The sequence below is a fragment of the Achromobacter semiaridum genome, from assembly GCF_053543755.1.
In genome coordinates, this window is sequence record NZ_JBLVOL010000018.1 from 103122 (window position 1) to 160025 (window position 56904).

General features: G+C 65.4%; 54 protein-coding genes (2 of these 54 running past the window's edge). 40 read left to right on the plus strand and 14 right to left on the minus strand.

Annotated elements, in window-relative coordinates; translation table 11 throughout:
- From ACNPP0_RS05915 to ACNPP0_RS05950, 8 genes are all read left to right on the plus strand, one after another.
- Window positions 1–676 carry the 3' portion of an ABC transporter ATP-binding protein gene (locus tag ACNPP0_RS05915; RefSeq protein WP_448705267.1) on the plus strand. The gene continues 149 nt to the left of window position 1, outside the view, so the window shows 676 of its 825 coding nt (coding positions 150–825); its start codon lies beyond the left edge, outside the window; it ends in the stop codon at window positions 674–676.
- Window positions 676–1554: a branched-chain amino acid ABC transporter permease gene (locus ACNPP0_RS05920; RefSeq protein ID WP_046805786.1), complete on the plus strand. Its 879-nt coding sequence runs from the start codon at window positions 676–678 to the stop codon at window positions 1552–1554. Before ACNPP0_RS05915 ends, ACNPP0_RS05920 begins: the two co-directional genes overlap by 1 nt.
- A 3-nt stretch (window positions 1555–1557) precedes the next feature.
- Window positions 1558–2595 (plus strand): branched-chain amino acid ABC transporter permease, encoded by a 1038-nt coding sequence (locus ACNPP0_RS05925; RefSeq protein ID WP_332608622.1) that lies wholly within the window; start codon window positions 1558–1560, stop codon window positions 2593–2595.
- Between the two features lie 47 nt (window positions 2596–2642).
- Window positions 2643–3824 (plus strand): ABC transporter substrate-binding protein, encoded by a 1182-nt coding sequence (locus ACNPP0_RS05930; RefSeq protein ID WP_448705268.1) that lies wholly within the window; start codon window positions 2643–2645, stop codon window positions 3822–3824.
- A gap of 64 nt (window positions 3825–3888) precedes the next feature.
- Window positions 3889–4683, plus strand: coding sequence for an ABC transporter ATP-binding protein (locus ACNPP0_RS05935; protein ID WP_046805831.1), 795 nt, complete (start codon window positions 3889–3891; stop codon window positions 4681–4683).
- A gap of 11 nt (window positions 4684–4694) precedes the next feature.
- Window positions 4695–6536, plus strand: coding sequence for an AMP-dependent synthetase/ligase (locus ACNPP0_RS05940; RefSeq protein ID WP_448705269.1), 1842 nt, complete (start codon window positions 4695–4697; stop codon window positions 6534–6536).
- Window positions 6533–7687, plus strand: a complete 1155-nt coding sequence (locus ACNPP0_RS05945; protein WP_448705270.1) for a thiolase family protein — start codon at window positions 6533–6535, stop codon at window positions 7685–7687. Before ACNPP0_RS05940 ends, ACNPP0_RS05945 begins: the two co-directional genes overlap by 4 nt.
- Before the next feature lie 6 nt (window positions 7688–7693).
- Window positions 7694–8338, plus strand: coding sequence for a TetR/AcrR family transcriptional regulator (locus tag ACNPP0_RS05950; RefSeq protein WP_448705271.1), 645 nt, complete (start codon window positions 7694–7696; stop codon window positions 8336–8338).
- Here ACNPP0_RS05950 and ACNPP0_RS05955 read toward each other — a convergent pair.
- From ACNPP0_RS05955 to ACNPP0_RS05980, 6 genes are all read right to left on the minus strand, one after another.
- Window positions 8335–8655 (minus strand): preprotein translocase subunit TatB, encoded by a 321-nt coding sequence (locus ACNPP0_RS05955; RefSeq protein WP_448705272.1) that lies wholly within the window; start codon window positions 8653–8655, stop codon window positions 8335–8337. The two genes, ACNPP0_RS05950 and ACNPP0_RS05955, sit on opposite strands and share 4 nt — an antisense overlap.
- A gap of 36 nt (window positions 8656–8691) precedes the next feature.
- Window positions 8692–10215 (minus strand): lysine--tRNA ligase, encoded by a 1524-nt coding sequence (gene lysS / locus ACNPP0_RS05960; RefSeq protein ID WP_448705273.1) that lies wholly within the window; start codon window positions 10213–10215, stop codon window positions 8692–8694.
- A gap of 10 nt (window positions 10216–10225) precedes the next feature.
- Window positions 10226–10981: an SDR family oxidoreductase gene (locus ACNPP0_RS05965; protein ID WP_448705274.1), complete on the minus strand. Its 756-nt coding sequence runs from the start codon at window positions 10979–10981 to the stop codon at window positions 10226–10228.
- A gap of 43 nt (window positions 10982–11024) precedes the next feature.
- A protein-coding gene (gene prfB / locus ACNPP0_RS05970; protein ID WP_100856261.1) for a peptide chain release factor 2 occupies window positions 11025–12129 on the minus strand; the annotation gives its coding sequence in 2 pieces (ribosomal slippage) (window positions 11025–12047 and window positions 12049–12129; 1104 coding nt in all).
- 140 nt (window positions 12130–12269) lie between these two features.
- Window positions 12270–13970 carry a single-stranded-DNA-specific exonuclease RecJ gene (gene recJ, locus ACNPP0_RS05975; RefSeq protein WP_448705275.1) on the minus strand — a complete coding sequence of 567 codons (1701 nt, stop codon included), beginning with the start codon at window positions 13968–13970 and terminating at the stop codon, window positions 12270–12272.
- Complete coding sequence (locus ACNPP0_RS05980; protein ID WP_448705276.1) at window positions 13952–14896, minus strand: hypothetical protein; 945 nt, start codon at window positions 14894–14896, stop codon at window positions 13952–13954. Before ACNPP0_RS05980 ends, recJ begins: the two co-directional genes overlap by 19 nt.
- Window positions 14897–15074: 178 nt before the next feature.
- On the opposite strand from ACNPP0_RS05980, the gene ACNPP0_RS05985 reads away from it, so the two are divergent.
- From ACNPP0_RS05985 to ACNPP0_RS06000, 4 genes are all read left to right on the plus strand, one after another.
- On the plus strand, window positions 15075–16307 hold the full coding sequence (locus ACNPP0_RS05985; RefSeq protein WP_332608961.1) for a lipoprotein-releasing ABC transporter permease subunit: 1233 nt from the start codon (window positions 15075–15077) through the stop codon (window positions 16305–16307).
- Window positions 16300–17004, plus strand: a complete 705-nt coding sequence (locus ACNPP0_RS05990; RefSeq protein ID WP_046805775.1) for an ABC transporter ATP-binding protein — start codon at window positions 16300–16302, stop codon at window positions 17002–17004. Before ACNPP0_RS05985 ends, ACNPP0_RS05990 begins: the two co-directional genes overlap by 8 nt.
- 48 nt (window positions 17005–17052) lie before the next feature.
- A complete protein-coding gene (locus tag ACNPP0_RS05995; RefSeq protein WP_448705277.1) occupies window positions 17053–17871 on the plus strand; it encodes a TatD family hydrolase in 819 nt (272 codons plus the stop codon).
- Between the two features lie 209 nt (window positions 17872–18080).
- Complete coding sequence (locus tag ACNPP0_RS06000) at window positions 18081–20342, plus strand: TonB-dependent receptor domain-containing protein (protein ID WP_448705278.1); 2262 nt, start codon at window positions 18081–18083, stop codon at window positions 20340–20342.
- Here ACNPP0_RS06000 and ACNPP0_RS06005 read toward each other — a convergent pair.
- The gene (locus ACNPP0_RS06005; protein WP_448705279.1) at window positions 20332–21786 is read right to left on the minus strand and encodes a sensor histidine kinase; all 1455 of its coding nucleotides are present in this window, start codon (window positions 21784–21786) and stop codon (window positions 20332–20334) included. The two genes, ACNPP0_RS06000 and ACNPP0_RS06005, sit on opposite strands and share 11 nt — an antisense overlap.
- A complete protein-coding gene (locus ACNPP0_RS06010; RefSeq protein WP_332608610.1) occupies window positions 21786–22499 on the minus strand; it encodes a response regulator in 714 nt (237 codons plus the stop codon). The genes ACNPP0_RS06005 and ACNPP0_RS06010 overlap by 1 nt, the downstream gene beginning before the upstream one ends.
- Window positions 22500–22710: 211 nt before the next feature.
- Between ACNPP0_RS06010 and ACNPP0_RS06015 the strand changes: the two genes are divergently transcribed.
- The 5 genes from ACNPP0_RS06015 to ACNPP0_RS06035 are packed head-to-tail and all read left to right on the plus strand — an operon-like array spanning window position 22711 to window position 28505.
- Complete coding sequence (locus ACNPP0_RS06015) at window positions 22711–24732, plus strand: ligand-gated channel protein (RefSeq protein WP_332608609.1); 2022 nt, start codon at window positions 22711–22713, stop codon at window positions 24730–24732.
- A 58-nt stretch (window positions 24733–24790) separates the two neighbouring features.
- The gene (locus ACNPP0_RS06020) at window positions 24791–25741 is read left to right on the plus strand and encodes a siderophore ABC transporter substrate-binding protein (RefSeq protein ID WP_448705280.1); all 951 of its coding nucleotides are present in this window, start codon (window positions 24791–24793) and stop codon (window positions 25739–25741) included.
- 31 nt (window positions 25742–25772) lie between these two features.
- Window positions 25773–26765 (plus strand): ABC transporter permease, encoded by a 993-nt coding sequence (locus ACNPP0_RS06025; RefSeq protein WP_448705281.1) that lies wholly within the window; start codon window positions 25773–25775, stop codon window positions 26763–26765.
- A gap of 25 nt (window positions 26766–26790) precedes the next feature.
- Complete coding sequence (locus ACNPP0_RS06030; protein WP_448705326.1) at window positions 26791–27750, plus strand: iron chelate uptake ABC transporter family permease subunit; 960 nt, start codon at window positions 26791–26793, stop codon at window positions 27748–27750.
- Entirely contained in the window at window positions 27747–28505 is a 759-nt protein-coding gene (locus ACNPP0_RS06035; protein ID WP_332608606.1) for an iron ABC transporter ATP-binding protein, read from the plus strand. Before ACNPP0_RS06030 ends, ACNPP0_RS06035 begins: the two co-directional genes overlap by 4 nt.
- A 26-nt stretch (window positions 28506–28531) precedes the next feature.
- Here the strand turns inward: ACNPP0_RS06035 and ACNPP0_RS06040 are convergent, their stop codons facing one another.
- The 6 genes from ACNPP0_RS06040 to ACNPP0_RS06065 form a co-directional block, all read right to left on the minus strand.
- The gene (locus ACNPP0_RS06040; protein ID WP_448705282.1) at window positions 28532–29749 is read right to left on the minus strand and encodes an MFS transporter; all 1218 of its coding nucleotides are present in this window, start codon (window positions 29747–29749) and stop codon (window positions 28532–28534) included.
- Between the two features lie 100 nt (window positions 29750–29849).
- On the minus strand, window positions 29850–31970 hold the full coding sequence (locus ACNPP0_RS06045; RefSeq protein ID WP_527892278.1) for a 5'-nucleotidase C-terminal domain-containing protein: 2121 nt from the start codon (window positions 31968–31970) through the stop codon (window positions 29850–29852).
- 102 nt (window positions 31971–32072) lie between these two features.
- Window positions 32073–32900 carry a hydroxyethylthiazole kinase gene (thiM, locus tag ACNPP0_RS06050; RefSeq protein ID WP_448705284.1) on the minus strand — a complete coding sequence of 276 codons (828 nt, stop codon included), beginning with the start codon at window positions 32898–32900 and terminating at the stop codon, window positions 32073–32075.
- 97 nt (window positions 32901–32997) lie between these two features.
- Window positions 32998–33714: an IclR family transcriptional regulator gene (locus ACNPP0_RS06055; protein WP_046805764.1), complete on the minus strand. Its 717-nt coding sequence runs from the start codon at window positions 33712–33714 to the stop codon at window positions 32998–33000.
- A gap of 17 nt (window positions 33715–33731) precedes the next feature.
- A complete protein-coding gene (locus tag ACNPP0_RS06060; RefSeq protein ID WP_448705285.1) occupies window positions 33732–34628 on the minus strand; it encodes an NAD(P)-dependent oxidoreductase in 897 nt (298 codons plus the stop codon).
- Between the two features lie 68 nt (window positions 34629–34696).
- On the minus strand, window positions 34697–36151 hold the full coding sequence (locus tag ACNPP0_RS06065) for an aldehyde dehydrogenase (protein ID WP_442880194.1): 1455 nt from the start codon (window positions 36149–36151) through the stop codon (window positions 34697–34699).
- Window positions 36152–36322: 171 nt separating this feature from the next.
- Between ACNPP0_RS06065 and ACNPP0_RS06070 the strand changes: the two genes are divergently transcribed.
- The 23 genes from ACNPP0_RS06070 to ACNPP0_RS06180 all read left to right on the plus strand — a co-directional run.
- On the plus strand, window positions 36323–37291 hold the full coding sequence (locus tag ACNPP0_RS06070; protein ID WP_448705286.1) for a tripartite tricarboxylate transporter substrate binding protein: 969 nt from the start codon (window positions 36323–36325) through the stop codon (window positions 37289–37291).
- Between the two features lie 100 nt (window positions 37292–37391).
- Window positions 37392–38372, plus strand: a complete 981-nt coding sequence (locus ACNPP0_RS06075) for a Bug family tripartite tricarboxylate transporter substrate binding protein (RefSeq protein ID WP_448705287.1) — start codon at window positions 37392–37394, stop codon at window positions 38370–38372.
- Window positions 38373–38417: 45 nt separating this feature from the next.
- On the plus strand, window positions 38418–39965 hold the full coding sequence (locus ACNPP0_RS06080) for an acyl-CoA carboxylase subunit beta (RefSeq protein ID WP_448705288.1): 1548 nt from the start codon (window positions 38418–38420) through the stop codon (window positions 39963–39965).
- 20 nt (window positions 39966–39985) lie between these two features.
- Entirely contained in the window at window positions 39986–41347 is a 1362-nt protein-coding gene (locus ACNPP0_RS06085) for an acetyl-CoA carboxylase biotin carboxylase subunit (RefSeq protein WP_448705289.1), read from the plus strand.
- Window positions 41348–41419: 72 nt separating this feature from the next.
- Window positions 41420–41632, plus strand: a complete 213-nt coding sequence (locus tag ACNPP0_RS06090) for an acyl-CoA carboxylase biotin carboxyl carrier protein subunit (protein ID WP_332608597.1) — start codon at window positions 41420–41422, stop codon at window positions 41630–41632.
- 7 nt (window positions 41633–41639) lie between these two features.
- Complete coding sequence (locus ACNPP0_RS06095; protein WP_448705290.1) at window positions 41640–43727, plus strand: 3-hydroxyacyl-CoA dehydrogenase NAD-binding domain-containing protein; 2088 nt, start codon at window positions 41640–41642, stop codon at window positions 43725–43727.
- A gap of 64 nt (window positions 43728–43791) precedes the next feature.
- Window positions 43792–44190 carry a Zn-ribbon domain-containing OB-fold protein gene (locus ACNPP0_RS06100; RefSeq protein ID WP_448705291.1) on the plus strand — a complete coding sequence of 133 codons (399 nt, stop codon included), beginning with the start codon at window positions 43792–43794 and terminating at the stop codon, window positions 44188–44190.
- Window positions 44190–45362, plus strand: coding sequence for a thiolase family protein (locus tag ACNPP0_RS06105; protein WP_448705327.1), 1173 nt, complete (start codon window positions 44190–44192; stop codon window positions 45360–45362). Before ACNPP0_RS06100 ends, ACNPP0_RS06105 begins: the two co-directional genes overlap by 1 nt.
- Before the next feature lie 36 nt (window positions 45363–45398).
- Entirely contained in the window at window positions 45399–46091 is a 693-nt protein-coding gene (locus tag ACNPP0_RS06110; RefSeq protein WP_448705292.1) for a 3-oxoacid CoA-transferase subunit A, read from the plus strand.
- Window positions 46081–46752, plus strand: coding sequence for a 3-oxoacid CoA-transferase subunit B (locus ACNPP0_RS06115; protein ID WP_448705293.1), 672 nt, complete (start codon window positions 46081–46083; stop codon window positions 46750–46752). Before ACNPP0_RS06110 ends, ACNPP0_RS06115 begins: the two co-directional genes overlap by 11 nt.
- Window positions 46753–46863: 111 nt before the next feature.
- Window positions 46864–47259: a hypothetical protein gene (locus ACNPP0_RS06120; protein ID WP_448705294.1), complete on the plus strand. Its 396-nt coding sequence runs from the start codon at window positions 46864–46866 to the stop codon at window positions 47257–47259.
- A complete protein-coding gene (locus tag ACNPP0_RS06125; protein WP_448705295.1) occupies window positions 47256–48104 on the plus strand; it encodes an alpha/beta fold hydrolase in 849 nt (282 codons plus the stop codon). Before ACNPP0_RS06120 ends, ACNPP0_RS06125 begins: the two co-directional genes overlap by 4 nt.
- Before the next feature lie 49 nt (window positions 48105–48153).
- The gene (locus ACNPP0_RS06130; RefSeq protein ID WP_448705296.1) at window positions 48154–49326 is read left to right on the plus strand and encodes an ABC transporter substrate-binding protein; all 1173 of its coding nucleotides are present in this window, start codon (window positions 48154–48156) and stop codon (window positions 49324–49326) included.
- An 18-nt stretch (window positions 49327–49344) separates the two neighbouring features.
- Complete coding sequence (locus tag ACNPP0_RS06135; protein WP_332608589.1) at window positions 49345–50214, plus strand: branched-chain amino acid ABC transporter permease; 870 nt, start codon at window positions 49345–49347, stop codon at window positions 50212–50214.
- 3 nt (window positions 50215–50217) lie between these two features.
- On the plus strand, window positions 50218–51192 hold the full coding sequence (locus tag ACNPP0_RS06140; RefSeq protein WP_448705297.1) for a branched-chain amino acid ABC transporter permease: 975 nt from the start codon (window positions 50218–50220) through the stop codon (window positions 51190–51192).
- A complete protein-coding gene (locus ACNPP0_RS06145) occupies window positions 51189–51971 on the plus strand; it encodes an ABC transporter ATP-binding protein (RefSeq protein ID WP_332608587.1) in 783 nt (260 codons plus the stop codon). The genes ACNPP0_RS06140 and ACNPP0_RS06145 overlap by 4 nt, the downstream gene beginning before the upstream one ends.
- Window positions 51958–52671: an ABC transporter ATP-binding protein gene (locus ACNPP0_RS06150; protein ID WP_332608586.1), complete on the plus strand. Its 714-nt coding sequence runs from the start codon at window positions 51958–51960 to the stop codon at window positions 52669–52671. Before ACNPP0_RS06145 ends, ACNPP0_RS06150 begins: the two co-directional genes overlap by 14 nt.
- Window positions 52672–52685: 14 nt before the next feature.
- Window positions 52686–53501: an N-acyl homoserine lactonase family protein gene (locus ACNPP0_RS06155; RefSeq protein ID WP_332608585.1), complete on the plus strand. Its 816-nt coding sequence runs from the start codon at window positions 52686–52688 to the stop codon at window positions 53499–53501.
- 181 nt (window positions 53502–53682) lie between these two features.
- Window positions 53683–54123, plus strand: coding sequence for an ester cyclase (locus ACNPP0_RS06160; RefSeq protein WP_448705298.1), 441 nt, complete (start codon window positions 53683–53685; stop codon window positions 54121–54123).
- 135 nt (window positions 54124–54258) lie between these two features.
- Window positions 54259–55218 carry a Bug family tripartite tricarboxylate transporter substrate binding protein gene (locus tag ACNPP0_RS06165; protein WP_448705299.1) on the plus strand — a complete coding sequence of 320 codons (960 nt, stop codon included), beginning with the start codon at window positions 54259–54261 and terminating at the stop codon, window positions 55216–55218.
- A gap of 60 nt (window positions 55219–55278) precedes the next feature.
- Window positions 55279–56043, plus strand: coding sequence for an SDR family NAD(P)-dependent oxidoreductase (locus tag ACNPP0_RS06170; RefSeq protein WP_448705300.1), 765 nt, complete (start codon window positions 55279–55281; stop codon window positions 56041–56043).
- A gap of 9 nt (window positions 56044–56052) precedes the next feature.
- Window positions 56053–56583, plus strand: coding sequence for a VOC family protein (locus ACNPP0_RS06175; RefSeq protein WP_332608581.1), 531 nt, complete (start codon window positions 56053–56055; stop codon window positions 56581–56583).
- 60 nt (window positions 56584–56643) lie between these two features.
- Window positions 56644–56904 carry the 5' portion of a LacI family DNA-binding transcriptional regulator gene (locus tag ACNPP0_RS06180; RefSeq protein ID WP_332608580.1) on the plus strand. The gene runs 768 nt beyond the window's last position, so 261 of the gene's 1029 nt are visible here — the first part of the coding sequence; its start codon is at window positions 56644–56646; its stop codon lies beyond the right edge, outside the window.

A 56904-nucleotide genomic window follows, 5' to 3' on the forward strand; every position in this document is an offset into this window, starting at 1 on the left:
GTCGCTGTTCAACACCATTTCCGGTTTCTATAAACCGGCTGCCGGCCAGATCCGATTTGAAGGCCGCGACATCAGCCGAATGGCGGCACCCGAGCGCGCGCGCATGGGACTGGCGCGCAGCTTTCAGAACATCGCGTTGTTTCGCGGCATGACCGTGCTGGACAACATCAAGCTGGGCCGCCACGCGCACCTGCGCACCAACGTGCTGGATGCGCTGTTCTACCTGGGCCGCGCACGGCGCGAAGAGATGGCGCTGCGGGCCGACATCGAAGAACGCATCATCGACTTTCTTGAAATCGATCACATCCGCCATGCGCCCGTGGCGGCGCTGTCCTATGGGTTGCAAAAGCGCGTGGAACTGGCGCGCGCGCTGGCCATGCAGCCCAAGGTGCTGATGCTGGACGAACCCGTGGCGGGCATGAACCGCGAAGAAACGGATGACATGGCGCGCTTCATTCTGGATGCTCGCACCGAGTGGGGCGTGACGGTGCTGATGGTTGAGCACGACATGGGCATGGTGATGGACCTGTCGGATCACGTCGTGGTGCTGAACTTCGGCCAGGTGATTGCCGACGGCACGCCCGCCGCTGTGCAGGCCAACCCCGAAGTCATCAAAGCCTATCTGGGCGCGGGGGATGTGGGCGACCTGCGCCGCCGCCTGCGGGAGGCCGCGTGATGGATGCGCTGTTCTTCCTTGAGGTAACGCTGGCGGGACTGGGCAGCGGCGGCTTGTACGCACTGGCCGCGCTGGCGTTCGTCATCGTCTACAAGGCCACGCGCGTGGTGAATATCGCCATCGGCGAATTCCTGATGCTGGGCGCCTATGTGTTCTACGCGTTTGCCACCGGCATGCAGTGGCCGATCTGGCTGGCGATTGTGGGCGCGGTTGTGGTGTCAGGCGCCTTGGGCGCGCTGGTGGAACGGCTGACGATACGGCCGATGCTGGGCGAAGCACCCATCTCGGTATTCATGGTGACAGTGGGCCTGGCCTCGATTCTGGTGGGCGTGGTGGAACTGATCTGGACAGCGGATCAACGGCGCTTGCCGGAATTCATGCCGCGTTCTCCCGTGATGATCGGCGAGGCCTTTGTTGCGCCCAAGGTGTTCTACGGATTCTGGGTGGCGGTGGTGCTGGCGCTGTTGGTGCTGGTGGTGTTTCGCTACTGGCGCGGCGGCGTGGCCCTGCGCGCCACGGCGTCCGACCAGGGCGCCGCGTATGCAATGGGCATCAACGTCCCGCGCGTGTTTTCGCTGGCCTGGGTAGCGGCCGGCGCACTGGCCGCGGTGTCGGGCGTGATCGTGGGCGCCATCGGAGGCATCTCTTCGTCGATGGGCGTGTTCGGCCTGTCGGTGCTGGTGGTCGTCATCGTGGGCGGCCTGGACAGCGTGGCGGGGGCGCTGGTGGGCGGCGTCTTCATCGGCTTGCTGGAAGCCTGGGCAGGCGCCTATCTGGGTGGCGAATTCAAGCTGCTGGCCACTTTCATCGTGCTGGTCGTGGTGCTGATGGTCAGGCCCTACGGCTTGTTCGGCACCCGTGAAATCGAGAGGCTCTGACCCATGCGCATCGCGACCGCGAAACAGACATATCTGGCCGACGAAGCCCTGTTCGATACGCGCACCCAGCATGTGTGGCTGGCGTTGCTGGCGGCTTCGCTGGTGTTGTTCCCGTTCGTGGCGGATGCGTACTGGCTGTACCTGGCCTGCCTGGTGGCCATCAATATCGCCAGCGCCACGGGCTTGAATATCCTGACCGGCTACACCGGGCTGGTCAGCCTGGGGCAAGCCGCCTTCATGGGGCTGGGCGCATACACGGTGGCCGTGATGGAATTGCGCCTGGGCACGCCGGTGCTGGTCAATCTGCTGGGCGGCGGCCTGGTCGCCATGCTGGGGGGGCTGCTGGTGGGCATCCCGTCGTTGCGGGTCAAGGGCTTGTACCTGGCCATCGCCACGATCGCCGCGTCGTTCATTGCGCATTTCATCTTTGCCAACTGGCAATTCACCGGCGGCACCACGGGCTTGCAGGTGCCGCCGGCGCGCTTGCTGGGCGTGGACCTGGATACGTCGTTCAAGATCTACTGGCTGATCGTGCCGGTGACGATATTGATGGTGCTGGGCGCCGCAAACCTGTTTCGCACCCGCATCGGCCGCGCCTTCATCGCCATCCGCGACCGCGATATCTCGGCCGAAGTGCTGGGCATCCACCTGCTGCGCTACAAGCTGCTGTCGTTCGGGCTGTCGTCTTTCTATGCGGGTGTGGCAGGCGGCTTGTGGGCGTACTTCTTTCGCGTGGTCACGCCCGAGAGCTTTCCGCTGATCATGTCGATCTTCTTCCTGGCTGCGATCATCGTGGGCGGCATGGGGTCTATCCTGGGCGCCATCCTGGGCGCGGTATTCATGACGATGGTGCCCGAATTGCTCAAGCTGATCGTCGGCTGGCTGCCCGTGGGCGGCGACGCGCTGCGTTTGGTATCGCCGGTGCGCACCATTGTTTTTGGCCTGCTGATCGTAGGCTTCCTGATCTTCGAGCCGCATGGGCTCGCGGAAATCTGGCGGCGCGTGCGTCGCTTCTTCCACCTGTGGCCATTCCGGACCTGAACGCGGTTGGCCGTTTGCATGATCCAAAAGACCCAAGGAGACACACCATGAAGCGCATCCGGATAGGCAGCGGTTTATCGAGGTTGTTGGCCCCGCTGGGCCTGGCGGCGGCAATGGCGGCGGCACCCGCCGCGCACGCTGCCGACGACCTGGTGCTGGGCGGGTCAATTCCCTTGAGCGGCGTGTTCGCGTTCGCCGGCCAGGGCATCCACGCGGGCATCACGGACTACGTGAAGATCATCAACGAACAGGGCGGCATCAAGGGGCGCAAGCTGCGCTACGTGCCGGAAGACACGGCGTACAAGGTCGATGCGTCGGTGGCGGCATTCAAGAAGATCACCAGCCAGAACAAGGTGAATTTCTACTACGGCGATTCCACCGGATTTTCAAAGACCATCAACGCTGAATTGAACCGCACGGGCGACATCCTGATGACGGGCGCGTCGTTCGCCACCGAGCTGAACGACCCCGCCAAGTATCCGGCTCAGTTCATGCTGGGGCCCGACTACACCGAAATGTTCGGCATCCTGCTGCGCTATATCGCCAAGGAAAAGCCGGGCGCGAAAGTGGCGTTTGTGTATTCCGACACCGAGTTCGGCCGCGACCCCATTGTCAGTTCGCGCGCGGTGGCTGAAAAGCTGGGCTTGAAGGTCGCGACTGAAATCATGACGCCGCCGGGCAGTGTGGACGTGTCCACCGAAGTCATCAAGCTGCGCCGCGCCGACCCTGACTTCACGATCTTCCACGGCTACGTGCTGGCGCCCATTCCCGAATTCGTGGGGCAGGGCAAGCGCATGGGCTTGAAGACGCGTTACATGGGCACGTTCTGGACGATGGACAACTCCACCGTGATGCAGATGGGCGAAGACGCCGAGGGCTTCATGGGCGTGATGCCGTATCGCTACTACTACGACACCGAGGGCGATGCGCCGATGCTCAAGAAGATCCGCGAGATGCGCCCGCAGTATCAAAGTACCGGCTACATGCAGGGCTTCCTGGCCGCGATGCTGTTTTCTGAAGTGGCCAAGCGCACGCTGGACGCCGGCAAGGACCTGACCAGCGCCAACATGAAAGCCGCGCTGGACGGCATCAAGGACTTCGACACGGGCGGGCTGATCGGCGTGCCCATCACCATCAAGGGCAATTCCATACCGGTGGGCCGCATCTATCGCGCCGATGTGAAGCAAAAGCAGATGGTGCCCGCGTCTGACTGGATCGTGCTCAAGTGAGGCGCCCGTGACTTTGGCCCCTGACGCGCACACGGCATCGGCCGGCACCGCCACGCCCGCGGCGGTGCTGGACATCAACAATATCGAAGTCGTCTACAACAAGGCGGTGCAGGTGCTGCGCGGCCTGTCCCTGTCGGTGCCGGCCGGCAACATCGTGGCGCTCTTGGGCAGCAATGGCGCGGGCAAGTCCACCACGCTCAAGGCCGTGTCCGGCTTGCTGGACCTGGAAGACGGGGCGCTGGTGCGCGGCCACATCGTGTTCAACGGCGGCGATACCCGGGGCGCCAAGCCGCAAAACCTGGTGCGATCGGGCCTTGCGCACGTGATGGAAGGGCGCCGCGTATTCGAAGACCTGACCGTGGAAGAAAACCTGGTGGCGGCCACTTACGCGCTGACGGGCCGGCCCGGCGCGCGGGTGGACTTCGACCTGGTCTACGGCTACTTTCCGCGCCTGTTCGAGCGGCGGCGCGGCCTGGCTGGCTACTTGTCTGGCGGTGAACAGCAGATGCTGGCCATCGGGCGCGCGTTGATCGCGCAGCCGCGCCTGATGCTATTGGACGAACCCTCGCTGGGCCTGTCGCCGATGCTGGTCGAGAACATTTTTTCCATCATCGCGCGCATCAACGCCGAGCAGGGCGTGTCGATGTTGCTGGTCGAGCAGAACGCATCGGTGGCGTTGGCGGTGGCTCACTATGGCTACATCATGGAAACCGGCAAGGTCGTGATCGACGGCTCGGCCGACAAGCTGGCGGCCGACCCCGACGTGCGCGAATTCTATCTAGGCGTGGGCGGCACGGGCGAGGCGCGTGGGTTTCGCGATATCAAGCACTACAAGCGCCGCAAGCGCTGGCTGTCATGAAGGACAAGGCCATGGTTGCGTTGATTGATCCCGCCGTCTGGCCCGAACTGACCCTGCCGCAGATGTTGCGCGAGCAGGCGCGGCGCAACCCCACGGCCATCGCCATCCGGCAAAAGGACTTTGGCATCTGGAAGCCGCTGTCGTGGTCGGACTACTGGCAGCGCGCCTGCCGGGTGGGCCTGGGGCTGCGCGCCCTGGGCTTGGGGGTGGGCGGGCGCGTGGCCATCGTGTCGGAAAACCGCGTGGAATGGCTGCTGACGCAGCTGGGAGCGGGCGCCGTGGGCGGCGTGGCGGTGGGCGTGTATTCGACCAGCCCGGCCGAGGAAATGGGCTATGTGCTTGAACACGCCGACGTCGAACTGGTGGTGTGCGAAGACCAGGAGCAAACCGACAAGGTGCTGCAAGTGGCCCACCGGCTGCCCTTGCTGCGCCGCATTGTGATGATGGAGACGAAAGGCCTGCGGTCATACCCGCCCGCCGACCGCGCGCGCATCGTGGCCTTTGCCGAGGTCGAAGCCGACGGCGCGCGTCGCGAGGCGGTGGAATTTCCCGCGCTGAACGCCGCGCTGGATGCACAGCGGCTGGATGACACGGGGTTGATGATCTATACGTCGGGCTCTACCGGCAAGCCCAAGGGCGCCATGCTCAGTTACCGCAACATGCGCGGCGTGGCGCCGGGCATCGCGGACCGGTTGTCGATGGATGCGGCCAGCGTGCATCTGTCGTATCTGCCGTTATGCCATGTGGCCGAACAAATGCTGTCTACCTTCGTGCCCCTGTACCTGGGGTCGCAGGTGAACTTTGGCGAATCCATTCGCACCGTGCAGGAAGACCTGCGCGAAGTGGCGCCGACGATCTTCCTGGGCGTGCCGCGCATCTGGGAAAAGTTGCACGCCTCGATCTCGATCAAGATGCAGGAAGCGGGGCGGCTACAACAGTGGTTGTACCGGCGGGCGCTGGCGCGTTGTGCGCCGTTTCTTGAAAAGTCGCGCGCGCGGTACAGCGCAAGTGAACGGCTGACGCATGCGCTGTGGTACTGGCTGGTGCTGCGCGCCTTGCAGAACTTCATCGGCTTGCGCCGCGTGCGCGTGGCGATGACCGGCGCGGCGCCCATCCCGCCCGACGTGGTGCGCTATTTCCGCACCCTGGGGGTGCCGTTGCTGGAAGTCTATGGCCTGACGGAATCCGCCGGCATGATCTTCGGCCAGCACCCCGATCGCGTAAAAGTAGGCACGGTGGGTGAGCCGATCTTGGGCGTGGAATGGAAGATGGGCGAGGCCGGCGAATTGCTGGTGCGCGGCGACATGGTGTTCCAGGGGTATTACAAGAACCCGGACGCCACTGCCGAAACGGTGCGCGACGGCTGGCTGCATACGGGCGACGTGGTGGCGGAACAGGACGGCCGAGTGCGCATCGTGGATCGCCTGAAAGACATCATGATCACGGCGGGCGGCAAGAATCTGACGCCGTCCGAAATCGAAAACGCCGTCAAGGGCAGCCCCTATGTGAAGGAATGCATCGTGATCGCGGATGGGCGCAAGTTCGTGACCGCGCTGATCCAGCTTGAATTCGACACGGTAGGCAAGTGGGCCGAGTCGCGCCGCATTGCGTTCACGCATTTCCGGTCGCTGGCGGAATCGCCCGAGGTGCGCCAGCTGGTGCAGCAGGAAGTGTCGCGCGCCAACGCCGGGCTGGCGCCCGTGTCGCAGATCAAGCGCTTTCACCTCTTGACCAAGGAACTGGATCATGACGACGGCGAGGTCACGGCAACGATGAAAGTGCGCCGGGCCAGCATCTATCGCACGTACGCGAATGAAATCGAAAGGCTCTACGTTGAGGAGACGATGGCATGAATGACGCCGTGATCGTGGAGGCGGTTCGCACGCCGTTTGGTCGGCGTGGCGGATGGTGGGTCGATACGCGGCCCGATACGTTGCTGGCGCAGACGGTGGACGGCCTGCTGGCGCGTGCCGGCTTGCCGGGCGACAAGGTCGAGGACCTGATTGCGGGCTGCGTCAGCCAGGCGGGCGAGCAGGGCGCGAACGTGGGGCGGCTGGCGGCGCTGCTGTCCGGCCTGCCGCAAACCGTGCCGGGCGTGACGTTGAACCGCATGTGCGGCTCCAGCCAGCAGGCGGTGCACATGGGCGCGCAAGCCATCGCGGCGGGCGACATGCGTTACGTCGTCGCCGGCGGTGTTGAAAGCATGAGCCGCGTTCCGATGTTCCTGGACGTCACCTTGGGGCAGGGCGATTTCAAGGGCTTTGAATCATTGAACCCGGCGCTGTTGGAACGCCATGCGCTGATCCACCAGATTGAAAGCGCCGAGCGCATTGCCGATCACTGGAAACTGTCGCAGGCGGACATGGATGATTGGGCGCGAGAAAGCCACGCACGTGCCTGGGCCGCCGCGCGGGCCGGCCTGCATGCGGAATTGTTGCCCGGTCCGCAAGAGGCGGCGCATCGGGACGAAGGCATCCGGGAAAAGACGGACGCGGCCCGCATGGCTGCCATGGCGCCCGCGATGCGGGCCGCTGGCCAGGGCGGCGTCACCGCCGCCAACGCCAGCCAGCTGGCCGATGGGGCCGCGGCAGTGTTGCTGGCGGATCGCGACACCGCGTTGTCTGACGGGCTGCGGCCGCGCGCCCGATTCTTGGCTCGCGTGGTGGTCGGATCCGACCCCGTCATGCAGCTGACCGGCGTGATCCCGGCGGCGCGTCAGGCCTTGGCGCGTGCCGGCTTGGCGCTGGAAGACATCGACTGGATCGAAATCAACGAAGCCTTCGCCAGCGTGGTGCTGGCGTGGCAGCGCGAGGCGGGTGCCAAACCGTCACGCGTGAACCCGTGGGGCGGCGCCATCGCGCATGGCCATCCCCTGGGGGCCACCGGCGCCGGGCTGATGGCCAAGATGCTGGCGGGGCTGGAAGCGACCGAGGGCGAAATCGGCATGCAGCTGATGTGCATCGGCCATGGCATGGCCACGGCCACCATCATCCAAAGGCTGTGATCGGCCATGAACAAGACCGCGGCCGTTGCGCCGCGCGAAGAGGGCGCCGATTCCGAACGCCGCCGTGAACTGGTGCTGACGGCCGGCAGGCTGTTCTGCAAGCACGGCTACGAACGGACGACGGTGCGCGAACTGGCGCGCGCCGTGGGCTTGCAATCGGGCAGCCTGTTCCATCACTTTCGCAGCAAGGAAGAAATTCTGGTGGCGGTGATGAACAACGGCATCCAGGAAGTGATCGACGGGGGCGAGCGCGCGCTGGCGCACTACGACGCGCCGGCGGACCGGCTTGCCGCCCTGTTTCGCGTGCACATGTGGAGCATGTTGCAGGGCGCGGGCGGCGATGCGATGAATGCGCTGGTGTACGAATGGCGCAGCTTGTCCGCGCCCAGCCAGTCGGCGGTCAAGGCCTTAAGCGATCGCTACGAGGCAATGTGGCAGTCGGTGGTGGCGGATGCCGTTCAATCAGGCCTGATCCAGGGCGACGCGCGCGTCATCAAGCGCTGCGTGCTGGGGGCGATGAACCTGACGGTGCAGTGGTACAAGCCTGGCGGCCGTCTGGCGCCGGCGGCTTTCATCGATGCGATGTTGTTGGCGTCGTTGCCGGCGTTGCCGGAAGGGGCAGGCGCGTGGCCGCTGAATGCCGCCGCCTAGCTGCGACGCTTCAGGAATGCCGCCACGGCGCACGCCACCCCCAAGGCCAGCAGGCAACCGGAGACGGGAAGCAGGAAGTCGGCTTCGCCGTGATAGCCGCCGCCAGTGACGCCGCCGGCCACGCCGCCCATCCACAACAGCGCCGTCAAGATCGCGGCCACCACGGAGATCGCGGTGGCGATGCATAGCGCAATGAACACCGGGCGGCGTGGCCGCACAGGCGCGTAAGTCGCGCCCGGCAGGACGCGGCGGGGTTGCTTGATCCAATAGACCAGCCCCGCCACGACCAGCAGCAGCATCAGGATCTTGAAGATCACGACGCCGTCCCGGTGGTTGCCTGCGCGGGTGCGACCTTAGTCTTCACGACGCAGGTGCGGGAACAGGATCACATCGCGGATGCTGGGGCTGTCAGTCAGCAGCATGACCAGGCGGTCGATGCCGATGCCGCAGCCGCCCGTCGGAGGCATGCCGTATTCCAGCGCGCGGATGTAGTCCGCGTCATAGAACATGGCTTCTTCGTCGCCCGCGTCCTTGGCTTCGACTTGCGAGCGGAAGCGCTCGGCCTGGTCTTCGGGGTCGTTCAATTCCGAGAAGCCGTTGGCGATTTCGCGGCCCGTCATGAACAGCTCGAAGCGCTCGGTGATGCCTTCGCGCGTGTCGGAAGCGCGCGCCAGCGGCGACACTTCGACCGGGTAGTCGATGATGTAGGTGGGGCTCCAGAGCTTGGCTTCGGCCGTCTCTTCGAACAGCGCCAGTTGCAGCGCGCCCAGGCCGGCGCGCGACAGCACGGGGCCGTCGGCGTCCGCGCCCAGCTTCTTCAGTTCAGCGCGCACGAAGACCGGGTCATCCAGCTGTGCCTGCGTGTAGCCCGGCGCGTACTTCAGGATGGCTTCGCAGATGGTCAGGCGGTCGAACGGCTTGGACAGGTCCAACTCGCGTTCCTGATACGTCAGCACGGCGCTGCCCGTGGCCGAGATGGCGGCCTGGCGGATCAGTTCTTCCGTGAAGTCCATCAGCCAGCGGTATTCCGCATAGGCCGCGTAGAACTCCATCATCGTGAATTCAGGGTTGTGACGCGGGCTGACGCCTTCGTTGCGGAAGTTGCGGTTGACTTCGAACACGCGTTCGAAGCCGCCGACAATCAGGCGCTTCAGGTAGAGCTCGGGCGCGATGCGCAGGTACATTTCCATGTCCAGCGCATTGTGGTGCGTGACGAAGGGCTTGGCCGCCGCGCCGCCCGGAATCGGGTGCAGCATCGGCGTTTCCACTTCCAGGAAGCCGGCGTTCAGCATGAACTGGCGGATGCTGCCCACGGCCTTGCTGCGCGCTTCGAACGTGCGGCGCGTGGCGTCCGTCATGATCAAGTCAACATAGCGCTGGCGATAGCGCAGTTCCTGGTCGGCCACGCCGTGGAACTTGTCGGGCAGCGGGCGCAGCGACTTGGACAGCAGGCGGGCGGTGGCGGCGTGCACCGACAATTCGCCCTTGTTGGTCTTGAAGACCGACCCTTCGATCGCGATGATGTCGCCGATGTCCCATTGCTTGAACGCGGCGTAGTTGTCTTCGCCCAGCGTGCCACGGTCCAGGTAGATCTGGATGCGGCCGGTGCTGTCTTGCAGCGTGGCGAAGCTGGCCTTGCCCATGACGCGCTTGAGCATCATGCGGCCGGCCACCTTGACGGTGACGCCGGCGGCGGCCAGGGCTTCCTGTTCCTCGCCGTCGTACTTGTCGTGCAGCGCGGCGGCGCGGGCGTCCGGAACGAAATCGTTCGGGTACGCAACCCCGGTTTCGCGCAGTTTGGCCAGCTTGGCGCGCCGTTCGGCGATCAAGCGGTTTTCATCCTGGGCGGGTGCCGGAGCGGTCGAGTGGTCGGTCATGGTAAGGGGATCAGTCGTAATTGCGGATGTCGTCGATGTCGGTCGTGCCGAAATCTTCGCGATCCAGGTAGGCAAGGATGCGGGCGGCCACATTGGCGGGCGAAGCGAGCTTGCCCGTGGCGTGGAAGTCCTGGAACTTGGCCAGCGCCGGGAAGCTGTCGGGGTCGCTGGAACGGATGGCGACCTGCATGTCGGTGTCGACGATGCCGGGGGCCAGCGCGACGATGCGCGCGCCGTCGGCGCCTTGTTCCTGCTTGACCACGCGCGTGTACATGTCCAGCGCGGCCTTGGTGGCGCAGTAGACGCCCCAGCCGGCGTTCGGGTTGCGGCCCGCGCCGGACGAAATGTTCAGCACGCGGCGGTCAGCGGCAAGGTCTTCGACGGCGGCCAGAAAGCGCGCGGTCAGCAGCATGACGGCGGTGACGTTCAGGTTGAAGGCGGCGGTAATGGCCGCGCTGTCGATCAGGGCGTCGGTGCCGGCCACGGGATGCACCGTGCCCGCATTGTTGATAAGCAGATAGCGCTTGGCATCGCGCGGCAGCGCCGCGCAGATGCGTTCAGCCGAGGCTTCGGCCGCTTTCAAGTCCGAGAGGTCCACGGACAGCTGTTCCAGCTGCACATCCTGCGACCGCGCGTAAGCGGCCAGTTCGGGGTCTTCGCGGCGCGCCAGCGTGATCAGGCGGGTGCCCGGCTTGGCCAGGCCGCGCGCCATGGCGGCGCCGATGCCGCGCGAAGCGCCGGTAAGGATTGCGATGGTGTCAGACATTCGTGGACCTCTGGGTACGGTTAGCGGAAGTATCGCGACAGACTTAAACGCCTTGCTTCAGGCTGGCCTGGATGAAGGGATCCAGGTCGCCGTCCAGCACTTTCTGCGTGTTGGAGATTTCAACGTTCGTGCGCAGGTCCTTGATGCGGCTTTGGTCCAGCACGTACGAACGGATCTGATGGCCCCAGCCCACATCGGTCTTGGAGTCTTCCAGCTTCTGCTGCTCGGCCATGCGGTTGCGCATTTCCAGTTCGTAGAGCTTGGACTTCAGCATCTGCATGGCTTCGGCGCGGTTGCGATGCTGCGAACGGTCGTTCTGGCACTGCACCACGATGCCCGTCGGGATGTGCGTCAGGCGCACGGCGGAATCGGTCTTGTTGATGTGCTGACCGCCCGCGCCGGACGCGCGGTAGGTGTCCACGCGCAGGTCGGCGGGGTTCACTTCCACTTCAAACGACTCATCGACTTCCGGGTACACGAAGACGCTGGCGAACGACGTGTGGCGACCGCCGGAGGAATCGAACGGGCTCTTGCGGACCAGGCGATGCACGCCGGTTTCGGTGCGCAGGTAGCCGAAGGCGTATTCGCCTTCCATCTTGATGGTGGCCGACTTGATGCCCGCGACGTCGCCTTCGGATTCTTCCAGGACTTCGACCTTGAAGCCCTTGCGCTCGGCGTACTTGAGGTACTGGCGCAGCAGCATCGATGCCCAATCCTGCGCCTCGGTGCCGCCGGCGCCTGCCTGGATGTCCAGGAAGCAATTGAGCGGGTCGGCCGGGTTGGAGAACATGCGGCGAAATTCCAGGTTTTCAAGCTTTTCCTGGAACGCGTCGGCGTCCTTTTCGATGGATTCAAGGGTGGAATCGTCGTCGTCGGCCTCGGCCAGTTCAAACAATTCGTTGGCGTCGGCCAGGCCCGTGCCAAGACCGGTAAGCGTTTCCACCACGTCTTCCAGGGCTTTCTTTTCACGGCCCAGGTCCTGGGCGTGCTTGGGGTCGTTCCAGACCGCCGGGTCTTCGAGCTCGGCGTTTACAACGTGCAGGCGTTCAGCTTTGGCATCGTAGTCAAAGATACCTCCGTAGAGCCTGTTCGCGCTCCGCGTAATCGGCGAGGCGGGCTGCGAGCTGGTTCTGACGTTCGGCTTCCATGATGATCCTGTCCTGATGACTTTTGTGCGAAACCTGGCATTTTACCGTGGTTGCGGCAACTACGCGGACGCGTGTTGCAACAGGGGGGGACGGATCGCCGGTTTGGAAGCGATCGTGCCGGCGTCGGCTTCCCCCGGCCTTTACCCCGCGTGCTCGATCACCAACTGCACCGACACCATGCCGTTCCACACGTTCTGCTCCAGGCGGTACGCCGCCTGGATGTGTTCAGGCAGCGACTGGTCGTGGCCGAACCAGATCGCGTCAAAGCGCTGGTGGCCGCGTTCCAGGGACAGCTTCAGGTGCTTTTCGCCGACCAGACGCTGGTTGCGTACGGTGAATTCGTCCAGGAACAGGGGGGCGGCAAAGCCCGCGCCCCAGACCTGCTGCTGCAACATGCCGGCGATTTCGGCGTTGGCGTAGCCGGACTCCAGTGACCCGTCGGTTTCAATGACCGGTTCGAAGGTGTCGCGGCCGGTCAGTTCGCGCACGGCGGCGTCGAACGCGGGCGCGAAGGCGGGGAAGTCGGCGCGGCCCAGCGTCAGGCCGGCCGCCATGGCGTGGCCGCCAAACTTGCGGATCAGGTTGGGGTGGCGCTTGGACACAAGGTCCAGCGCGTCGCGCAGATGCACGTCGGGAATGGAGCGGCCCGAGCCGCGGATTTCGTCATCGCCCGCCGGTGCGAAGGCCAGCGTGGGGCGCCAGAATTTTTCTTTCAGGCGCGAGGCCACCAAGCCCACCACGCCCTGGTGCCAGCCGGGGTCGAACACGCAGACCGTGGCGCCCGCCGCCGCATTGGGCGCTTCCATGGCGGCCAGCGCCTGCTCGCGCATTTCGGCTTCGATCGTGCGGCGTTCGCGGTTGATGTTGTCGAGCTCGCGCGCCATTTCCAGCGCTTGCGCTTCGTCGTCCGTCGTCAGGCAGGCAATGCCCAGGCTCATGTCGGCCAGGCGGCCCGCCGCGTTGATGCGCGGGCCCAGCGCAAAGCCCAGGTCGAAACCATTGGCGCTGCGCGGTTCGCGGCCGGCCACGGCAAACAGCGCGCGCAGGCCGGGTTGCAGCCGGCCGCTGCGCATGCGTTGCAAGCCCTGCGTGACCAGCAGGCGGTTGTTGGCGTCTAGCTTGACCACGTCGGCAACGGTGCCCAACGCCACCAGGTCGGACAGCGCATCCAGGCGCGGGCCGCCATCGGGCGGGTAGACGCCACGGCGACGCAGCTCGGCGCGCAGCGCCAGCATCATGTAGAAGATCACGCCCACGCCCGCCAGGTTCTTGGACGGGAAGCCGCAGCCAGGCTGGTTCGGGTTCACGATGGCCAGCGCGTCGGGCAGGGTGTCGCCGGGCAGGTGGTGGTCGGTGATGACCACGCCGATGCCCGCGTCGTTGGCGGCGGCCACGCCGTCCACGCTGGCGATGCCGTTGTCCACGGTGATGATGATGTCGGGCTTGCCGCTGCGGTGGCGCACGGCCAAGTCGACCACGGCGGGCGACAGGCCATAGCCGGTTTCAAAGCGGTTGGGCACCAGGAAGTCGACGTCGGCGCCCATGGCGGACAAGGCGCGCAGCCCGACCGCGCAGGCGGTGGCGCCGTCGCAATCGTAGTCGGCCACGATCAAGAGCTTCTTGCCGGCCTGGATGGCGTCGGCAAGAACACCGGCGGCGTGCGCGGAATGGGTCAGGCCGGCGGGCGGCAACAACGACGGCCACGCCAGCTTGGTCTGATCAGGATGCGTGACGCCGCGGGCGGCCCACAGGCGAGCCAGCAGGGGATGGATGCCCGACGCTTCCAGGATGCGGCAGGCGTCCAGGTCGGCGGGGCGAGTCGTTAAGCGGGGTGAGACCACCAGGCGCTCCAGTTTTTCTTGGGCGCGGGCAGCAAGCCCAGCAGGCCCCCGCGCGGTTTCAGGGTCAGGGCGACTTGGCGGTCGTCGCCCAGCAGCAGCAGTTCGGCGGGCGTGTCAGGCACGCCCTGCTTGCCCGCCAGGGGACGCAAATGCTGCGTATCGAGTTCGGTCAGGGCGTCAAGCCAGGCGGCCCAATCGCCCGCGCGCTGGGGCGCGTCAAGGCCGGTCAGCACGCGTTCGGGGCCGGGCGCGGCCACCGGCCAGGGCGTACCGCCGCCGTAAAGCCATAGCGCATTGACGGGCGGCAGGCCGCGCGCGGCGCGCTCGTCGTTGACGGGGTGTTCGTGCCACGCCATCTGTATTTCATTCAGCAAACGCCGCCACGGCCGCGTTTCCGCGTCCTGGCGCCACCATTCATTCAAGCGATGCCCCGCCACGACCAGTGGCGATGCCGTCCGCGGCCGCAGCCCGTCGGGCAAGGTCAGCCGCCAGCGCTGCGCGGACAGCGGCTGGACGGAAAAGCCGGTGCCGTCGAACAGCGGCTGCGCCGTGTCCAGCAAGGCGGCGGATTCTTCGGGGCGCAGATCCATCTGGCCGGGGTCCAGCAGATTGGCCTGGTCCGCGCCCAGGGCAAGGTGGACCAGCTCGGCCAGCCACACGGCCTGGCCGGCCGGGGCCTGGTCTGCGGCCAGCAACGGACCCAGGCCCGCGCCTTGCAGCAGGCCGGGCTCGGGCCGGTAGCCCGCGCGGGTCAGTTGCCACGATTCAAAGGCCGTGCAGCCGGCGGCACGCACATCAAAGGGGGCGGCGCGGGCGGCGCCGGCCAGCAACCAGCGGTGCAGCGTGGGGGCGCGTTCGGGCAGCAGCTTGGCCAGTTCGGCGGCAACGGGAAGGGCGGGCAGGGCGCCCGGAATGACGATCAGCATGGCCGCGATTGTAGTCCGCCCGGGCGGCGGGAACTAAGCGGCGGTGGCGGCTGCCATAGGTTGACACGGCTGGTCGTGGAACCGCACATCCGCGGCGCGATTTCCAGGCCGTTAATGCCATAATGCGCACGTGCTGAAAATACCCTACGAACTCTGGATAGGCGCCCGCTATGCCGGGATGGCCCGAATCCGCCAGCGACGCGGGCGCCGCGATCGCTTCATCTCCTTCATCGCCGCCAGCTCCATGGCGGGCATCGCGCTGGGCGTTGCCGCCTTGATCGTGGTGCTATCCGTGATGAACGGTTTCCAAAAAGAAGTGCGCGACCGCATGTTGTCGGTGCTGCCGCACATCGAACTCTATATTCCCGGCGCCTTGCCCGAACAGGTGCTTGAGCGCTGGCAGCAGTTCGCCACCGCCGCCGAGCAAAACGCCCAGGTCAAGGCCGGCGCGCCCTTCGTGGCGGCGCAGGGCATGCTGGTGCGGGGGCAGGCGTTGCGCGGTGTGCAGGTGCGGGGTATCGACCCGGCCACCGAAGGCAATGTGTCGGACCTGCCGCGCCAGATGGTGTCGGGCAAGCTGACCGATCTTAAAGCCGGTGGCTTTGGCGTGGTGCTGGGCAACGAACTGGCCGACGGGCTGGGCGTGAAAGTGGGCGACACGCTGTTGATGATGGCGCCGCAAGGCTCGATCAGCCCAGCGGGATTTGCGCCGCGCATGCGCCAGTTCACCGTGGTGGGCGTGTTCTCGTCCGGCCACTATGAATACGATTCGTCGCTGGCGTTTGTCGATAACCAGGACGCTGCCCGCGTGTTCCGTGAAAGCGGCACGGCCGGCGTGCGGCTGCGCATTGCCGACATGCAGAAGGCGCCCGAAGTTGCCAACGAACTGAAGAAGGTGCTGCCGCCCTACGTGATGGCCAGCGACTGGTCGCGCAACAACCGCACCTGGTTCGCCGCCGTGCAAACCGAAAAACGCATGATGTTCCTGATCCTGGCGCTGATCGTGGCGGTGGCCGCGTTCAACCTGCTGTCGTCGCTGGTGATGGCCGTGAAAGACAAGCAGTCCGACATCGCCATCCTGCGCACGCTGGGCGCGGGGCCGGGCGAAGTGGCGCGCATCTTCCTGGTGCAAGGCGCGATGATCGGCGTCATCGGCACCCTGCTGGGCGTGGTGGGCGGCATTGCCATTGCGTACAACGTGGATGTGATCGTGCCGTTCATCGAGCGCATGCTGGGCGTGCATTTCCTGCCGCGCGAAGTCTATTTCATCAGTGCGTTGCCGTCCGACCCGCAAATGGGCGACATCGCCACCATCGGCCTGACGTCGCTGGTGCTGTCGTTGCTGGCGACGCTGTATCCCAGCTGGCGCGCCTCGCGTCTGCAACCGGCACAGGTGCTGCGCCATGATTAAGATTCCAAACGCAGACGCCCTGACGCCCGCGTTGCAGGCCGAGAACATCGTCAAGTACTACGACGAAGGCCCCGCCCGCATCGACGTGCTCAGCAACGTCAGCCTGTCGGTGGCGCGCGGTGAGATGGTTGCCATCGTGGGCGCTTCCGGCTCGGGCAAGAGCACCTTGCTGCACATCCTGGGCTTGCTTGACGTGCCCACCAGTGGCTCGGTGTCCGTTGACGGCAAATTGGCCGTGGGTTTGTCCGAAGCCAAGAAAAGCGCCGTGCGCAACAGCAGCCTGGGCTTTGTCTATCAGTTTCACCATCTGCTGCCGGAATTCTCGGCGCTGGATAACGTGGCCATGCCGCTGATCGTGCGCCGCGAAACCCGCGACAAGGCTCGCGCCGCCGCGCGCGAAGTGCTGGCGCTGGTGGGCCTGGCCGCGCGCGAGGACCATTTCCCGGGCCAGTTGTCGGGCGGCGAACGCCAGCGGGTGGCCCTGGCGCGCGCGCTGGTCACGCGACCTGTTTGCGTGCTGGCCGACGAACCCACCGGCAACCTGGACCGCAACACCGCGCACAAGATGTTCGAACTGTTGACGCGCGTGAACCAGGAATCGGGCACGGCATTCGCCATCGTTACGCATGACCCGGAACTGGCCGCCCGTGCCGACCGCCAACTGCTGATGGAAAACGGCCGGCTGGTGTCGGGGTAGCAGGGCCATGCCGGTGGCGCGCATAATGGCGCCTAGGAGACCCCGCCCATGCTGATCGACACCCACTGCCATCTGGACGCTGCCGAGTTCGACGCCGACCGCCAGCAGGTAGCCGACCACGCATGCGAAGCCGGCGTGGGGTCCATCGTGATCCCCGCCGTCGAACGCGCCAACTTCTCCGTGGTGCAGGCGCTGGCCGGGCAGATCGCCGGGGGCGCTTACGCGTTGGGCATCCACCCGCTGTACGTGCAACGCGCCAACGATGCTGACCTGGACGTTCTGCGCCACACCATCAAGCAATGCCTGGGCGACCCCCGCTTTGTCGCCATCGGCGAAATCGGCCTGGATTTTTTCGTGCCCGAGATTGCCACGGGGGAACCGCGCGAACGCCAGGAACGCTTTTATGCCGCGCAGCTGGCCATGGCCGCCGAGTTCAAGCTGCCGGTGCTGCTGCACGTGCGCCGTTCGCAAGACATCCTGCTCAAGTACCTGCGCCGCCATGGTCCCGTTGGCGGCATCGCGCATGCCTTCAATGGCAGTGCGCAACAGGCGCAAGCATTCATCGACCACGGTTTTGCCTTGGGCATGGGCGGCGCCATGACCTACGAGCGGGCCTTGCAGATTCGTCGCCATGCGGCGGATGTGGACTTGTCCCACCTGGTGCTGGAGACCGACGCGCCCGATATCCCGCCCGCCTGGCTGCACCCGCCGCAGCGCCGCAATCGGCCGGGTGAGCTGCCGCGCATTGCCGCTGTGCTGGCCGAACTGCGCGGCATCACGCCCGCCCAGGTCGCGCACGCCACCACCGCCAACGCCATGCGCGTCCTGCCGCGGCTGCCCGCCGCCATCCTGGCCGGCGACAACTGAACGCGTCCCCGCATGATGCCGCCGGAAGGCGGCATTTTGTCGTCTGGATACATCAAAGATCCAAGAAATTTCTTAAAACTTTCTAAAAACTGAATTAAAGCTGACAAAAAGTTGAATCACATATTAGGAATGCCTATCATTGCCGTTCACTGAAATTCCCAATCAGCGCTCTGCGCGCCACCCGCCTTGGGTGGTTGTCCCGATTCCCCATGTCGACTCAGAAAAGCACTAAAGACTTCGTCGCGTTCCGTCCTTCCCGTCCTTCCACCCGTCCTGGCTTCCGTTTGCTGCCGCTGGCGCTGGCCATCACCGCGTCATGCGCGGCGCACGCGCAAAACACGGCCGGCGCCATGGAAGACACCATGGGTGTGGCACAGCTGGACACCGTGGTGGTAACGGCAGCCGGCTTCGAACAGGAAATCAAGAACGCGCCGGCGTCCATTTCCGTCATCACGCGCGAGCAGCTGGAGACGCGCCCGTTTCATAACCTGGCCGATGCGGTTGCCGACGTCGAAGGCGTGACGGTCGAGCGGGGCGGCAAGGCAGGCGGCATGAACATCAGCATCCGTGGCCTGCCCAGCGACTACACGCTGGTGCTGGTTGACGGCAAGCGCCTGAACCAGAACAGTTCGGGGGCACGTCCCAACGGCTTTGGCGATGTCGACACCAACTTCATCCCGCCGATGGCCGCCATTGAACGCATCGAAGTCGTGCGCGGCCCCATGTCCACGCTGTACGGGTCGGACGCGATGGGCGGCGTCATCAACATCATTACGCGCAAGGTCAGCCAGGACTGGACCGGCCAGATCACGCTGGACGGCACCGCGCAAGGGGACAACACCTACGGCAACAACTATGGCGCGGCCTTCTACCTTAGCGGCCCCATCAAGACCGACAAGCTGGGCCTGACGCTGCGTGGCGGCCACTACCGCCGGCTTAGCGCCAACGGCAGCTACCCGGTCAACCAGGCCGAATACAACAGCGGCAATTACACCGGCGACATCGCCAGCTTTTCCGGCCTGGGCGACAGCACGCAACAGAACGTGGGCCTGCGCCTGGCGCTCACGCCCAACCGCAACCACGACGTGCTGTTCGACGTGGACAGCAACTGGCAAACCTATGACAACGCCAACGGCGAACTGGGCACGCTGAACACCAGCATCGCGCCCAATCGCCAGGGCGGCGGCTACGACCCGGAAATGGAGTTCAACCGCCAGCGTTATGCGCTGACGCACCTGGGCCGCTACAGCGGGTCGGTCAGTTCCGATACCAGCTTCGTCTATGACACGACCGAAACCATCGGCCGCACCAACCCGATGAACGCGCCGCGCCGCCCGACCGATGGCGACAAGCGCGACCTGGAATACGACAACTGGGTGTTCGACACCAAGTGGACGATGCCGCTGTTCAATGAACGCCATAACCTCACGGTGGGCGGCCAATGGCGCGAACAGCATTTCAAGGACACGCTGGTGTCCGCGCCGCTGGACCAGCGCCAGTACCAATGGGCGTTGTTCGCCGAAGACGAATGGCGCATCGTGGACGACCTGGCCCTGACGGCGGGTGCGCGCTACGACCGCAACGAGCAATTCGGCGGCAAGTGGAGTCCGCGCGGCTACCTGGTCTGGAACGCGACGCCGATGTGGACGGTGAAGGGCGGGGTCAGCAAGGGCTACAAGACGCCCGACATCAACCTGATGACCGACGGCATCATCGGCCTGGGCGCGCAAGGCACCATGCCGCTATTGGGCAATTCCCAGCTGAAGCCGGAAAGCAGCACCGCGTCCGAATTGGGCCTGCTGTTTGACGATGGGGAAGGCCTGTCGGGCAACCTGACCGCGTTCCACACCAAGTTCAAAGACAAGATCGACAGCCAGAACGTGCCCAACTGCCTGGCGGTGGGTGGCCCGGCCGCGGGCTGCCTGGACCTGGGCGTGTGGGAACGCAACGGCATCCCGGTGGCCAATTTCTCGCAACGCGTGAACGTCGACACCGCGACAATCCAGGGTTTCGAGCTGGGTGGACGCGTGCCGCTGGGCGGCGGCGTGTCGTTCAACGGCAACTACACCCTGACCGCCAGCGAGGTGACCTCGGGCGCCAAGCAGGGCCAACCGCTGGGCTCGCAACCGCGCCACGCACTTAACCTGGGCCTTAACTGGCGCATCAACGACCAGTTCAACGTGTGGGCGCGCGGCGAATACCGCGCCAAGCAGTTCAACGATATGGATTGGGAAAAAGAACAGGTGTTCTACAACCCGTACTGGCTGGCCAGCACGGGCGGCTCATACGTCGTCAATAAGAACGTGACCTTGTCGGCGTCGGTGTTCAACTTGTTCGACAAGAACTTCGTGAACTACGGCCCGACCCAGGTAGGCGCAACGATCCCGGCCGCCAACGCCAACTGGACCAATTCCTATCGGCAGGTGCTGGAAGGGCGCCGCTTGTGGGTGTCGGCCAACATCACGTTCTGATCGGGGGCGGGGAGCCAGGCAGCGGAACAGGCAGCAGAACAGGCGCCTGGGCGGGCAGCGGATGCGGCACTTCAATGCGCACCGCCAGCCCGTGCGGCGACACGTTCCGCGCCGCTATCCGGCCCTTGTGCGCGGCCACGGCGGCCTGGGCAATCGACAGGCCCAGGCCCGCTCCGGAGCCCGGCGTCTTGGCGCCCGAGGCCGCGCGAAAGAACGGTTCGAACAACGATTCCAGATCCTCCGGCGACACGCCGGGCCCTCGGTCTTCGACTTCCACGCAGGCGTAATTCGCGTTCTGTATCAGCCGTACGCGGATGGCGCTGTGCGCCGGCGCGAAACGCAGCGCGTTGCGCATGACGTTTTCGATGGCGCTGGACAAGCTGTCGCGCTCGCCGGTGATCAGCACCGGCGGCGGCGGTTCCCAGACGATGCGCACTTGCAGCGTGGTCGCTTCAAAGCGGGCGTCTTCAACCACGGCGCTGACGATATCGCCAAGGTCCAGGGTGTCGTTCGGTTCCGGCAGCGCGCCCAGCCGCGCCAGCCGCAACGTGCTGCCCACCAGCGCGTCCAGCCGTTCGCATTCCCGTTCGATACGGTCCAGCTGCACGTCCTGGCGTTCGTCCTTGCGCCGCGCCAATTCGCTGGCCAGGCGCAGGCGCGCCAGCGGAGATCGCAATTCATGCGCGATGTTGTGCAGCAGTTGTTCGCGCGTATCCACCACCGCTTTCAAGCGGTCGGCCATGGCGTTGAAGTCGCGCGCCAACAGGCCAAGTTCGTCCTTGCGGCCGGCCAGCTTGGCCGGCGTGTGGGCGCCCAGATGGCCGGCCGCCAGCGCCTGCGTGGTGTGACGCAGCTGCGTCAAGGGCGCCGTCACGTGGCGGGTCAGCGCCCAGCAGAACGGGGCCGTCACCGCCAGGGCGAACAGCAGCAAGGCTAGCGCCACGGGTGACAGGCCCAGGACTTCCCAGTGCGATGAATCGAACGGCAGGAACAGCATCAACAGTTCGGTCCCATCCGGCAGCACCAGCAGCTGCGGCTGCCACCAAGACACGCGCTGAACAGACGGATCGGGTTGCGTCAGGTCCGCCGGCACGGGCCGGTCGGGCGCCGCGCGGTAAGCGCTTAGCCAGTCATGCATGCGCGCGGGCAGCGTGCGGCCCAGGATTTCGCGGTCATCCGTGTCCAGGATGTAGATCTTCAGCGCGGAATAGCGCTGGTCCATCGCTTGCACCCAGCGTTCCAGGCCGTCTTTGCCATGGATGCGCGCCACCTGGGCGGCGTCGTGCGTCAGACTGCCCGGGTTCAGGCCGTCCAGCGAATTGATGCGATACCAAGCCACGGCCGCCGTGAACAGCATGCCGCACACCAGGATGATGGCCATCGCGGACCAGAAGGTCAGGAACGCGCGCCAGAACAGTGACCGCGTCGGCAATAACCAGCGCATCAGGCCGCGCCCGCCAGCACGTAGCCCAGGCCGCGCAGATTGCGGATCGACAGCGTGCCGTTGGCCTGATCCAGCCGCAGCTTCTTGCGCAGCGCGCTGATGTGCGTGTCGATGCTGCGGTCATAGCGGTCGGGCCGCCGGCCCAGCGCATACATGCCGATCTGTTCGCGGGCCACGACCTGGCCGGGCGCGCGCATCAACAGTTCCAGGATGCGTTGTTCGGCACCGGTCAACAGCACCTCTTCGGCGTCCAGGCAGGCGCGCCCGGAGGCCGGGTCCAGCGACAGCGCGCCCAGCGTCAGGCTGGGCTTGGTGGTTTCAGGCACCTCTTCAAAGCGACGCATCACGGCAGTGATGCGGGCCTTGAGCTCGCGCGGGCTGAAGGGTTTGGCCAGGTAATCGTCGGCGCCGAATTCCAGGCCAAGCACGCGGTCGGTTTCGCCGCCGTGCGCCGTGAACATGATGACGGGGCGGCGCGAGCGCTGCCGATATTGCTTCAGCAGGTCCAGGCCGCTGCCGTCCGGCAGCATCAGGTCCAACAGGATCAGGTCGTAGTCGTCCTGCGCCAGCAGGGCCAGCCCCTGCCTGCCCGTATGCGCCAGGGTCAGCACGCAATGGTTGGGTTCAAGGTATTCACGCAGCATCTGCGCCAGTTCGACGTCGTCGTCGATGAGCAGGATGCGGCGCGCTACCGCTGATTGGGAGAAGAGCATCCGTGGTGTGTTCCGCACCCGGTAGTTTGGCCGATGGCCGCCCGCCGAAGTGTCAAGAAGTCTGAAGAAGATAAAAGTTGCGGAAAGGTGTTTGCCCGGTTCCGAAAGCCTCAATTCTAATATGAGAATAGTTTTCATTAAGAAATAAGAGGCAGCGCCGAGGTCACACGCGGGGTGCGGCAGGGCGCTGGTACGGGAGAAAACAAGCATCATGAGCAGCAACGATCTGGCCTTGGGCGGCCGTGTTTTGACATCGCGCACGCAGCTGGCCGCGGCATTGTGCGCGGCCGGCCTGGGCATGGCGCCGGCCGTTTCGTGGGCGCAGGCCGCAAGTGAAGCCAAGACGCTGGACACGGTGGTGGTCACGGCCAGCGGCTTCGAGCAGCAGATCCAGGACGCGCCGGCTTCCATCAGCGTCATCACCCGCGAAGACCTGGACAAGAAGTTCTACCGCGACGTGAATGACGCACTGATCGACGTGCCGGGCGTGATCGTTACCGGCGGCGGTGACCGCCAGGACATCAGCCTGCGTGGCATGGGCCCGCAGTACACGCTGATCCTGATCGACGGCAAGCGCCAAAGCTCGCGCGAGACCCGCACCAATTCCGACTCCGCCGGGGTCGAAGGCGGCTGGACGCCGCCGCTTGCCGCCATTGAACGCATTGAAGTCGTGCGCGGCCCGATGTCATCGCTGTACGGGTCGGACGCCATGGGCGGCGTCATCAACATCATTACCCGCAAGGTGCCCAAGGAATGGCACGGTGAAATCCGGATGGACACCACCATCCAGGAAAGCAACAAGTCGGGCGATATCTACCAGGGCAACTTCTACCTGGCCGGCCCCATCAAGAGCGACCTGCTAGGCCTGCAAATCTACGGCCAGGCCTCGCAGCGCGACGAAGACAATATCGTTGATGGATTCCGCAAGCGCAATTCCGACAGCGTCACCGCCAAGCTGGCGCTGACGCCCAACCGTGATCACGACATCGTGCTGGAAGCGACCACGATGCGTCAGAAAATCCAGGAAACGCTGGGCAAGACGGTCGCGCCCCTGGCGCCGGGCGAGGCTTGCGCGCGCACCGGTTGCCCCGCGTCGGCGCAGAACGACTACCGCAGCAACAAGTGGGCGCTGTCGCATACCGGCCGCTGGGGTTGGGCGGTGTCGGACAGCTATGTGCAGGAAGAAGAATTCGACAACCGCTCGCGCCAGATGAAGGTCAAGAACCTGAACCTGCAAACCAGCTGGACGCTGCCGCTGGGCTCGCACATGCTGACGCTGGGCGGCACCTACCTGAGCCAGCGCCTGAACGACCAGACCGGCAACCAGCTGTCGGGCGGCCCCAACAAGATCGACCGCTACCAGTGGGCGCTTTTCGCCGAAGACGAATGGCGCCTGACCGAAAAGTTCGCCGTCACCGCCGGCCTGCGCATGGACGAAGACGAGAACTTCGGCACGCACTTCAGCCCGCGTCTGTATGGCGTGTGGCACCTGGCCGACCGCTGGACCCTGAAGGGCGGCGTGTCCACCGGTTTCCGCGCGCCGGACCTGCGCCAGACGGTGGCGGGCTGGGGCCAGGTCAGCCGGGGCGGCAATATGTACGGCAACCCGGACCTGACGCCCGAGAAGTCGGTCACGGAAGAAATCGGCCTGCTGTACGACGATGGCGCAGGCTTTAACGCCGGCGTCACGCTGTTCAACAACGACTTCAAGGACAAGATCACCCGCGTGGCGTGCCCCTTGTCGCAATGCACCGAAGGCCCCAACCAATTCGGCTCCAACCCCACCACCTACATGAACGTGGACAAGGCGGTGTCGCGCGGCGTGGAAGCCAGCATGAAGCTGCCGCTGGCGCGTGACTGGTCGCTGACCAGCAGCTACACGTTCACCAAGTCGGAACAGAAGTCGGGCCAGTACAAGGGCGAGCCGCTGAACCAGCTGCCCAAGCACCTGTTCACCACCACGGTGGACTGGCAGGCGTCCGATGCGCTGCAAGCGTGGGCGCGCGTGAACTATCGCGGCAAGGAAAGCCAGCCGACCACGGGCGCATCGTCGTCATCGGTGGTGGCGCCGTCCTACACCTTCGTGGACATGGGCGCGTCGTACGCGGTGAACAAGACCGTGTCGGTGTATGCCGGCATCTACAACCTGTTCGACAAGCAGGTCACGTATGACGATTACGAATACGTCGAAGACGGCCGCCGTTACTGGCTGGGCGTGGGCGTGAAATTCTGATCGCGATGAATGAACAGGGGGGCGATTCCTGCTTCCCCGCGAAGCCAAAGAGGTACGTATGACGATGCAGCAAAACACCGGCCGTGGCCGACGCCGGCTGATGAAGGCAGGCGCCGCGCTGGCCCTGTCCGCCGCCTTTGGCGCGTGCATGGCGCAAGCCACCGTGCCGGTCAAACACGCACGCGGGCAGATGAGCGTGCCGGCCAAACCCACCAAAACCATCGTGATGGACATGGCGGTGCTGGACACCCTGCACGCGCTGGACGTGGAAGTGGCCGGCGTGCCCACGGCCGCCAAGCTGCCACCGCAGCTGGCGCAATATGCCGACCCGCGCTACCTGAAGGTCGGTTCGCTGTTTGAGCCCAACTATGAGGTGATCCATGCGGCGCAGCCGCAGCTGATTGTCGTGGCCGGCCGCTCCGCGCCCAAGTACGACGAGCTATCCAAGCTGGCGCCCACCATCGACCTGACCGTCGACCCGCGCGACCTGGTGGGCAGCGTGACTCGCAACACCGAAACGCTGGCCGCCATCTACGGCAAACAGGCGCAAGCGCGCCAGAAGCTGGATGCCTTGCGCGCATCGATTTCCGCGCTGCACGGCCAGGCCGCTTCGGCCGGCACGGCGTTGGTCATCCTGACCACGGGTGGCAAGATGAGCGCCTACGGCCCGGGCTCGCGCTTTGGCGTCATTCATGATGCATTCGGCATCAAGCCGGCGGCAAAGGGACTGAACGTGTCCAACCACGGCCAGGCCATCTCGTTCGAATTCATTGCCGAGACGAACCCCGACTGGCTTTTTGTGATTGACCGCGATGCCGCGATCGGCCGCGAAGGCGTGTCGGCCCAGCGCATGCTGGACAACGACCTGGTGCGCGCCACCGCCGCGTGGAAGAACAAGCGCGTGGTGTATCTGAACGGCTTTAACTGGTACCTGCTGGGCAGCGCCGGGCTGACGGCCATGCAGCAGAACGTGGACGACATCGCGGCCGCGCTGGCGCCGCGAAAGTAAGCAGCATGGGTTGGGCAAAGGAAGGGCGCCGATGACCTGGCGGCGCATGATAAGCGGGTGGGGTGGCCTGACGGTGGCGGTGATGGTGCTGTTGGCGCTGTGCGCGGCCAGTGTCGGCCTGGGGGCGGGCACGCTGTCCGTCTCGGCGCTGTGGGGCAGCGGCGAAGAGGCCGAGCGCGCCTGGCGCCTGCTGATGGTCAGCCGCGTGCCCCGCACGCTGGCCCTGCTGCTGGCCGGCATGGCGCTGGCGGTGGCGGGCCTGATCATGCAGATGCTGGTGCGCAATCGCTTTGTGGAGCCCACCACGGCCGGCACCGTCGAATCGGCCACGCTGGGCATCCTGGTTATTACCTTGCTGGCGCCCGACACGCCGGTAATCGGCAAGATGATGGCGGCCACGGCCTTTGCACTGGCCGGCACCTTGCTGTTTTTGGCCTTGCTGCGCCGCGTGCCGCTGCGCACGCCGTTCATCGTGCCGTTGATCGGCCTGATCCTGGGCGGGGTCATCCACGCAGCCACTACCTTCATTGCCTTTCGCTTTGATCTGCTGCAATCGCTGCACGCCTGGACCACCGGTGATTTCTCGGGCGTGCTGCGCGGCCGCTATGAATTGCTGTGGATCGGCTTTGCGCTGGCCTGCGCCGCCTATGCTGCCGCCGACCGCTATACGGTCGCCGGCATGGGCCGCGAATTTGCGTCCAACCTGGGCTTGAACCACGCGCGCCTGACCTTCGTGGGCCTGCTTATCGTGTCCGCCATTTCGGCCGTGGTGGTCGTCACGGCGGGCGGCATACCTTTCCTGGGCCTGATCGTGCCCAATGCCGTCAGCCTGGTGCTGGGCGACAACATGCGTCGCTCCCTCCCATGGGTAGCCTTGCTGGGCGGCGTCTTCGTGCTGGCCTGCGACATCATCGGGCGGCTGGTGATCCACCCTTACGAAATCCCCATCGGCACCGTGGTCGGCGTCGTCGGCAGCATTCTGTTCCTGTGCCTGCTGCGTATGAAAAGGACTCGTCTTGGCTGATCCGGCTATCTTGCCCGCCGTGCAGATGCGTGCGCGCTCACCGCAGCGCGCGCGGCTGCTATGGCTGTCCGCCGTGGCGCTGGCCTGCGTGGTGGCGTACCTGAGCCTGGGCGCCAATGGCCAGTGGTCGTTCGTGATTCCGTTTCGTGGCGGCAAGCTGGTGGCCATGGTGCTGGTGGCGTATGCCGTGGCCGTGTCGTCCGTGCTGTTCCAGACCATCACGCACAACCGCATCCTGACGCCCGCCATCATGGGCTTCGATGCGCTGTACCTCTTGATTCAGGCGGTGGTCGTGTTCGGCTTCGGCCAGGCCGCCACGGCGGCCCATCATCCCGTGGCGGCCTTCATGCTGGAAGTGTGCGCGATGACGGCGTTTGCCTGCCTGCTGTTCCGATGGCTGTTTTCAGACGCGGTGCGCAGCCTGCACCTGATGATGCTGGTGGGCATTGTGTTCGGCCTGCTGTTTCGCAGCCTGTCCAATTTTGTCGTGCGGCTGATCGACCCCAACGAATTCCTGGTGCTGCAAGACCGCATGTTCGCCAGCTTCAATGCCGTGCGTGTGTCGCTTTTGCCGATTGCCCTGGCGGCGGTATGCGCGGCCACGCTGGTGATCTGGCGGCTGCGCCACCGCTACGACGTGCTGGCGCTGGGGCGGGACATTGCCGTGAACCTGGGTGTGGACTACCGCCGCAGCCTGCTGCTGACGCTGGGTGCAATCGCGGTGCTGGTGTCGGTGTCCACCGCGCTGGTGGGGCCGGTCACCTTCTTCGGCCTGCTGGTCAGCAACCTGGCGTACCAGGCGATGGGGTCCGACAAGCACCGCTACACCGTGCCGGCGGCAACCTTGCTGGGCGTCATCTTTCTGGTTGGCGGGCAAACGTTGCTGGAACGCGTGCTGGGCTTGAACACCACCGTCAGCGTGGTGATCGAATTTGTGGGCGGCGTGATGTTCCTCGCCCTGATCCTGCGCAAGGGGCGCCGATGATAGAAATAGACAAGGTCAGCAAGCAATACGGCGACAGCGTGGTGGTGGATGACGTCACGCTGCAACTGCCCGCCAACGGCGTCACCGCCATCATCGGTCCCAACGGCGCGGGCAAGTCCACGCTGCTGTCCATGGTGAGCCGCCTGCTGCCCGCATCCGCCGGGCGCATCCACGTGGACGGCCTGGACGTGATGCGCGCGGACAGCCGCGAGCTGGCGCGCCGCCTGTCCATCCTGCGGCAAGACAACCACCTGCCACTGCGCTTGACCGTCCGCGACCTGGTGGCGTTTGGCCGCTATCCGCATACGGGTGGGCGGCTGACGCTAACCGACAAGACCCACATCGACCGCGCCCTGGCGTATCTGAACCTGGAACCCCTGGCGGACCGCTATCTGGATGAAATGTCAGGCGGGCAGCGCCAGCGGGCGTTTGTGGCGATGGTGCTGTGCCAGGACACGCGCTACGTGCTGTTGGACGAACCGCTGAACAGCCTGGACATGATGCACGCGGTGGCCATGATGGGCACGTTGCGCCGCGCCGCCGACGAGCTGGGCAAGACGGTGGTGCTGGTGCTGCACGACATCAATTTCGCGTCCAGCTATGCAGACCGCATCGTCGCCATGCGGCAGGGGCGGGTGGCGTATCAAGGCACCCCGGCCGAACTGATCCGGCCCGAGGTGCTGAGCCCGCTGTATGAATTGCCGATCGACGTGCACGAGATCGGCGGCAAGCGCATCTGCGTGTATTACCGCTAAGGGGCGTTGCGCGGCGCGCAACGACCCTACGCGGATTCCGCGCTGGCGGTAAGCCCGGCCTGCCGCCTGGCGCGATGGCGGCGTTCCAGCATCACGGCCCACAGCCACAAGGGCATGCTGCCGATAGCCAGCAAACTGCCCACCCAACCCGTCGACGTCCAGCCGTAGCCCGCCGCGATGGCCAGGCCGCCCAGGAAAGGCCCCAGCGCATTGGCGGTATTGAAGGCGGAGTGATTCAGCGCGGCGGCCAGGCCCTGGGCATCGCCCGCCACGTCCATCAGGCGCGTCTGCAACACGGTGCCCAGCGCGCCGCCCACGCCCACCAGGAACACGTTCAGCGTGATCAGCCAGACGTTGTGCGCCATCAACGGAAACAGCGCCAGCACCACGGCCGACCACACCAGCAGCAGCCCGGCCGTGCGCATCACGGCGCGGTCGGCAAACACCGGCACCACCATGTTGCCCACCGTCAGCCCCACGCCGAACGCGCTCAGCACGAAAGGCACGGTGGAGGGCGCTACCTGCGTCACAGCGGTCAGCGTGTCGGCCAGGTAGGTGTAGATGGAGAACAAGCCGCCAAAGCCCACCGCACCGATCGCCAGCGTGATCCAGACCTGACCCCGCCCCAGTGCGCTCAGCTCGCGCAGCGGGCTGGCCTTGTGGTCGGCCGGCGTATCCGGCGCGTAGATGGCCACGCTGATCATCGTCAGCACCGCCAGCAGCGACACCAGCCCGAAGCTCCAGCGCCAGCCGATTACCTGACCCAGCCAGTTGGCCAGCGGCACACCAACGATGGTGGCCACCGTCAGCCCCAGGAACACGCGCCCGACGGCCATGGTGCGGCGGTTTGCCGGCACCAGCGAACTGGCCACCAGCGACGCAATGCCAAAGTACGCGCCATGCGGCAGCCCGCTAAGAAAGCGGAAGAACAGCATCCAGTGATAATCCGGCGCAATCGCGCTCAGGCCGTTGCCAACGGCAAACAAGCCCATCAACGCAATCAGCAGGCGGCGGCGCGGCATCCTGGCGCCCAGCACGGCCAGGATCGGCGCGCCAACCACCACGCCCAGCGCATAAGCGCTGATGACGTGGCCGGCCGTGGGCGCGTCGATGCCTAGGGATTGGGAAAAATAGGGCAGCAGGCTCATCGTGGCGAACTCGGTGGTTCCGATGGCGAAGCTGCCCACAGCAAGGGCAAGCAGCACCAGCGCGGGGCGGTGCTGCGAGGAAGCAGGGTGAGACATGGGGATGGCTAGGGGTGAGTCGAGGAATGTTGCAACGCAACAGCCGTATTGTAAGCACCCCTGGCTGTCATCTACATGTCTACGCGGCCCACCGGGTCGTCTACCGCGCCAGATCCACCGCGTAGCGCGACAACTGCGTCGTGGCGTCCGGGGTGGCATCAAACACGCTGACATTGGTAACGCCGTGCGCCGCCGCCATCGGCAGGGTGCCCGGCACCGACCAGAACACCACCGGGCCGGCCAACGCGCTTAGCGGCTTGAAGCGCCAGCTGCGGTCCAGGCCATAGGTGGCCAGGTCCAGCGTCGGATTTTTCTTGATGAAGCTGATCAGCACGTCGCGGCTGGCGTCCGGCGCTTGCAGCACGATGTCCCCCTTGCCGCCCGCCAGGCCGGGAAAATCACCGCCACCGCTGGCGCGGTAGTTGTTGGTGACCACCAGGAACTGCGCGGCCAGATCCAGCGGCGCACCCTGGTAGCTCAGGTTCGAAATACGCGAACCCTTGGGCCGGCTGACATCGATCTCGTACTTCAGCGCATTGCCGGGCGCATAGAGCACATCGAAATTGAAGGTGGGAAACGTCGTGTCGACCAGGTCTTGCGGTGCGACCTGCGCGGGGTCGATCTGCTTGAACTGTTCGGCCGTCTTTTCCAGCCACTGGCGGACCGTGTCGCCCGTAACGCGCACCACCTGCAAGGTGTTCGGGTACAGGTACAGGTCGGCCGCGTTGTTGATGGCCACGTTGCCTTGCTTCACGAAGGTGAAGTCGCCCGGGCCATTGCGCCCGCCCTTGAACGGCGCGGCGGCCGACAGGATGGGCAGGGCGCCGTAAGCCGGATTGTTCTTGGCGATATAGTCCTTCAGGTAATCGATCTGCGCCATGTTCACGATTTGCAGCGCCGATACGTCGCCCGTCAGCGCGTAGTAGGTTGCCATGTCGAACTGGCTTTGGCCGATCGGCGTCTTCACGTAGTCGATGGTGGCGGCATGCTCGCCTTGCACCAGCTGCTGCACGGCGGTGTCCGGCGCCACGTAGGTGGCCGGCGTCGAGCCGCTTTGCGCCGTCAGGCGCGTGGCAATGCGCTGCACCGTGGTCGCGTCCTGTTGCACGCGCCATCCCTTGTCGTACGCCAACTTCAGCGTGATCTGACCCAGGTTGTTGCCCCACTGGCCCGCCTGCACGGCGGGCACGCCGTTGACCAGGCCGCGCACCGGGTCTACGCCCGGCTGGCCGGCAAACGGCGACGTGGCGCTGGCGTCCGGAAACAGCAGATGCTGGTGGCCGGTGATCAGCGCGTCGATGCCAGGCACCTGGCTCAAATAGCCCGCGCCGTTCTCCATGGCCGGGTCGTACGCCGTCTTCATGTCGATGCCGCCGTGCGCCAGCGCCACGATGATGTCCGCGCCCGCCGCCTTCATCTCGGGCACGTAGCGCTGCGCGGTTTCCTTCCAGCCCGTCACCTGCACATGGCCTTCCAGATTGGCCTTGTCCCATTGCAGGATGGGCGGCGGGGCAAACCCGATTACGCCCACCTTGAACGGCACGTCTATCGTCTTGCCGCCCGCGTCCGTCGCCTTGAAAGTCTTGTCCAGCAACACCCAGGGCTTGAAGATGGGTTGCTTGCTGGCGGCCGACACCACGTTGGCCGATACAAAGGGGAAGGCCGGCGCGGCGCAGTTCCTGGCGCCGGTGGGGTTGGTCTTGGCGGTGCCCTTGCCGATGCCCGCCAAGCCGAAGTCCACGTTCGTGATCTGCGACAGATAAGGCAGGCCGTAGTTGAATTCGTGATTGCCCATCGTGCCCGCGTCGTAGGCCAGCAGGTTCATCTGCTTGTAGATCGCGATCATGTCCGAACACTGCACCGGCGCCACCAGCGCCTGATAGTCGGACAGGGCGGTGCCCTGGATGGTGTCGCCGTTGTCGAACAGCAGCGAGTTGGCGTGCTGCTTGCGGGCGTTGGCGATCAGCGTTGCGCTGCGGTCCACGCCATAGCTCTTGTCTTCGGCCAGCTTGTAGTAGTCGTAGCCCAGCACGTTGGCGTGCAGGTCGGTCGTGGCCAGAATCGCCACTTCCAGCGCGGCGCCTTGCGGCACGCTGGCAACGGGCGGCGTGACTACGCCCGCGTCATCGTCATCATCGTCATCGCCGCCGCAGGCGGTCAGGCCCGCCAAGAGCGCAACGCTGGCGGATACCGCGAATAGTTTTCGTACGTGGGGCTTCACCGTCATTCCTCCGTGTCATGAAGGAATCCGAGTGTGAGGATGGTGTGTGACCTGGGCGTGACACCAAAAGACGCCGGGTATGCAAATCGGGTAAGCAGCGTCCTACCGCAGCGGTGAGGCTCTTGTCAGGCTGTCGGGTTCCAGCGACGCCAGCGCATCCAGGAAGCGCCACGCGAATGAGCCCGGGCCTTCCGCCAGCGCGCCCGCGCGTGCGCCCGCGATGGCAAAGCAAGACAGGGCGGCAACGGCCGCCACGTACGGGTCTTCTTTGGAAACGGCGGCAAAAGCGCCCACCAGCGCCGTCAACGCGCAGCCGGTGGCGGTGACGCGCGGCATCAGCGGCGAGCCGCCCGTGACGTGCACCGAACGTTGCCCATCGGTGACGTAATCCGTTTCGCCCGTCACGGCCACCACGGCGCCATGGGTGATGGCAATGGCACGTGCCGATTGTTCCGCCTGCGCCACGGCGTCGCGCGCGTCCACGCCCTTGCCGGCGCTTTGGCCACCCGCCAACGCGATGATTTCCGACGCGTTGCCGCGCACGATAGTCGGTTGCAAGCCCAGCAATTGCCGCACGGCGTCGCGCCGGAAAGCGGTGGCGTGGTGCGCCACGGGGTCCAGCACCCACGGCACGCCGGCCTGCCGCGCCGCCGCCGCCGTCAACAGCATGCTTTTCAACCACGGCGCGGACAGCGTGCCGATGTTGATGACCACCGCGCCGGCCATGCGCGCGAATTCTGGCGCCTCGTCGGTGGCGTGCACCATGGCGGGCGACGCGCCCATTGCCAGCAGCACATTGGCCGCGATGTTCATGGAAACGAAATTGGTCAGGCATTGCACCAGCGGCGCATCGTGCCGCAGCGCCGTGTACCGGTCTTGGCAGGCGCGTGCCAAGGCGGCGGTGTCGGGGTCGATGGAAGATTCAGCCATGCCTAAAGGTCCTTGCTACGCGTTCCGATGGATCGGCGTATGTTCTGGCGTTGCCCGGCACGCTGTCAATCGAGTCTCGTCGCGACCGTTCGCCACCTTACTTCGCGGACGGCCAGCGTCCGCCCAGGGCGCGCGTGGCGTCGGCCGCCGCTTCCTGCACCAGCTTGGCCATTTTCTTGACGGCCGCGGGTGAATAACGTTCTTTAGGTCCAGACAAGGAAATCGCGCCGCAGATGTCGCCGTCGGGGCCGAATACCGGGCTGGCCACCGCCGCGCAGTTCGGGTCGCGTTCGCCCATGGACGTCAGCATCAGGCCGACTTCGGCGGGAGACTTGCCGTCGACCAGATAAGCGGTCAGCAGCCTGCCCGCCGCGCCCTTGTCCAGCGGCAGCAGGTCACCGACACGGATACGATCCAGCGTGGAATGGTGCGAGTCCACGCGTAGCACGCAGGCGCGTGAATTGGCGTCGTGGTAGACGTGGAACGACGCGCTTTCAGTGCCCTTATCGACCAGGGCTTGCAGTAGCGGCAGGATGGTTTCGGTCAGCCGGTAAGTGGCCTCGTACGCGCGCCCCAGATGGTGGGCATAGGGGCCCAGCGAATAGCGGCCGTCGGCGCGGCGCACCACCAGCGCCACTTTTTCAAGCGAGGCAATCAGCCGCAACAGGGTGCTTTTGTAGAACCCCGTGGCTCGGGAAAGGTCGGCAAGCGTGATGGGCTCGGTGCGTTGTGCAACGGCCCCGACGATGGTCAGGGCGCGTTCGACGGCGGCGACGCCGTCAGTGGAGTTGTCCTGAGTAGGGGTGCGACTCATTGGAATGGTAGGGATGATTAGGCATGGGTTCCCGACTCCGGATCGATCACCCGGCTGATGACCGGGAAATAGCGGTTGCCATGGCCCTGGGCCAACGCGGCGCTGAACCAGTGGTCAACGTTGCGGGCGCCCAGCGCTTGTACGCCGGTTTGTTCCGCCAACGCCAGCGCGTAGCGCAGGTCTTTGCGGGCATAGTCCACGGGGAAGGCTTTTTCGGGAAATTCACCGGGCAGAATAGCCTTTAAGCCGTGGTTGCGCAACGCGAAGCTATCCGCCGAACCGCGGGTGAAAGTCTCCAGCAATACCTGCGGGTCCACGCCGGAACGCCGTGCAATTGCGCGCGCTTCCGACAACGCCACCACGGTTTCGAACAACACCATATTGTTCAGGATCTTCACCACCTGGCCGCTGCCGACGGGGCCGCAATAGGTGATTTCGTTGGCGAAGGTGGACACCAGCGGCTTGACCCGCTCAAACGTCGATGTCTCGCCGCCGATCATCACGGACAGCGTGCCGGCCTCGGCGGCGGCGCGGGTGCGGGCAACGGGGGCGTCGATAAACGTCGCGCCCTTGGCGGAAAATTCACTGGCCAAGTCACGCGTCACATCAACGGGCGACGTGCTCAGGTCCACGATCAGCTGGCCGCTGCGCGTATTGGCCAGCAGGCCATCGGCCGCGCGCGCCAGCTGTGCCACGACTTCGCCGGACGGCAACGACAGGAACACGACGTCGCAGTCGCGCATGATCTGCTGGGCCGTCGCGCCCTGGACGCCATGCGGGGCCAGCCGCTGCAAGGGCGCGGCATCGGTGTCGCAGCCCAGCACGGGCACCCCGCCCTTGGTGGCCAGGTTGCGGCAGATGGGTTCGCCCATGACACCCAGGCCGATGAAGCCGGCTCGTTGAAATTCAGACATGTGGATGGTCTCCGAAGTAGGGGGCCGTCGTCGCGGCCCTGGAAAGAATGCGTACAGGCGCCTTCGGCTTACATGCCGAAGTAGATGCCCTTGGATTGTTGGTACAGACGCAGCCCGCTGACGCCTTTTTCGCGCCCGATGCCGCTTTGCTTGAAGCCGCCGAACGGCGTGGATATCGACAATTGCTTATACGTGTTGATCCACACGCTGCCGGCTTCCAGGCGCCTGGCCACGCGCCACGCGCGCCGGTAGTCCGCCGTCCATACGCCGGATGCCAGTCCGTAGACGCTGTCGTTGGCCTGATCGATCAAATCGTCTTCGTCCTCGAAGGTCAGCGCGCACAGGACCGGGCCGAAGATTTCTTCGCGCACCACGTGGGCATCGCGCGCCAGCCCGCCCAGGATGGTCGGTTGATAGAACGCGCCCGCTTGCAGCGCGTCGTTGTCCGGCCGCTGCGCGCCTAGCAGCACCTGCGCGCCGTCGCGCTTGGCGGATTCGACCATGCCTTCGATCTTGTCGCGATGGCCGAACGATGCAATCGGGCCCATCTGCGCGCCCGCCGCATCAGGCAGATCGACGTTAAGCCGCGCGGCGCGCGCCACCAGTTTTTCAATGAACGATTCCGCGATGCCGCGCTGCACGTACAGCCGCGAGCCCGCCACGCAAGACTGCCCGCTGCCTTCAAAAATGCCGCCGATCACGCCGTCTATCGCCGCGTCCTGGTCGGCATCGTCGAAGACGATGTGCGGCGACTTGCCGCCCAGTTCCAGCGCCACGGGCATCAGCTTTTCGGCGGCGGCATGGGCAATGGCCCGACCGCTGGCGGTGCCACCGGTGAACGACACCATGCGCACGCCCGGATGTTCCACCAGGCGACGGCCCACGGTGGCGCCCAAGCCGGTGACCACGTTCAGGATGCCGGGCGGCAAGCCGGCTTCCAGCGCGATGCGGCCCAGCGCCAGGGCAGGCGACGAGGTCACTTCGGAAGGCTTCAGGATCACCGCATTGCCGGCGGCCAGCGCGGGCGCAACCTTCTGCGCTTCCATCGTCAGCGGCGAATTCCACGGCGTGATCGCCACGACCACGCCATACGGCTCGTAATGCGTCATGGACAGGTAGTTGCCGCGCGCCGGCGTGACCTCCGCGCCCAGTGTTTCGCACACGCCCGCGTAGTAGCGGAAGGTGGCCGCCGCGCTGGCGACCTGCGTTTTGCATTCCGCCCAGACCTTGCCGTTTTCAATCATCTGCAAGCGCGCAAGCAGTTCCGAATGCTGTTCGATGCCATCGGCAATGCGGCGCAGGATCGCGGCGCGCTGGTGCGGCAGCATGTCGCGCCAGGCAGCCTGGCGCACTGCCTTCCAGGCGGTATCCACGGCCTGGTCCACCTGCGCGTCCGACGCGGCGCTGACCAAGTAGTTCTGCGCGCCCGTGGCCGGGTTGGTGGACGCGAATGCCGCGTCTTGCCGGGCGATCCATTCACCGCCGATCAGCATGGATTTAAGGGTTTCCGATGATTCGGACATGACGTGATGTTCCTCTCTTGATGGGATTTTCCGGCGCGTCCGATGGCGGCCGGTGTGCATTTATTCGTTGACAGTCGCTGGCCGAAAAAATATAAAATAGAATACGCGTTCTGTCTACAGGAACGGCAAGAATAAACAAACCGTCATTCAAAGACAAGAGGAGACAACTCGATGCACCGCAATGTCTTGTGCGCGCTGGCATGTGCCACGGCGCTGTTTGCGGGAACGGCGCACGCCGATTCCTATCCGTCAAAACCCGTGTCGATGATCGTGCCGTATCCGGCCGGCGGCGCCACCGATGTGGTGGCGCGCGCGGTTGCGGAAAAGCTGACGCAGTCGTGGGGCCAGTCCGTCATCGTTGAAAACCGCGCGGGCGCCGGCACCACCATCGGCGCCAGTTCAGTGGCGCGTGCGCCGGGCGATGGCTACACGCTGTTCATGACCACGTCCGCCCACACGATCAGCGGCCATCTGTACAGCAAGCTGAACTACGACCCGGTCAAGGACTTTGCCCCTATCACGCTGGTCACCAAGGTGCCCCTGGTGCTGGTGGTCAACCCCGCCGTCCCCGCCAAGACATTGCAGGAATTTTTGGCCTACCTGAAGCAGAACAGCGGGTCGGTCAACTTTGCGTCTCCCGGCAACGGCACCGCGCAACACCTTAGCGGTGAGCTCTTCAAGATCGCTACGCAGTCGGGCATCACGCACGTGCCTTACCGGGGTGACGCGCCGGCCTTCACGGACCTGGCGGGCGGCCAGGTGCAGATGATGCTGGCCACGATTACGTCGGCGCTGCCCTTGATCGAATCCGGCAAGCTGCGCGCACTGGCCGTGGCCAACGGCACGCGCGTGCAGGCGCTGCGCAATGTGCCGACCTTTGCCGAAGCGGGCATGCCCGGCTTCGAGGCCGCGACGTGGTTCGGGCTGCTGGCCCCGGCATCGTTGCCGCCGGCCCAGGCGCAACGCATCTATGAGGACGTGTCCAAGATCGTGGCAACGCCCGCGATGCAGGCGCGTATCGAAAGCCTGGGCGGCGAAGTCGTCAACAGCACCCCGCAGGCCTTCGCCGCCTTCATGTCCAGCGAGCAGGACAAGTGGGGCCGCGCCGTCAAGGCGTCCGGCGCCGTCGCCGCGCAGTAACCACAACGCCAGGCACGGAGCCTGGCCCAGCAACGCGTCCGTAGCCACGCGCCGATGCAGCGCAAGGCACGGATTCGGGCAATAACGGAGGAGACCCATCATGACCGTTTCAAAATGGCTGGCAGCAAGCGCGTTCGTGTTGTCCACGGCGGCGCCCCTTGCGGCAAGCGCCGCCGACTACCCCAATGCGCCGGTGAAGTTCGTGGTGGGCTTCAGCCCCGGCAGCACCATCGACACGGTGGCGCGCATCGTCGGCGAAGCCTTGTCCGCGCGAATGAAGCAGACGTTCGTCGTGGACAACAAGACGGGCGCCAACGGCATGATCGCGGCACGCGCCGTCGCGCAGGCCAAGCCGGACGGCTACACCATCCTGGTCAGCAATTCCAGCTCGATCACCGTCAATCCCTTGCTCTACAAGGATCTGCAATACGACCCCTTGAAGGACTTTGCCCCGGTCACCACGGTGATGTCGGTGCCCTTCATCCTGACCATCAACGCCGAGAACCCCCGCGTCGCGGGCGTGACCGACGTCAAATCGCTGGTGGCGCTGGCCAAGCGCAATCCCAATACGGTCAGCTATGGCTCGGCCGGCAACGGCAACCTGATGCATCTGGCGGGCGCGCAGCTTGCCGCCATGTCCAACGTGCAGATGCTGCACGTGCCGTATCGGGGCGCCGCGCCGATGGAAGCCGGCCTGCTGTCCAAAGAGGTCGACTTCGGCTTTGACACCCTGTCCGGCGTGCCGCTTATCAAGTCGGGCAAGTTGCGCGCGCTGGCGGTCTCGTCCGCCGACCGCTGGCACGACCTGCCGGACGTGCCCGCCGTGTCCGAGCTGGGCTATCCCGGTTTCGACATCTCGTTCTGGGTCGGCATCTTTGCGCCGGCGGGCACGCCGCAGACGGTGGTGGACCTGCTCAACCGGGAAATCGCAGCGGTAACCCAGGACCCCGAGGTGCGCGCACGGCTGGCGGCGCAGGGCAATCCGCTGACGCAATCGCCGCAGGCTTTCCGCCAGAAGATCGCCGAAGAACTCACGCAAAACGAAGCGCTGATCAAGCGCGCCAACATCAAGATCGATTGACCGGGCGGCAACCGCCGCATCGGCAACGGGCAGGGAGGAGCACACGTGTCCTGGGACAAAGAACTGCAAGAATTGGCGCTGCGCAAAGAACTGGCGCAACGCATGGGGGGCGAGGCCAAGGTGCGCCGGCATCAAGAAGGCGGCAAGCTGCCGGTGCGCGAACGCATTGCGCGCATGGTCGATGCCGAATCGTTTCGCGAGGTGGGCGCGCTGGCGGGCAGCGGGGAATACGACGCCGAAGGCCGCTTGATCGACCTGACGCCATCGAACCTGCTGATCGGCCGCGCCAAGGTCGAAGGCCGGCCGGTGGTGGTGGCGGCCGACGATTTCACGGTGCGCGGGGGCGCCAACGACGGCGCGGTGGGCGACAAGCTGGTCGAGGCCGAGCGCATGGCGCATGACCTGCGGCTGCCGCTATTGCGGCTGGTGGATGGCACGGGCGGCGGCGGGTCGGTGCGCAATATCGAGATCAAGGGCCACACCTTGCTGCCCAAGCTGCGCATGTGGCCGCTGATGGCGCAGAACCTGGCCACGGTGCCGGTGGTGTCGCTGGCCCTGGGGTCGGTGGCGGGCCTGGGCGCGGCGCGCGTGGCTGCCAGCCATTACGCCATCATGGTGCGCGAGACCTCGCAGCTGTTCATCGCCGGGCCGCCGGTGGTGGCGCGCATCGGCCAGACGCTGGACAAGAACGAACTGGGCGGCAGCGACATCCATACCCGCAACGGCGTGGTGGACGACGAAGCCGATTCGGAAGCCGACGCCTTCGCCATGGCCCGGCGCTTCCTGTCTTACCTGCCGCGTTCGGTGCATGAATTGCCGCCGCGCGCGACTGGCAGCGCTGTCGCGTCGGCCGGCCAGGACTGGCTGCGCCAGGCCATCCCCGCCGACCCGCGCGCCGTCTACAAGATGCGACCCATCGTGTCGGCCTTGATGGACGAGGGCTCGTTCATGGAGATCGGCAAGCGCTGGGGCAGGGCGGTCATCACGGGGCTGGCGCGCATCGACGGCTGGCCGGTGGCGGTGTTTGCCAGCGACCCCTATCACTACGGCGGCGGCTGGGACGGCCCGGCCGCCGAGAAGTTCACGCGCTTGCTCGACCTGGCCGAAACGTTTCACTTGCCGGTCGTGAACCTGGTGGATGTGCCCGGCTTTCAGATCGGCCTGAACGCCGAGAAGGCCGGCGCCATGCGCTACGGCGTGCGCGCGCTGACGGCGGTGGCGCAGTCCACCGTGCCCTGGTGCTCGATCATTGTGCGCAAGGCCTTTGGCGTAGCGGGCGGCGGCCACCAGAGCGCGGGCCGCTTCAATTTCCGCTATGCATGGCCGTCGGCCCAATGGGGATCGTTGCCGGTCGAAGGCGGCTTGGAAGTGGCCTACAAGGCCGAGATCGAAGCCGCCGCCGACCCCCAGGCCAAGATGCGCGAAATCGAAGCGCGCGTGCGCGGCCTGACCTCGCCGTTTCGCAGCGCCGAAGCTTTCGTCGTGGAAGACATCATCGATCCGGCCACCACGCGGCAGGTGCTGGAAGAGTTCATGGAAGTGGTCGCGCCCCTGCGCGAACCCGGCCCGCGCGCCTTTGGGTATCGGCCATGACGGCGGGCTTGGGGCGCAACATGAAAAGAGTCATCGTCGCCAATCGGGGCGCTGTCGCCCGGCGGGTCATCCGTGCGCTGCGCGCGCTTGGCCTGGAATCGGTTGCCGTGTATTCCGAGGCGGATCGCGATCTTCCTTATCTGCGTGAAGCAGACGTGGCCGTTCCCATCGGGCCGGCGCCGGCCGTGCAAAGCTATCTGAACCGCGACACGCTGCTGCGCGTGGCGCGCGAGACGGGCGCTGATGCACTGCATCCGGGTTATGGCTTCCTGTCCGAAAACGCGGACTTCGCCCAGGCCGTGGAATCGGCCGGCATGATCTTCGTGGGCCCGTCGCCACGCTGGATACGAATGCTGGGGCACAAGACGCGGGCGCGCGATGCGATGCGGGCGCTGGGCATGCCCATGGCCGCCAGCAGTGCCGTGTTGGGCGCCGACCCCGGCGCCGTGCGTCATGCGGCCCAGGACCTGGGCTACCCGGTGCTGATCAAGCCGGCCTCCGGTGGCGGCGGCATCGGCATGATTCCGCTGCACGGCCCGCAGGACGTGGAACCCGAATGGGCGCGGGCGCGGCAGATCGCCGAGCGCAGCTTTGGCGGATCGGACCTGTATCTGGAAAAACTGCTGGTCAACCCGCGCCATGTGGAATTCCAGTTTCTGGCGGACCGCCACGGGCAAGTTCGCTGCCTGTATGAACGCGACTGCTCTACGCAGCGGCGGCACCAGAAGGTATTGGAAGAAGCGCCCGCGCCGGGGCTGGACCGAGACTTGGTGGCCGACATGGCCGCAAAGCTGGAGGGCATGTTGTCGACGTTGGGATACGACGTGATCGGCACCGTCGAGATGCTGTACACGCCCGAGTCCGGCTTTTCGTTCCTGGAAATCAACACCCGCCTGCAAGTCGAACACGCTGTGACGGAAGCGGTTACGGGCATCGACATCGTGGCCGCGCAACTGAGGCTGGCGGCGGGCGAACGCATGGGCAGCGTATTGGCGCGGGTGCCGCCCTTGCAAGGGCATGCGCTGGAGGCGCGCGTCTACGCGGAAGACCCCGTGCGCTTCCTGCCGTCGCCGGGCGTGCTGCGCGCGTTTGCGCCGCCCGCGCTGCCCGGCGTGCGAGTCGAGACGGGCTACGCAGAGGGTTGCCGCGTGTCCAGCCACTACGACCCGATGCTGGCCAAGGTGATCGCGCATGCCGCCACGCGCGACCAGGCGCTGCTGTTGTTAAAGCAGGCGCTGACGCAGTTTCAGGTGGACGGCGTCAAGACCAACATTCCCTTCATCTTGCGCGTGCTGGACGACCCGGGCTTTGGCGCGGGCCAGGTGTCCACCGGCATGGGGGCCCGCATTCTGGACGCGACGCGCGCGGCGCAGGCGGCGTGAACCCCAAGCAGCAGCCAGGGCATTGACCGCTTTGGCAACGTGGACCGAACTGAAGTATTCAAGGAGACAACAATGTTCAAAGTAGAAACCCCCGTGGTGGGCCGAGTGGTTGCCGTCAGCGTGCGTCCCGGGCAGCGCGTGGACGCCGGCGATAGCGTCATCAAGGTGGAGTCGATGAAGATGGAAATTCCCGTCGAGTCCGAACGCGCGGGCATCGTCGCGCGCGTGCTGGTGGGCGAGGGCGACGAGGTCGGCGAAGGCCAGGTTGTGGTCGAGCTGGAGTAACGCCGCCATGCTGATCCATACGGAACGAACCGAGGCGGGCCGGGTCGCGATGCTGCGCTTGTGCAACCCGCCGGTCAACAGCCTGAGCGCGGCCTTGCGCAGCGAATTGCAGGTCGGCATCAACGACGCGCTTCAGGACCCGGAAGTTCGCGCGCTGGTCTTGATCGGGGACGGCGGCTTCTTTTGTTGCGGGGCCGAGATCCGCGAATTCAATACCCCCATGTCGACGCGCGAACCGACACTGCGGTCCCTGATCGCGTTGATCGAAGGGGCATCCAAACCCGTGGTTGCGGCAATACATGGCGCCGCCTTGGGAGGTGGGCTGGAGTTGGCGTTGGGTTGCCATTACCGGATCGCGCTGGAAGGCGCGTCGCTAGGCCTGCCCGAGGTGAAGCTGGGCGTGTTGCCCGGCGCCGGCGGCACGCAGCGGCTGCCCCGTATCGTCGGCGTCGAGCGCGCACTGACGATGATTGCGCAGGGTGACCCTGTCGACACCCGAACCGCCCTGGACTGGGGCCTGCTTGATGCGGTCCTGGCCGACAATCTACCGGAACGCGCCGCTGCCTATGCGCGGACGGCGGCCGACGCGCCACTGGCGGGGCGCAACGTGGGCGCGCGGCAGGTGCCTGCGCCGCAAGATCCGGGCGTGTACGAGCATGCCCGCGAACAGGCCGCCCGCCGCTATCGTGGCTGCGTGGCGCCGCTGGCGTGCATCGACTGCGTGAAAGCCGCCACCCACAGCACGCTGGAAGACGGCCTGGCGCTTGAACGCGAGCACTTCCTGACATTGGTCAACGGCAGCCAGTCCCAGGCGCAGCGTCACCTGTTCTTTGCCGAGCGCGCCGCCGTCAAATTGCCGAAGGAGTGGACGGCCACAGCGGGCATCGCCACCGTGGGCGTGGTCGGCGCGGGCACGATGGGCGGCGGCATCGCGATGAGCCTGGCCAACGCCGGGCTGGAGGTCGTGCTGGTCGAACGCGATGCGCAGGCGCTGGAGCGCGGCTGGTCGGCGATCCGCAAGAACTACGCCGCGACGGCCGCCAAGGGCAAGCTGACGGCGGCGCAGGTGGACGAACGGCAGGCGCGCATCCACCCGTCGCTGGATATGGACGACCTGCGCGATGTCGATCTGGTGATCGAAGCCGCGTTCGAGGACATGGACGTCAAGCGCCAGATCTTTACCGCGCTGGACGCAGTGTGCCAGCCGCGGGCGATTCTGGCGTCGAACACGTCGCGCCTGGATATCGACGAGATTGCCGGCTTTACGCGTCGGCCCGCGCAGGTGCTGGGCATGCACTTTTTCAGCCCGGCCAACGTCATGCGCTTGCTGGAGGTGGTCAACGGCCGCCAGACGGACGGCAACGTCATCGCCACGGTGTTCCGGCTGGCGCGCCGGATGGACAAGCTGCCGGTGCTGGTGGGCGTATGCGACGGCTTCGTCGGCAACCGCATGGTCAGTCCGTACACGCGCGAGGCGCATTTTCTGCTGGAAGAAGGCGCGTCGCCATCGCAGGTTGACGGCGCCTTGCAGCGTTTTGGGTTGGCCATGGGGCCGCTGCGCATGGCGGACATGGCGGGTCTGGACATCAGCTGGGCGTTTCGCAAGCGCACCGCATCGACCCGGCCGGCGCACCTGCGCTATTCGCGCGTGGCCGACAGCCTGTGCGAACAAGGGCGCTTTGGGCAGAAGACGGGCGCCGGCTTTTATCGCTACGCAGCGGGCAGCCGTGAACCTTTGGATGACCCGCGGGTGCTGGCGTTGATCGAGGCATGCGCCCGGCAAGACGGCATCGTGCAACGCGACATTACGGACGAAGAAATCGTGCAACGCACGATGTACGCGCTGGTCAACGAAGGCGCCCGCATCCTGGAAGAGGGCATCGTCCGCCGCGCTTCCGATATCGACGTTATCTACGTCAACGGCTACGGCTTTCCGGCGCATCGGGGCGGCCCGCTGTTTTATGCCGACCAGCAAGGCTTGCCAAATGTGCTGGCCACCATCCGGCGCTTTCACGATCAACACGGCGAACTTTGGCAGCCCGCCCCGTTATTGGAACGCCTGGTGGCGCAGGGCAAGCGCTTTGCGGGCTTGTAAATCGTTGGCCCGCCGCATCGTGATATCGCGCGCGGCGACACAGAACAAATAGAAGGAGACAGCAATGGATACGGAACAAGCCGAAGCCCCGTCGCGGGGGCCGCAGGAACAGTACTTTGCCGCGTTGGCCCAGGGCCGCTTTCAAATTCAGCGCTGCGCGGCATGCAAGCGGCATCAGTTCTTTCCCCGCACCCTATGCGTGCACTGCGGCGCGACCGACCTGGCGTGGACGGACCCCGCCGGCACCGGCACGGTCTATTCGTTCAGCATCGTGCGGCGCAAGCCGGAAGCGGGCGGCGACTACAACGTGGCGCTGATCGATCTGGACGAGGGCGCGCGCATGATGAGCCGGGTGGACGGCGTGCCGTTGGAACGGCTGCGGATCGGCATGCCGGTCAAGGCGCGGGTGTTGCTGGAAGCGGCCCAGCCGCGGGTGGTGTTCGAGCCCGTGGAGGCCGCATGATGACGCTGGAATCACTGCGGGGCCGCGTCGCCATTGCCGGGGTCGGGCACGCGGGCCTGGGCGAAGCACACGGCTACACCGAAATGGAAGTGCTGGCCCAAGCCGCGTCGCGCGCCGTGGCCGATGCGGGCCTGACGATGCAAGACATCGACGGGCTGGCCACATGCAGTTCGTCGGCCACGATGTGGAGCATGCCCGTTGCCGAATACCTGGGCCTGCGTCCGCGCTATATCGAAGCCACGATGCTGGGCGGCTCCAGTTTCGTCTCGCACCTGCTGCCCTCGGTGATGGCATTGGCGTCGGGGCAGTGCAATGCGGTGCTGGTCTGCTATGGCAGCACGCAAAAGACCGCCACGTTCGGCCGCAAGGAAGGCGTCAAGGCGCGCACGTTGCTGGACCCCCAACCCTTCGAACATCCGTATTCGCCGCTACAGCCCGTGACGTCCTACGCATTGGCCGCCGCCCGCCACATGCATCAATACGGCACAACCCGCGAACAGCTGGCCGAAGTGGCCGTCGCGGCGCGCGCTTGGGCGGCGCTGAACCCCGAGGCCGCGATGCGCGACCCCTTATCGATCGACGACGTGCTGCGTTCGCGCCCCGTCTCGGATCCATTGACGGTGCGCGACTGCTGCCTGGTCAGCGATGGCGGCGGCGCCTACGTGATGGTGCGCGCCGACCGCGCCCGCCAGCTGCGGCAGCCGCCCGTGTACGTGTTGGGCAGCGCCACGGCGGTGTGGAACCGGCAGATTTCCTCCATGGAAGACCTGACCGTGACGGCAGCGGCGGAATCCGGCAAGCGCGCGCTGGCCATGGCCGGCTTGAACGTAGCCGACGTGGACGTGGCCGAGCTTTATGACGCCTTCACGATCAACACGCTGCTGTTCCTGGAAGACCTGGGCTTTTGCAACAAGGGCGAAGGCGGCGCCTTTGTTCAGGGCGGCGGCATTGCGCCCGGTGGGCGTCTGCCGGTGAACACGAACGGCGGCGGCTTGTCGTGCGTGCATCCCGGCATGTACGGCATTTTCCTGGTGATAGAAGCCGTGCGTCAGCTGCGGGCGCAGGCGGGCGAACGACAGGTGGCGGGCGCGGATATCGCGCTGGTGCACGGTAACGGCGGCACCTTGTCCAGCCAGTCCACCGCCATCCTGGGCGGTCCGTCCACGCGCTGACGCCGGCCTTGCGCCATCCTTAGAAAAGGGATTTTCATGCTGGACAAAACAGTGGATACGCTGGCCGCCGCGGTGGCCGGCGTACAAGACGGCGCGGTGATTCTCATCGGCGGCTTTGGCGCCTCGGGCGTGCCGACCGAACTGGTCTGCGCGTTGCTTGGGCAAGGCGCGCGCGATCTGACCATCGTCAATAACAACGCCGGCAATGGTGAGCGTGGCCTTAGCCAATTGGTGCGAGCCGGGCGCGTGCGCAAGATGATCTGCTCTTTCGCGCGTTCGTCGGATCGCAAGAAGCCGAACGCCGCCGCCTTCGCCGAGGCCTACCACGCAGGCAAAATCGAGCTTGAATGCGTGCCACAGGGCACGATGGCCGAACGCATGCGCGCGGCGGGCGCGGGGCTGGGGCCGTTTTTCACGCCGACCGCATTTGGCACGCCCTTGGCGAAAGGCAAGGAAACGCGCGTGATAGACGGCGTTGGGTACGTGCTGGAAGCCCCGCTGAAGGGGGACTTTGCTTTCGTCAAGGCGCGCACGGCGGACCGCTGGGGCAATCTGGTGTACCGCTATGCCGGGCGCAACTTCGCGCCGGTGATGTGCATGGCGGCCACCACCACGGTGGCGCAGGTGGACAGCATCGTGGACCTGGGCGCCATCCCGCCCGAACACGTCATGACGCCGGGAATTTTCGTTAAACGAGTGGTGCAGGTGGAGCGCGATCATGGAATATGAAAAGCTGAATCGACGCCAGATTGCGCGCCTGGTGGCGCAGGACATTCCGGATGGCGCCTATGTGAACCTGGGCATCGGCATTCCGACGCTGGTGTCGGCCTTTTTGCCGGCCGACCGCGACGTGATCCTGCACACCGAAAACGGCATCGTCGGCATGGGGCCCGGCGACCCCGACGCGCCGCTGGACCTGGACCTGATCAACGCCAGCAAAGAAGCGGTGACCTTATTGCCGGGTGCATCCATCACCGACCACGTGGTGTCGTTCGCCATGATGCGCGGCGGCCATCTGGACCTGACGGTGCTGGGCGCATTCCAGGTGTCCGCGCGCGGCGACCTGGCCAATTGGGACACCGGTGCGCCGGGCACGATTCCGGCCGTGGGCGGCGCGATGGACCTGGTGGCCGGCGCGCGCCAGGTCTACATCACGATGGACCACGTTACCAAGGACGGCCAGCCCAAGATCGTGCGCGAATGCAGCTATCCGCTGACTGGCGCGGGCGTGGTCGACCGCATCTATACCGACCTGGCCATCATCGATGTGCTGCCGGATGGCATGCGAGTGAACGCGATGGTGGCCGGGCTGCGCTTTGACGCCTTGCAGGAGCTGACGGATTGTCCGCTGACGCTGGCGGACGATTGGCGGGTGCTGTCGCCTGAATAACCTTCGGCTCGTACTTCCCCGTGTTGACACGGGAAGTTTTCGATACTTAGAATGTTCTTATAGAAAGAATATACGTTCTGTACATAAGAACGACCTGAGCGGGAAGAGACAATGGAAAACCACGCCTTGCCAGCGCAACACGCGTCGGACGCGCAGCTTGCGCATCGATTCCGTAGCCGCGCGTTGGCGTTTTCACGGCCGCGCCAGGTCGATATGGACCTGCTGCTGCGTGTGGGCGATGCGCCGCTGCTTGTTCGGATCCGCGACGGCCGGGTTACCAGCGCCGACGCGCCCACCGCGCCGCTGCCTTCCTGCGACGTATCGCTGCGCGCCTCTGCCGCCGTCTGGTCGCGCTTCTGGCAAGCCGTGCCGGATGCGGGCTGGCATGACATCTTTGCGTTGAGCAAACGCGGCGAGCTGTCTATCGAAGGCAAGCTGCAACCCTTGATGGCGCACTTGCAGTTCGTCAAGGATCTGCTGGCAACGGGCCGCGAGGCGCACGGATGAACGCCGCCCTGGAACCCATCGTTGGCCGTTATGTGCACATCGACATCGCCGGCAAGCCTTGCCGTGTTTACTTCGAAGAAGCGGGCGAGGGCATCCCGCTGGTCTGCCTGCACACCGCCGGCGCCGACAGCCGCCAGTACCGCCACATGCTGTGCGATGCGGACATCACGTCGCGTTATCGCGTCATTGCGTTCGACATGCCATGGCATGGCAAGTCGTACCCGCCGGCCGGCTGGCAGGACGAGGAATATCGCTTGTCCACCGAGCGTTACGTGGAAACGGTCATGGCGTTCTGCCAGGCGCTGGCGCTGGATCGCCCGGCGCTGATCGGCTGCTCGATCGGCGGGCGCATTGTGTTGCAGCTGGCGCATCAGCACGCCGAACGTTTTCGCGCGTTGATCGGCGTCGAAGCGGCTGATTTCCAGCAGCCCTGGTACGACACGTCTTGGCTGCATCGCGGCGACGTCCATGGCGGCGAGGTTTGCGCGGCCTTGGTATCGGGCTTGGTGGCGCCGCAGTCACCGGCCGTCTATCGCCACGAAACCTTGTGGCAATACATGCAGGGCGGCCCCGGCGTGTTTCGCGGCGACCTGTATTTCTATCGCGTCGACGGCGATTTGCGGGGTCGCCTGGATGGCATCCGTACCGATCATTGCCCGCTGTATTTGCTGACGGGGGAATACGACTTTTCGTGCACGCCCGAAGACACCTTGCGCACTGCCGCCGGCATTCCGGGCGCGCAGATCACCATCATGCGCGAATTGGGGCATTTCCCCATGAGCGAAAACCCACAGCAGTTTCGCGGCTACATCCTGCCGGTGCTGGACGCCATCGCCCACCTATAGCCCGGCATCAACGACGGGCAGGCACTGCCCGCGACTCACAGGAGGCATCATGCGTTATCCGATCATTCTGGCCGGCATCTTTGCGCTGGCCGCGGTTCCCGCCGTCAAGGCGCAAGAGGCACAGGGCACGCTGAAGCTAGGCGCCTTGGTCACGCTGTCCGGCGCCGGCGCTGCCTGGGGGCAGGGCATGAAGAACGCCGCCGAGATCGGGGCGGACCAGGTGAACGAGGCGGGCGGACTGGACGTGGGCGGCAAGAAGTATCGCGTGCAGGTGGTGGCCTATGACGACAAGTACCAGGCCAACGAAGCCGTTACCGTAGCCAACCGCCTGGTGTTCGAGGACAAGGTGCGCTATGTGATCGGCCCGGTGGGATCGGCGCCCGTGCTGGCGATCCAGCCCATGACGGAAAAGAACAAGGTAATCGTGATGACCCTGGGCTTTACCGCGAAGGCGCTGGCCGCCGACAAACCCTTTACCTTTCGCCCCAACGTGACGACCGCCGAGGTGTCGCAGCCGCAGATCGACTGGCTGGTCAAGTCGCAAGGTTTGCGCAAGGTGGGTGCGCTGTTCCCCAACGACGAAACCGGGCAGCAGATTGCGCTGGACCTGGAAGCTGCCTACAAAAAGGCTGGGGCGGCCTTGTCCGTCAAGGAGTTCTTCGAACGCGACCGCGTCGATTTCGTGCCCGTGCTGACGCGCATGATGGCGCGCGGCATCGACGCCATCGAACTGGATGGCAATTCACCCACCACGGCCGGCTTGATCGTGAAGCAGGCGCGCGAACTGGGCTTTGAAGGACGCATCGTGCGTACTGGCGGCCCGGCCACGCAGGAAATCGTCAACGTGGCCGGCAAGGCGGCTACCGAGGGCATGTTCGTCCATACGCCCATCGATCCCGAGCTGCCCGCTACCAAGGCCTACGCCCAGCGGTATGCCGCCAAGTACAAGCACGCGATGAACGGCTTCAGCCCCGCGTTTTATGACGGCACCAACATGCTGTTCGAAGCCATGCGCCGCGCCGGCACCGTGGAAGATACCGACCGCGTTCGCGTTGAACTGGAAAAGTTGGAAGGTTTTGAGGGATCCCTGGGCAAGCTCAGCTGGACGGGCAAGGCCATGTACGGCATCAACCATCAGTTGAACGCGCCGTTCTACGTGGCCGAGGTCAAGGATGGCCGCGAGGTCATCCGCGCGCGCTGCACCGTCGAGGGATGCCGCTAGCGCGGCGGGGGATGCCACGTGGATTGGAGCATTTTGCTGACGCAGGCCACGATCAACGGTTTGATCGTGGGGTTGCTGTATCTGTTGATGGCGGTGGGCTTCACGCTGGTGTTCGGCGTGATGCGGATGGTGAACTTCGCCCATGGCGAGTTCTACATGCTGGGCGCCTTCGGCGCCTATTACCTGACGACACAGGCGGGTTTCTCGTTCCTGCCCGCCGTGGCGCTGACCTTCGCGTTGGCGGTGGCCGGCGGCGCGGTGCTGGAATGGGGTGTGCTCAAGCCGTTTCGCCGGGATGAGCTGAACGGCATGATCGCCACCATCGGCCTGGCGATGATCCTGCAAAACCTGGCCTTGATGTTCTTCGGCCCCGACCCTTTGTCCATGCCCGCCGTCGCCCAGGGCACGGCCCGCATGGGCAAGCTGGTCGTGCCCTTGTCGCGCGTGTACGTGGTGGTGTTCGCCTTGCTGGCGCTGGCCTTGCTGTATGGCTTTCTGCGTCACTCGCGGCCGGGCCGCGCGCTGCGCGCCGTGGTCGAGGACTTTGAAATAGCCGGCATCCAAGGTATCCGCTCGCGCATCTATTACCCGCTGGGTTTTGGCCTGGGGGTAGGGCTGGCAGCGGTGGCCGGCGCGCTGATGGCGCCGCTGTTCTCGGTGTCGCCATTCGTGGGCGCCACGCCGCTGCTCAAGGCGTTCATCGTGGTGATCCTGGGTGGGCTGGGCAGCATCCCCGGCGCGGCTTTCGCGGGCCTGGCGCTGGGCCTGGCGGAAAGCTATGGCAGCCTGCTGTTCGACAGCAGCACGGCGGACATGCTGATTTTCGCCGTCGTGATCGTGATGTTGGTCGTGCGGCCCAAGGGCTTGCTGGGCCGGGGGGAGGCATAAACCATGACGGACCTTTCACTTGATGCAGCCGTGGCGCGGCCCGCGCCATTACGCTGGCTGTTGTGGGCCGCGTTGGCCGTGGCGGCGTGCACGCCGTGGTTTGCCGGGCCGTTCGCCCAGCATCTGGCGGTGCTGACCTGCCTGAATGTACTGATCGTCAACGGCTTGGCGCTAATTGCACGCTGCGGGCAGTTGTCCTTGGGGCACGCGGCCTTCGTGGCGGTGGGCGCGTACGGTTCGGTGCTGGCCGCGCGCCACCTGGGGTGGAGCTTTCTGCCGTCCACCTTGGTGGGCGTGGCGTTGACGGCGGGCGTGGCGCTGATATTGGGCGCGATCATCCTGCGCTTGAAGGGCGTTTATTTTGTACTGGTGACATTTGCGTTCGGGGAGCTGGTGCGGCTGATCTTGCTGGACGGCTCGTCCTGGTCGGGTGGCGCGAACGGTGTCGCCAGCATCCCGCCGGCCGCGCTGGCCGGTATCGTGTTCGATACGCGGGCCAGCTTTTACGGCCTGGCGCTGTGCGTGGCCCTGGGCTCCGTCGCGCTGTTGAGCGCGGTGGCAAGGCAGCCGTTCGGCCACGCCATCGACGCCGTGGCCGAGAACCCGGCCCTGGCCGAATCCACCGGCCTTAGCGTGCACCGGATTCAGCTGTGCGCATTTGTGGCCGGTTGCGCGCTGGCGGCGGTGGGCGGCGCCTTGCAGGCGCGTTACGTGGGCTACGTGTCGCCCGAGTCATTCAACGCCAGCATATCCATCGGCTTCATCATCATGCTGGTCATCGGCGGCCGCCGCTCAGTATGGGGCGGGCTGATCGGCGCCATGGTGCTGACGCCGCTGCCCGAGCTGTTTCGCGGGGCGGTGCAAACGCAGCACATTTTTTACGGCGCGGCGCTGATCCTGATCCTGCGTTTTCTGCCGGCGGGCCTGGCCGGCTTGCCGGGGCCGTGGCAATCGCGTCGGCACAAGGAGTTTCCATGAACCCACCTTTATTGCAGGTGCAGGGCCTGTCGCGCAGCTTTGGCGGCTTGGCGGCCTTGCGCAACGTCAGCTTCGCCATCGCCCCGGGCGAAATCGTGGGCTTGATCGGCCCCAACGGCGCGGGCAAGACAACGGCCTTCAACGTCATCAGCGGCACGATGCCACCGTCATCGGGCTCGGTGCATTTTGACGGCCGTGACATTTCGGGCGGCCCGCCCAGCCGCGTGGTGGTGAGGGGGCTGGCCCGCACGTTTCAATCCACCTCGACCTATCCCGAGGCCACCGTGGCCGATAACATCCGGCGCGGCATGCTGTCGCGCATTCAACATTCCTGGCTGCGTCGCCTGGCCGGGCGTAACCAGGACTTGTTGCCCGCGTCGGAGGTGGCGCGGGAAGTGGACCGGCTTCTGGTCCTGCTTGAGCTGCAAGAGTGGCGCGACGCGGCGGCCGGATCGCTCGCCTACGGCTTGCAGAAAAAACTGGGCATCGCCGTTGCGCTGGCCTGCCGGCCGCGCATGTTGTTGTTGGACGAGCCGGCGGCGGGGCTGAACCATGAAGAATGCAACGAGCTGGGGCGGTTGCTGCGCCGCCTGCAATCCGAGGAAGGGTTGACGATGCTGCTGGTGGAACATCACATGGCGCTGGTCATGGAACTTTGCCATCGCATCGTGGTGCTGGTGCAGGGAGAAAAAATCGCCGAAGGCACGCCTCAAGCCATCCGCGACAACCCCGCCGTGATCGAGGCCTATCTGGGAGCCCCCGACTATGCCCATGCTTGACGTCCAGGAACTGAAGGTGCGCTACGGGCCGCTGGAGGCGGTGCGCGGCATCAGCTTCACGGTTGAACCCGGCCAGATCGTTGCGTTGGTCGGCTCGAACGGCGCGGGCAAAAGCTCTACCTTGAAGGCACTGATCGGCTTGGCGCCTGCCTCGGGCGGGCGCATTGTGTTTGACGGGAAAGACATCGCGCGGCAGGGTTCGGCGGCGCGGGTATCGGCCGGCTTGTCCTTGTCGCCGGAGGGGCGGCGCTTGTTCGGCCGCATGACCGTGCTGGATAACCTGATGGCCGGCGCGCATGGGGTCAGGTCGCGCAGCCGCGTCCGCGCGCGGCTGGAAGAGATCTACGCGCTGTTCCCGCGTGTGCAGGAACGGCGTGCACAGTTGGCGGGATCGTTGTCGGGTGGCGAGCAGCAGATGGTGGCCATTGGCCGCGCGCTGATGGCGCAACCCCGCTTGTTGATGCTGGACGAACCATCGTTGGGCATCGCGCCCAAGGTTGTGGCCGAAATCGCGGACGCCATTCAGCGCATCAACCGCGACAGCGGCATCGCCATCGTCCTGGTCGAGCAAAACGCGCGGCTGGCGCTGCGCCTGGCGCATCATGCCTATGCGTTCGAACATGGCGAGGTGGTGCGCAGCGGCAAGGGCGCCGAACTGCTGGCCGACCCCTTTGTGCAGAAAGCCTATCTGGGCATATGAAGAGAGCCTTGGCGATGCAGAACGTTCTTCCTGAATACGAAATCCACGCCATCCGCTACGCCCGGATGCCGCGCCAGAGGCGCGACAACTTCCTGGGTGGCGATCCGCACGACGGCGACATGCCCATGGACTTCTACGTGTGGCTGATACGCGGCGCGGGCCGGGTTGTGCTGGTAGACACGGGGTTCAATGCCGACATGGCGCGCCTGCGCCGGCGCGAATTGATCCAATGCCCCATCGCGGCCCTGGCGCCGCTGGGCGTGCAGCCCGAAGACGTGCAGCACGTGGTGCTGACCCACCTGCATTACGACCACGCGGGCAATCTGGATCTGCTGCCGCGGGCGCGCTTTCATGTGCAGGACGACGAGCTTGACTATGCCACCGGCCGCTGCATGTGCTTTGAACCGCTGCGGCATGCCTACGCGGTGGAAGACGTGGTCGCGCTGGTGCGGCGGGTGTATGACGGCCGGGTGCAGTTTCATGACGGCGACAGTACGTTGTTGCCGGGGATTGAACTGCTGCATATCGGCGGCCACACGAAGGGCCTGCAAGCGGTGCGCGTGCATACGGCACGCGGCTGGGTGGTGCTGGCGTCCGACGCCAGCCATTACTACGAAAACATGGGGCAGGGCAGGCCGTTTCCCATCGTCTACAACACGGCCCAGATGCTGTCGGGATACGGCAAGCTGTTTGGCGCGGCGCAATCCGAGCAGCATGTGGTGCCCGGGCATGACCCGTTGGTGCTGGATCGGTATCCGAAGTGGCAGGGGTCGGCGCACGTGGTGATGCTGCATTGCCAAGCTCTGCCTGGGGTAGCGCAGCAGCCGTAACAACGTTCGACGCCACGGCCCCAACCGTTCAAGCCATCCCTTGCGCGCAGCCCGGTTCCTAGCATCGCCTCGTCGAAGCAGGCTGCGTTATCGTTTCCACTAATTATCGTAATCCCTAGCTTTTTATGGGCGAACACCCCGTCCATAATTTGCGGAAACGTTTCCACAAAAAGGGACTTCCATGAGTACCGAGTTGCAGGCTGCACGCGTCAAGACCGTCGTTGACCACATGGCGCTGGAATGCGTTCAAGAATGGGACAAGGTCATCGACACCTTCGAACACCCCCGATACGAGATGCACTCCAGCGGTGCGGTCTTTGACGGCCACAGCGAGGTCATGGGGTATTTCAAGTCGTCGCGCGCCTCGTTTCCCGACTTGAAGAACGAGATCATCGCGGTGGCCGCCGCCGACGGCACGGACATTGTCCTGGTGGAATTCTGGCTTTCCGGCACGCATGCCGGGCCGTTCACCGTTGACGGCAAGACGTACGAGCCGACGGGACGCCAGTTTCGCGTTCGCATGGCGGCCACCTTCGAATTCGCGCCTGATTCGGCCAAGGTGATCTGCGAGCGTCCGTACACCTGTCAGAACGCCAAGCTGCGTTCCCTTGGGTTGCTGTAGCGGTTGCTGTAGCGGTAGCAGTAGCGGTTGCGCCGTTCAGGAGGCGGGCAACCTGGTAAGGCCAATGCGTTCTACAGAAAAAACCGGGCAGGCCGGTCAGGCGCTGCACCCGGGGATAAATCCGAGGAGACAACAATGAAGAAGCTGTCCGTTGCAGCCGCGCTGCTGACCGTGCTGGGCATGGGCGCCGCCCATGCCGACGACTACCCCAATCGCCCGATCCGCATGCTGTTGCCGTTTTCGGCCGGCGGCGGCGGCGACACCTTGGGCCGGATCCTGGCAGAGCGGTTTTCAGCAGAACTGAAGCAGCCCGTCATCGTCGAGAACAAGCCCGGGGCCGGCGGCACGATAGGCATCGCCGCCGTGGCCCGCTCGGCTTCGGACGGCTACACGATCACCATTGGGGGGATGACGACGCACATCCTGTCTCCGTCGGTCTACAAGGACCTGCCGTACGACCCGATCAAGAGCTTTACGTCGCTGGGCGCCATCGGCAATTCGGCCATCATGGTGGTCGCGAACAACAACTTTCCGGCCAACGATATTGACGGGCTGAAGAAACTGGCGGAATCCCGCAAGGATTCCATCCAATACGCAAGCTGGGGCATCGGCTCAACGGGTCACTTCTGTGGCGAGGTCATGGTGCAGAAGGGCAACCTGAAGATGCAGCACGTGCCCTACAAGGGCACCACGCAGATCATGACGGACATCATGGGCGGGCATATCGACCTGGGTTTCGTCGATATGGCCACCGCCACGCCGATGGTCACGCAGCACAAGGTCAAGGGGCTGGCCGTCTGTACCAAACGTTCGCCCAGCGTGCCCGAAGTCCGCAGCTACAAGGAACAGGGAATCGACTTTGATCGCGATTTGAATTGGGCGATGTACGTGCCCGCCGGCACGCCCCAGCCCATCGTCGACCGACTGTCCGGGACCTTGGAAAAGGTGCTGAAAGAACAGGAAGTGATCGACAAACTGCTGGGGCTTGGCATTTCGGCCCAGTACGTTGCCGGACCCGCCCACCAGAAGGCAAACATGGCCGACATCGAAGCCTGGCGCGTGGTGGCGAAAGAAGCCGGCATTACGCCGCAATAGACGGTTCCTTGGCTGTGGCAACGAGCCATCGCGTTGCCCCCTTAACTGCACGAGACATTCATGAAACTGCTTCAAGACCGCGTGGCCGTCATCTCGGGGGCCGCGCACCCCAAAGGCATCGGTAAAGCCACCGCAAAGCTCTTTCTTGAACATGGCGCACGCGTGGCAATCCTGGACGTTGACGAGGCACGCATACAGGAAAGCGCGGCGGACCTGGGCGGCCCGGCGGCTAAGTTGCTTGCGCTGGCTTGCGACGTGGGTAGCGACGAGCAATGTCGCGCCGCCATCGACAAGGTGGCCGCCTGGTCCGGCGGGGTGATCGACGTGCTGGTGAACAACGCGGCAATCACGCAGAAAGCCACGTTCCGCGACATCACCCCCACCGACTTCGAACGCATCCTGCGGGTCAACCTGACGGGCGTGTTCAACCTGAGCCAAGCGGTCATCCCCTTCATGGTTCAGCGCGCCGGGGGAAGCATCATTTCCATTTCGTCGCTGTCGGCACAGAACGGCGGCGGCATCTTCGGTGGTGCCCATTACTGCGCCGCCAAGGCGGGGGTGCAGGGCATTACCCGCGCCATGGCCAAGGAATTCGGCGAACACAAGATCCGCGCCAACGCGATTGCGCCGGGCCTGATCACAACGGACTTTTCGCGCACCGGACGCTCGGATGAAAGCAAGGACGACGCCGCGCAAGTCTGGCCGCTGCGTCGCGCCGGACGCCCACACGAAATCGCGGGCGGCTGCCTGTTCCTGGCCAGCGAGCTTTCCAGCTACATCACCGGCACGACGTTGGATATCAACGGCGGCGCCCACATGAATTAAGGAACATCAATGAGCAAGCTTTTTGGCGGCGTCCGGCAAGTGGGCTATGTGGTCCGCGACATTGAAAAGGCCATGCGCCACTGGTCCGAGGTGCTGGGCGTCGGGCCCTGGTTCTACAAGGAAGAGGTCGGGACTACTGAATTCCGATATCGCGGCCAGGTCTCGCAACCACCGCGCCTGTCGATTGCATTGGCCAATTCCGGCGACCTGCAAATCGAGCTGATCCAGCAACGAGACGAGGCGCCATCGCTTTATCTGGATTCCCTGCGTGCAAACGGGGAATGCGCGCAGCACGTGGCGTTCTGGACGCTGGACAACTTCGACGAGTTTTGCGACCGGCTGCGTGGCGGTGGCTACGAAGAAGGGCACGGCGGAAGGATGGGCCTGCGCGGCCGCTTCGCGTACTTCGTGCATCCTGATTTGCCCAGCGGCATGATCGAAGTGTCTGAAATGAAAGGCGGCAAGGGCGAATATTTCGACGAGATCAGAAGGGCGGGAGAAACCTGGGATGGGTCCGCGCCGATACGCCCGCGCACCTAGCCGGCCCAGCGCCGAAGACGGTGTATGTTAGCCACTTCCGGCACAGACAAAACCAACATCATGAAAGACCGAAGCACCCGAATCACCATACGCGACGTCGCCAAGAAAGCGGGGGTATCCCTGGGCACGGCATCGCGCGCGCTGAACCGCACAGGCCGTGTCAGCGAAGCCGCCATCGTGGCGGTCGAGCAGGCGGTACGCAGCCTGGACTATCGCCCGGACGCCGTGGCCAGAAGCCTGCGCACGAAGTCCTCGGGCGTGATCGGGCTGCTGGTGTCCGACCTGGCCAACCCGCTGTACGCCCGCATCATCACCGCAACC

Bases quoted from the DNA above. Each gene is read 5' to 3' on its own strand.
- ACNPP0_RS05920 (WP_046805786.1), top strand. From the start codon at position 676: ATGGATGCGCTGTTCTTCCTTGAGGTAACGCTGGCGGGACTGGGCAGC.
- ACNPP0_RS05925 (WP_332608622.1), top strand. From the start codon at position 1,558: ATGCGCATCGCGACCGCGAAACAGACATATCTGGCCGACGAAGCCCTG.
- ACNPP0_RS05930 (WP_448705268.1), top strand. From the start codon at position 2,643: ATGAAGCGCATCCGGATAGGCAGCGGTTTATCGAGGTTGTTGGCCCCG.
- ACNPP0_RS05940 (WP_448705269.1), top strand. From the start codon at position 4,695: ATGGTTGCGTTGATTGATCCCGCCGTCTGGCCCGAACTGACCCTGCCG.
- ACNPP0_RS05945 (WP_448705270.1), top strand. From the start codon at position 6,533: ATGAATGACGCCGTGATCGTGGAGGCGGTTCGCACGCCGTTTGGTCGG.
- ACNPP0_RS05950 (WP_448705271.1), top strand. From the start codon at position 7,694: ATGAACAAGACCGCGGCCGTTGCGCCGCGCGAAGAGGGCGCCGATTCC.
- lysS (WP_448705273.1), bottom strand. From the start codon at position 10,215: ATGACCGACCACTCGACCGCTCCGGCACCCGCCCAGGATGAAAACCGC.
- ACNPP0_RS05965 (WP_448705274.1), bottom strand. From the start codon at position 10,981: ATGTCTGACACCATCGCAATCCTTACCGGCGCTTCGCGCGGCATCGGC.
- ACNPP0_RS05980 (WP_448705276.1), bottom strand. From the start codon at position 14,896: ATGCTGATCGTCATTCCGGGCGCCCTGCCCGCCCTTCCCGTTGCCGCC.
- ACNPP0_RS05985 (WP_332608961.1), top strand. From the start codon at position 15,075: ATGGCCCGAATCCGCCAGCGACGCGGGCGCCGCGATCGCTTCATCTCC.
- ACNPP0_RS05990 (WP_046805775.1), top strand. From the start codon at position 16,300: ATGATTAAGATTCCAAACGCAGACGCCCTGACGCCCGCGTTGCAGGCC.
- ACNPP0_RS05995 (WP_448705277.1), top strand. From the start codon at position 17,053: ATGCTGATCGACACCCACTGCCATCTGGACGCTGCCGAGTTCGACGCC.
- ACNPP0_RS06000 (WP_448705278.1), top strand. From the start codon at position 18,081: ATGTCGACTCAGAAAAGCACTAAAGACTTCGTCGCGTTCCGTCCTTCC.
- ACNPP0_RS06005 (WP_448705279.1), bottom strand. From the start codon at position 21,786: ATGCGCTGGTTATTGCCGACGCGGTCACTGTTCTGGCGCGCGTTCCTG.
- ACNPP0_RS06010 (WP_332608610.1), bottom strand. From the start codon at position 22,499: ATGCTCTTCTCCCAATCAGCGGTAGCGCGCCGCATCCTGCTCATCGAC.
- ACNPP0_RS06015 (WP_332608609.1), top strand. From the start codon at position 22,711: ATGAGCAGCAACGATCTGGCCTTGGGCGGCCGTGTTTTGACATCGCGC.
- ACNPP0_RS06020 (WP_448705280.1), top strand. From the start codon at position 24,791: ATGACGATGCAGCAAAACACCGGCCGTGGCCGACGCCGGCTGATGAAG.
- ACNPP0_RS06025 (WP_448705281.1), top strand. From the start codon at position 25,773: ATGACCTGGCGGCGCATGATAAGCGGGTGGGGTGGCCTGACGGTGGCG.
- ACNPP0_RS06030 (WP_448705326.1), top strand. From the start codon at position 26,791: ATGCGTGCGCGCTCACCGCAGCGCGCGCGGCTGCTATGGCTGTCCGCC.
- ACNPP0_RS06035 (WP_332608606.1), top strand. From the start codon at position 27,747: ATGATAGAAATAGACAAGGTCAGCAAGCAATACGGCGACAGCGTGGTG.
- ACNPP0_RS06040 (WP_448705282.1), bottom strand. From the start codon at position 29,749: ATGTCTCACCCTGCTTCCTCGCAGCACCGCCCCGCGCTGGTGCTGCTT.
- thiM (WP_448705284.1), bottom strand. From the start codon at position 32,900: ATGGCTGAATCTTCCATCGACCCCGACACCGCCGCCTTGGCACGCGCC.
- ACNPP0_RS06055 (WP_046805764.1), bottom strand. From the start codon at position 33,714: ATGAGTCGCACCCCTACTCAGGACAACTCCACTGACGGCGTCGCCGCC.
- ACNPP0_RS06060 (WP_448705285.1), bottom strand. From the start codon at position 34,628: ATGTCTGAATTTCAACGAGCCGGCTTCATCGGCCTGGGTGTCATGGGC.
- ACNPP0_RS06065 (WP_442880194.1), bottom strand. From the start codon at position 36,151: ATGTCCGAATCATCGGAAACCCTTAAATCCATGCTGATCGGCGGTGAA.
- ACNPP0_RS06070 (WP_448705286.1), top strand. From the start codon at position 36,323: ATGCACCGCAATGTCTTGTGCGCGCTGGCATGTGCCACGGCGCTGTTT.
- ACNPP0_RS06075 (WP_448705287.1), top strand. From the start codon at position 37,392: ATGACCGTTTCAAAATGGCTGGCAGCAAGCGCGTTCGTGTTGTCCACG.
- ACNPP0_RS06085 (WP_448705289.1), top strand. From the start codon at position 39,986: ATGAAAAGAGTCATCGTCGCCAATCGGGGCGCTGTCGCCCGGCGGGTC.
- ACNPP0_RS06090 (WP_332608597.1), top strand. From the start codon at position 41,420: ATGTTCAAAGTAGAAACCCCCGTGGTGGGCCGAGTGGTTGCCGTCAGC.
- ACNPP0_RS06095 (WP_448705290.1), top strand. From the start codon at position 41,640: ATGCTGATCCATACGGAACGAACCGAGGCGGGCCGGGTCGCGATGCTG.
- ACNPP0_RS06100 (WP_448705291.1), top strand. From the start codon at position 43,792: ATGGATACGGAACAAGCCGAAGCCCCGTCGCGGGGGCCGCAGGAACAG.
- ACNPP0_RS06105 (WP_448705327.1), top strand. From the start codon at position 44,190: ATGACGCTGGAATCACTGCGGGGCCGCGTCGCCATTGCCGGGGTCGGG.
- ACNPP0_RS06110 (WP_448705292.1), top strand. From the start codon at position 45,399: ATGCTGGACAAAACAGTGGATACGCTGGCCGCCGCGGTGGCCGGCGTA.
- ACNPP0_RS06115 (WP_448705293.1), top strand. From the start codon at position 46,081: ATGGAATATGAAAAGCTGAATCGACGCCAGATTGCGCGCCTGGTGGCG.
- ACNPP0_RS06120 (WP_448705294.1), top strand. From the start codon at position 46,864: ATGGAAAACCACGCCTTGCCAGCGCAACACGCGTCGGACGCGCAGCTT.
- ACNPP0_RS06125 (WP_448705295.1), top strand. From the start codon at position 47,256: ATGAACGCCGCCCTGGAACCCATCGTTGGCCGTTATGTGCACATCGAC.
- ACNPP0_RS06130 (WP_448705296.1), top strand. From the start codon at position 48,154: ATGCGTTATCCGATCATTCTGGCCGGCATCTTTGCGCTGGCCGCGGTT.
- ACNPP0_RS06140 (WP_448705297.1), top strand. From the start codon at position 50,218: ATGACGGACCTTTCACTTGATGCAGCCGTGGCGCGGCCCGCGCCATTA.
- ACNPP0_RS06145 (WP_332608587.1), top strand. From the start codon at position 51,189: ATGAACCCACCTTTATTGCAGGTGCAGGGCCTGTCGCGCAGCTTTGGC.
- ACNPP0_RS06150 (WP_332608586.1), top strand. From the start codon at position 51,958: ATGCCCATGCTTGACGTCCAGGAACTGAAGGTGCGCTACGGGCCGCTG.
- ACNPP0_RS06155 (WP_332608585.1), top strand. From the start codon at position 52,686: ATGCAGAACGTTCTTCCTGAATACGAAATCCACGCCATCCGCTACGCC.
- ACNPP0_RS06160 (WP_448705298.1), top strand. From the start codon at position 53,683: ATGAGTACCGAGTTGCAGGCTGCACGCGTCAAGACCGTCGTTGACCAC.
- ACNPP0_RS06165 (WP_448705299.1), top strand. From the start codon at position 54,259: ATGAAGAAGCTGTCCGTTGCAGCCGCGCTGCTGACCGTGCTGGGCATG.
- ACNPP0_RS06170 (WP_448705300.1), top strand. From the start codon at position 55,279: ATGAAACTGCTTCAAGACCGCGTGGCCGTCATCTCGGGGGCCGCGCAC.
- ACNPP0_RS06175 (WP_332608581.1), top strand. From the start codon at position 56,053: ATGAGCAAGCTTTTTGGCGGCGTCCGGCAAGTGGGCTATGTGGTCCGC.